The following is a 57,297-nucleotide window of genomic DNA, read 5'->3' as shown; positions in this document are numbered from 1 at the left end:
CGCCGCATTGCCGCCGCGCGCAAGGGTGCACTCGATGGGCTCATCGCCAAGTTCGACAAGCCCGCCTATTCCACGGCCACGCTCATTGAATCGTGCAAGGCCGAGGTGCGCGCGTGGTTCGACAATCTGGCTACCGAGGCCGCCGAGGCGTTGGCAGCACTTGACGACGTAGCGACAGACAAGGCCGCGGCTACCGGGCGGGTGGACTCAATTCTTGAGTTGATTGACCCGGCTACCACGCCCGAGGCCACTATTACGGCCTACCGCCGGGCGGCGCGAGCATGGGCGCACGTTGACGGTGACCTTGACGACTACGCCCCGCTTGCCCGCGCTATGGCGTTCAACGACGTGAGTGAGACGCCTAACCCCGAGCGTGACGTGTTCGCCCGCATGGAAGAAAAGACCAGCAACCGGGCACGTTTCAGAGCCCTCATGTTTGACGCCGAGGTGTGCGTGCTGGACGTGTTCGGCATGAACAAGGTTAAGGCCGTGGCCGCCGGTCTTGGACATGTTGCGCCACTTGCCGACCCGCTCGGTGACGACCTACCCGAGCTTGAGCGCCGACTTGGGGCAATCAACGCCGCGGTGGGTTGGCTCGACCACCGCAAGCGCACTGTTGGCGACCGTCTCCGCGGCGCCAAGGGGCTGTACAGCGCGCACGACCGCTACGGCATGGCCACCGCCGAGGAATCACTAGCGGCGCTCAAGGCCGAGCGCCCCGAGGTGTTTACCGACAACGCCGCCGACTACGACCTTGACCCGGTGGCCGACGTCTACGCCGAGTAATCCACATGGACGGGCTAGACCTCACGGTGTGGCCGTGTCACCCTCACGGCACGTGGCAACGGGCGCTACTTCACCAAAGTCTTGGGTTACCGGTGGACGACGCCGACGCGGCCGCCCTAGCCAAGTGGGATAGGCACATGACCATGAGAACTGAGGGCGGCGTGAGGCGGTGGCAATCGCATGGCCGCGCCGACCTGCCTACCAAGCGGGAATTGTTACGGCAGCTTGCCGCCGAGCGGGAAGCGGTCATAGGCGCCGCCCACGCAGCAATTGAGCCGGGGGAGGTTGTCGGGTGTTGGGAACTAGCCCGCCGCGTTGCCGCCCAGCCCGGCACGCCGAGTAGGGAAACGTCACGGGACATTCTCAAGTCCTTGCCGCCGTCTTCCGGCAAGGGAAGATACCTATGCAAGCGCTATATCGACAATCTAAGCGGGCACCCCGGTCATTTCTTTGCACGCCGCCCAAGCGACTTTGACCGGTTCATTGCCGAGAGCAAGGCCAACCGTCGGGCAATCGGCACCCGCATGAGGGACAATTTGCAGTTTGGCCGACCACGGAAGAAAGAGAGCGTAAACCAATGACAACCAACAACAACCTTGACCAGCTCGGTGCACGAGTCTATGGACGTGACGAGGCCGCCGAGGCCAACACCCGCGGCGCGCGGGTCTATGGACGAAACGACGACTTGGACGCCCTCGGTGCACGGGTGTACGGGCTCGGTGACCGGGGCGCGGTGAGTCACGAGCAGGCCACCGAGGCCGACACGGCCACGCCCGAGCGGTGGCGCCTGAATGAGGTACGACAGGTAGCCGCCGTGGCCTCATACGACGACCTTGACGCTATCGGGGCACGCATGGCCGCCCGGCGCCATTCCGGTGGCGTGGTCACCGCCGATAACCGGAATGGCCGAGGTGACACGCCCGGCTTGCCCGGTTTTGACTACTAGCGTTGGCCACTAGCTAGGCAACTAGCCACTTGGGATAAGACCACCACCGCCTAGTTCACCGGCGGTGGTGGTCTTTGTCGTTGCCGTTCAACGCCTTAAAAAGCGTTTCCCACCTGCATGTTTGTGCCCTATGGCGGTGGGAACGTCACCGTGTCGGCTACCCCCTAAAGTGTTTACACCAATTCACCAACTAGCAACTTGCACCTACTCTGCTCGAAGCACCACAACCTCAAGACCGCCGGCAGCTGGGATGTCGCCCTGCACCCCGACGGGCACGAGGTGTGGACCTCCCATGGCGACGGGCACAGCGTGATCACCGAGGCCGAGGGGCCACTGGGGCGCGAGACCTTCGCCCAGCGCAACGTCCGCAAAACTAAGGCGCTGGCCGAGTACCACCAGGCGATCGAAGAGCAGGAGGGCGGGCCGTCATACTGAGGTAGGACACGCAAGATCAACCCCTCGTCCGATGTGGGAGTACCACCCCGGGCGGCAGCATGGGAACCATGATCATCGTGGAAAACCTCACCAAGAGGTACGGCAAGAAAACAGTAGTCAACGACCTTTCATTCACCGTCCCGGACGGGCAGGTGACCGGCTTCCTCGGGCCCAACGGCGCGGGCAAGTCCACCACCATGCGCTGCATGCTCGGCCTCGATAAGCCGAGCGTCGGCAAGGTGACCTTCAGCGGCAAGGGGTACGCCGGCGATTTCGCAGGCCTGGATAACAAGTCCAGCATCGCCGGCGCGGTCCTGGACGCCACCTGGTTCACCCCGGCCCGCAGCGGCCGCAACCACCTGCGCGTCATCGCGAAGGGCGCCGGCATCTCCGACAAGCGCGTGGACGAATGCCTCGACATGGTCGGCCTCACCAGCGCTGGCAAGAAGAAAGTTGGCGGATACTCGTTGGGCATGAAGCAGCGCCTCGGCCTGGCCGCCGCCCTCCTTGGCAACCCGCAGCACCTGATCCTCGACGAGCCGGTCAACGGCCTCGACCCGGAGGGTGTGTCTTGGATGCGTCGCACCATCCGCCATCTCGCCGACGACGGCCGCGGCCTGCTGGTCAGCTCCCACCTGCTCAGCGAGATGCAGCAAACTGCCGACCGCCTCGTACTAATTGGCCAGGGCAAGCTCATCGGCGAGCAAACCCTAGACGAGTTCCTCGCCGGCGGCGCCCACGTGGAGGTCGAGTGCAAGGAAGCGGTCCTGCTAGCAGACAGCCTGCGCAGCCGCGGTTTCCAGGTCGATCTGGATCGCGAGCGGACGCTGCGTGTGGGCGTCGACAACATACCAGAGCACGAGGTGCGCGCAGCGATCGCGGCCACGGCGCTAGAGGAAAAGTTTGCGGTGACCAAGCTCGCGACTACCGCAGACAACCTGGAACAGCGCTTCCTCGCCGCGACCGCCAGCCAACAGGAATACCGCAGCAACTAGCCCCCCACCGCACAGAAAAGAGACAAACCATGCTCAAAGCAATTTCCTCCGAAACTACGAAGCTGCTAAGCCTCCGCAGCACCTGGATCTACGTGATCCTGTTCACGGGTTCGATCTACGGCCCGACGACGCTCTACATGCTTTTCAACGACTCCTCGCGATTGGATGGCGGCTGGCCCGAGCTTCTATTCGGCGGAATGATCTTCCTGATGATCGCCATCATTTTCGGCGCTTCGACGACGGGCGGCGATATCAGTAACCACATGACGGCCCACGCTTTCCTTACTCAGAAGAGTAGGAGTTCCTGGCTGCTGGCCCGCGCGCTGGTGGCGGCGGTGTTTGTGGAGCTGAACTACATCCTCGGCGTGGCGCTCAGCTGGGCAGTGTTCAATGTATTCCCGGCCGGGCACTTCACCGGCGAAGGCCAGCTGCTGGTGTGGGGATACGCGGTGGGCGCCCCCGCCTTCGCCGTGATGGCCGTCGGCATCGCCGCACTGCTGCGTAATCGAGTGGGTGCCATCGCACTGCCGCTGGTGTGGATGCTCGTAATTGAAGGTCTGCTGGCTATGGGTGGCCAGAAGATCCCGTTCCTCAAGACCCTCTACCACCTCTCCCCGGGCAGCCGCGTCCAAGACATGCAGTCGTGGGTCGTTTCGACGGACCATGCCGGAATGGCTTCTCCTACCTCCGGATTCATTGTGCTTATCGCCTGGATGGTCGTCCTGCTGGCACTGGGGCTGTACAGCAACAAGGTGCGAGATGTGAAATAAGATTTGATAGCCTGACGGCATGATCGCAGTCAAAGAATTAACTAAAAAGTATGGGTCCACGGAGGTTCTCCATGGGCTCACTTTTTCTGTCCCAGATGGCCAGGTCACAGGCTTTCTGGGGCCGAATGGTTCCGGAAAGTCCTCAACGATGCGCTGCATTCTGGGGCTGGATACGATTGGCAGGGGAGAGGTCACTTTCGACGGCCAACCTCTGCATGCCTACCGCGCCCAGCGACCTCACATCGCTGGCGCTCTTCTCGAACCCACCTGGTACATGCCGGGCCATTCCGCCCGGACGCACATCCGCTCCATTGCTCAGGCGGCGGGGATCTCGCAGTCCCGCGCCGACGAGTGCCTGGAGCAAGTCGGCCTGACAGGGGTACAGAAGCGCAAGATCAAGAAGTTCTCCCTCGGTATGAAGCAGCGCCTCGGCCTGGCAGTGGCTTTGCTGGGTAACCCGAAGCATCTCATCCTCGACGAACCGGTCAACGGACTCGACCCCGAGGGCGTGCACTGGATGCGCGAGCTCATTCGTCGCAACGCGTCCGAGGGGCGCGCCGTGCTGGTCAGCTCACACCTCCTGCACGAAATGGAGCTCACTGCCGACCGCTTGGTCGTCATCGGCAAGGGCTCCCTCATCGGCGAATACACAATGGACGAGTTCCTCCGTTCGGGTACCCAGCCCACCATCCGGATGCGCGTCGCCGATTCCAATGCTTTTATCGACGCCGCCTCGCGCTTGGATGGCATCAACCTCACCCAGCAGCCCGACGGCTCGCTGGAGTTCGCCTCCGAAGCTCCCGACCTGGACCGACGGCTCGGCGAACTGGCACGCGATACCGGTGCTGTGGTTCTGGAGATGGCACCCCAGCGCGCCGGCTTGGAGCAGAAGTTCCTGGACGCGACCGGGCAGGCAGTGGAGTACAAGACCCAGGGGAGGAGAAGCTAAGAATGCTAGGAGTTATCCGCAGCGAATGGACGCGCTCGCGCGCGATGTGGGGCACCTGGATCATGTTGGGCTTCGTCCTGCTGTTCTACGTGGGCGCCAACATCTTGACCCTGAGCTACTACAGATCCGAGTACGGGGCCAACGAGCCCGAGGTGAACTTGGGGGAGCTGGGCGTGGGCCTGCTACCGGCCTACCTGATGATCCTGTCGCTCTCCGCGGTGAGGGTCAGCGGCACCCGAGGGCACAATCTGCACGCGCAATCCTTCCTGGTGATCCCCGCGCGTTGGCAGCAGCTGTTCGCCCAGATGTTCGTCAACGCCGCCCTGGCGATGGTGACCATGGCTGTGGCAGTAGGAGTATCGGTGGCGATGGTGGCCACCCTGCCGCAGAAAATGAACACCGACCAGCTGCCGCTGCTGGGCTACACGATCCTTTTCGCCGGTTTGGTTAGCCTCATGGCCTCGGCGATCGGCGTGTTGATTCCCTCCCCGGCCGGCGCGGTGGCGCTGCCGCTGGTGTGGGCCACTGCGGTGGAGCTGATCTCTCAACAGCTCAGCGAATGGATTGCCGACAACATCGCGCCCTACCTGCCGTTCAACAACATTTGGATGGTCCTGGGAGGCAACGTTTCCGTGGGCGGGCACGATACCCCAGTCAGTATTGCTATCGTGGCTGCCTGGACAGTGGTTCTAGTGGCCTGGGCTTTCCTCGTCCACCAGCGCAGAGACGTTAAATAATCGCGTTCTCAGCCGCTGCGATCTCGGCTGTCGGCTCGGTGGCCATCACTACCGACCCGCCGTCTCGCAGCGGCTTTAGTGTATCCAGCATCGACTGGGTATCGGTCCATGCCGGAACTAGCACTCGTGGACCCGCCGGGGCGGGGGCGGCCACCGGGCCGGGGTAAGCATCGGGCTGCACGCGCAACTCGGGGGAGAAATCATTTACGCCGAAGGGCAATTCGCCGCCGGACTCTTCTACGCCACGGCCAAAAGGATCGTCGGAGAGCAAGAAAACCTCGCCCGAGTGGGCCTCCGCTAGGCTGAGGTCGTCGGTGAAAAGCACGTCGCAAGAGTCGGCGTCAATAATAGGAACGTCGGTTCGCCAACATCCCAGAACAACCATGAGTGGCTGCCAGCCCGGGGCGCAGGCAATACCGACGGAACTTGGGGCGAGAGAATCCAGCAGGTTGGCGGCTTTTGACTGCCAATTGTGCAGGGTCTGCGCGGATAGCTCCATGCGGCCTGAAGGGGTGTAAGTGGTCAGGCGCGGGGAGGCGGGATCCTGGGCTACGAGGGGAGCAATAATATCCATTAGTTCACGCACATCGGACCGTCGCCGCTGGCGTCGATCGGATCCTTTCGGTCGGTACCCTCGCCGGAGCCCGGGGTGCCGACGGTGGAGGATTTCTTAGCGGAGGAGCCTGTACTGTCAGTGCCGGTCGAGGACGTGCTCTCGTCATCGGGAATGCCGTCGCCATCGAGGTCCTTGATGCCTTCGGTCAAGGTGCCGACTGTGGGGTCATCCGGCTTGGTCAGAGGAGCGGATTGCTCCAGTATGCCCGGGCCGGCATAGGTGCCGGATAGGGTGACGGAGAGCTCGTGCTCATCCAGCGAGGAATCCTTCACCACATGCAGCCCACCGAGCTGCTTGGCCAGCGCGCGGGCTGCAGGATCATCGGGATTCTTGGCGTTTACCTGCGACTCGGATACGCCAGTCTCCGGGTGATTTCCCACCTTGCCGGACTTGTAGCCGTACTGCTTAGTCAGATCCGCCACGCGGCCGGCCAGTCCCGTCTGCTCGGAGGCGTTGAAAACGTTGACCTTGTAATCCTTGGCCTTGTAGTCGGTGATATCAGCTGGCTTATCGGAGGTGGTCTTGTCCTCGCCAGGCTTGTCGCCCAACAGCTCTTCAAAGAAGCCGTGAACCTGCTCGGTATCGACCGTAACGACTGATTCGCCATAGTCTCCCGTGCCGTCGATACTGGTCACGGGGATGGTTTGGAAGCTAACGTCGCCGCCAGCCATGTTTTGCATCTGGGTGGCCAGACCCATGACATCCCAGCCACTATCCAGCACGACGGAACGCTGCACCGCATCGTTGAGCTTGGACATGCTGCCCGGATCCGTCAGCGTCTTAGAGGAAAGTACCTTGCTGGCCAGGCTGGCCATATAGGCCTGCTGGCGGGTGATGCGGTCCAAGTCGCCGCGTGGCAACTCGTGGCGTTGACGGACAAAGCTGAGCGCATTCTGTCCGTTGAGGGTCTGGCGCCCGGCCTTGAACTTCGCGCCAGAAAGTGGCTCGTCGACCTTATTTTTAAGGCAAACATCCACCCCGCCGACTGCGTCTGTCAGGAGCACGAAGCCCAACAGGCCAACCTCGGCGTAGCGATCCACAGTAATGCCGGTGAGATCCGCAACCGAACTGATCAAAGCCTGACGTCCGGCTTCGGTTGATTTCTTCTCGATTTCGGGCTTCTTGCTATCGGCATCCTTGTCGGAGCTGTCCTTGGTGAGCTCTTGAGTCTTTTCGAACTTCGCCGTGCCGTAGACACCATTGAGTTTCATGTTGCCGTAATCGCGGGTGCTCACGTACGTATCTCGCGGCAACGAGACCGCGGTGGCTGAGGAACCGTCATTCGGGATGCGAATCAGGATCATGGTGTCGGTATTCGTGACATCTTCCTCACCCGCGCGCAGCATGTCGATCTCCTTCTGGGAGAGCGGGTTACCCTTAGCGTCCGTGCGGGAGTCCACACCGACCAGCAAAATATCGGTCGCACCGTCCGCCTGGTTGCCGAGGTTAAGGTTATCTGCCTGAGCCAGCCCATCGTTCAGGTTGCCGACGGTCATGTAACCAATGCCCATTACGGCCAGCGCGAGCGCCGAGACCGCAGCCAGCACGCCACGGGAGATTCCGGAGCCAATCTGCTTGGCTTCCGCCTCGCCGGGAGCTGCCTGGATGCGCCGGGAGTGCCGGCTTCTCTCATGCTCTGTCATTGTTCACACTTTAGCGGCTAATTAGCCACTGGTGTAGTACTGATTTTATGAGTGTTTTGGTTTTCGGAGCTTCCGGACAAGTAGGTCGCGCCCTGCTGCGCCTCCGCCCCGACTTCGTGCCGGTCGGTCGCACACAGGCGGATCTAGCGGTGGCAGGGTCTGTGGATTCTTTCCTTTTGACGCCACCATCTCCGGTGCAAGCCATCGTCAATCTCGCTGCATTCACAGCGGTTGATGCGGCTGAAAAGCCCGAAAATGCGGAACAGGTGCGCCGAATCAATGCAGTGGCTCCGGGGCGAATCGCCTCGTGGGCGCAGGTACACGGGGTGCCGATGTGGCATGTCTCCACCGATTATGTGTTTGCGGGAGACCTTCCGGTGGGCTGGGAGAATCCCGTCGATGGTCAACCCGGTCCGCTGAACGCCTATGGTCGCAGCAAATTGGAAGGGGAGCGGCGTGTGCTAAACCTTGGCGGGCATGTAGTGCGCACGGGCTGGGTGTATGACGCGCAGAGCCCAAACTTCTTCACTACGATGGTTCGCCTCGCGCGCTCCGGAGTGAATCCGTCGGTTGTTGATGATCAATATGGCAGGCCCACCCATGCCGATGTGTTAGCGGCCGAGCTCATTGCGATGGTGGAAGGGCGACAAACCCCGGCCATTAGCCATGTAACTGGCTCAGGTCCAGTGACCACCTGGTGTGGTTTCGCGCGCGAGATCTTCGCCACACTTGGCCACGACTCGCGCCGGGTCAAGGCCATTCCGAGCAGCGATTACCCGACTCCGGCCAGGCGCCCGCAGAATAGTACGCTGCAGATTCCAGCGAACGGACTGCCCGCGTGGCGGGACAGTTTGCGAGCCACCCTGGGGTAACCTCAACGGCCATGACAGAGGCACCCATCGCGATCATCACCGTGACTTATTCACCGGGGGAGTACCTGACCAAATTCCTCGATTCGGTACCAGCCAACTCTCGGGTAGTCATGGTCGACAATGGATCTACAGACGGGGCGCCCGAGGCTGCAGCGGAGGCTGGGAAAGCCGAGCTGCTCTACAGTGGCGGAAATATTGGATATGGGGCGGGTATGAATCTCGGCGCTCGACACCTCCGCGCCGCCCGCGAGGCTGGAAAGATCAACCCAGACTACCTTGTGATTTCCAACCCGGATGTGGTGTTTAGCGACGGTGCCATCGATGAGCTTTTGGAGGCGGCGCGGCGTCATCCTCGAGCAGGCTCTTTGGGACCCCGCATTGTAGAGGCAGACGGCAGTGCCTACCCATCAGCGCGTGCGGTGCCACAACTCGGTTCCGGTATCGGCCATGCACTCCTGGGCAAGGTGTGGCCGACAAACCCGTGGACGAAGCGCTACCTGGACGACGAAGACATGGAAAGTGAGAGAACCGCAGGTTGGCTGAGTGGTTCGTGCCTGCTGTTGCGTTGGGATGCATTTGAGGCGCTGGGAGGGTTCGACGAGCGCTACTTCATGTATATGGAAGACGTCGACTTGGGGGATCGACTCGGACGTGCTGGCTGGTTGAATGTCTTTGTCCCCAGCGCGGAGATTCGTCACGCCAAAGGACACGCAGCGGGCAAGCACCCAGATGTAGTGCTCAAGGCGCACCATGACAGTGCCTATCGATTTCAAGCCGACCGTCTGCCGGGGTGGCGCAATATGCCCGTGCGGTTAGTCCTTAAAGCGGGGCTGAAAATCCGCGAGAAGATTGCAATTGCGGCGGCGCACGGCGTGGGCTGACTTGCAGAGCGCAAACAGTGACTAGTGTGTGAAAACCAGTAGCAAAAAGCAGCAAGGAATAGAAAGGCCATAGAAGTGGTAGATCTCGCAGCCACCACCGACGCAGTGATCCTGGTCGGCGGCAAGGGGACCCGACTACGCCCCCTGACTAACTCCATCCCGAAGCCGATGCTGCCGGTGGCGGGCGCGCCGTTCCTGGAGCACCTGCTGGCCCGCATCAAGGAGGCCGGTATGACTCACGTCGTGCTGGGAACCTCCTTTAAAGCCGAGGTTTTTGAGGAGCACTTCGGCGACGGAAGCCACTTGGGACTCGAGATCGAATACGTAGTGGAGGAAGAACCGCTGGGAACCGGTGGCGGCATCCGCAACGTGCTGGATCACCTGCGCTACGACCGGGCAATGGTCTTTAATGGCGACGTTCTTGGAGGAACCGACCTGCAGGCCGTTTTGAAGACCCACGTGGAGCAGGAAGCTGATGTAACTCTGCATCTGTTGCGAGTGTCTGATCCCCGAGCCTTCGGATGTGTGCCAACCGACGCTGACGGCCGTGTCAGTGCTTTCCTGGAGAAGACAGAGGATCCGCCGACGGATCAGATCAACGCTGGTAGCTATGTCTTCAACCGCTCCGTGATCGAGAAGATCCCCGCTGGCCGCCCGGTGAGTGTGGAGCGTGAAGTATTCCCGGGCCTGTTGGAAGCTGGTGCCCGCGTATTTGGTCACGTTGACCAGGCCTACTGGCGCGACATGGGTACGCCCGCCGACTTCGTGCGCGGTTCCTCTGATCTCGTGCGCGGTATTGCCCCCTCGCCGCTGCTAGATGGACGCCACGGCGAAAGTCTAGTGGACGAGTCCAGCGCCATCGCTGGTGGTGCCCTGCTGCTGGGTGGAACCGTGATTGGCCGTGGCGTCGAGGTCGGAGGCGGCGCGCGTGTGGAGGAGTCCGTGATCTTCGATGGAGTACAGATCGAAGCGGGCGCGACGGTGGAGCGTTGTGTGATCGGTGCGGGCGTGCGCATTGGTGCGCGAGCTCACCTGGTGGACTGCGTGATCGGCGAAGGAGCCGTGATCGGTGCTCGTTGTGAGCTGCGTGATGGACTGCGCGTGTGGCCGGGAGTGACCCTGCCAGATGGCGGTGTGCGCTTTAGTTCTGACATCTAAAACACGATTTACGGGCGTTTTTGCGCCCAAAGAAAAAATTTAGAGAAAATTCACTACATCTAGTGCGTCCTGAACTAAAGGTTCAAGAAAATGTACACATGTTGTGGTTTTCACTGGTTGCCCGTGCATACATTGTGGTTGCGCACGGGCACCTTTTCTTAGGGGAACGGGATTATTGGGGGCGTTGTGACTGGTGGGGTTGGTGTGACTAGTGGGATTTCCCTAAAGCTTGACGCGATGTAATTACCAGTGTGTAATCTTCAGTAGACCGACAAAGAAGACGCCGCACTCAGGCGCACAGCAAATCCCACTAGAAGAGGAGAAACTCCGTGGACAAGTCAGTAGACATCGCCCTTCGTGGCCACTTTGCTGACGGCTCCTCGGCGGTAGAGCAGGAGGCGAACGTGGACAACGAAGCGCGCCAGAAGAACCTCTTCGATCTGACGCAGGACTTCGACCTGCTTTTCGATGCGGTGGAGCAGGACTGGCAGGAGCAGGCTCTGTGTGCCCAGACTGATCCGGAAGCTTTCTTTCCGGAAAAGGGTGGATCCACCCGCGAGGCTAAGCGTATTTGCCAGGCCTGCGGTGTGCGTGACGAATGCCTTGAATACGCTCTTGAACATGATGAGCGATTCGGTATCTGGGGTGGGCTCTCCGAGCGTGAGCGCCGTCGCTTGAAGAAGCGTATCGGCTAAGACATTACATTCGGGGATCGATCTGGTCGGGGGTTACATTGAGGTAGCACGCGACCAGGCGCACAATAATCATCCGTAGGAGATCCTGCAGGTCCTGTGCGGACGACGCCCGCGACTCCACGGGACGGCGGAATACAATGATCCGTGGACGGGTAGGAGTGCCTTTGTTATCCACTCCCGCAGCGACTAGCCGCCCCAGTGGAACCTGCCCGTCTGCGACGACATCCTCCGGCCACTGGCGGTAGCCCGTATTAAGACGCATGCGCGGTACGACATCGACGGCGATATCAAGGCTGGAAAGTTCGGCGTCGAAACGCTCAAGAATTGGCTCGAACGCATCGATGACCGCATCGTCGAAGCGCTGCGAACGGGACTTGTTGCGCGGCACCTCCGGTAGCAAGATCCCCCGAATTCCCCGTCCTCGGGGATCCTGCCTCATGCGCGCATCCTGCTTCATAGGAACACATCTTAACGACGCCACAGCGACATGCCACGAGGGCACGCTCGAAAGCGGAAGAAAAGGGGTTAGACTAATGCGCGTGACTCTTATCCGACAATGCTCTCGGCCCGGTTGCGGCAAGCCCGCCGTAGCCTCGCTGGAGTTCAACTATGCAGAGCAGCGAGCCATCGTAGGGCCGCTGAGCGTTTGCGGAAACCCTCACCGGTGGGATCTGTGTGAGAATCACGCCCGCCGAACAACCGTCCCGCAGGGCTGGACGCTAGAATTTGTCGATGAAGCGGTGGAAGACACCGCAGCCGAGGCTGACGAGGAAGATCTGATGGCACTCGCTGAGGCGGTGCAACAAGCTACCGAGCGCGACAAGGAAGAGGATCTGCAGCCTGCCCCTCGGCTCTATAGGCGATCCGAGATTCCAGAATCCACGCCGCATCACCCCTCTATGAAGAACCTGCCCCGGTCTACGCCGCGCCGACACCTGCGCGCGGTTCGAGACCAGCACTAGAAAGGAAACCACTATGGCTACTCATTCCCCGAAAGACGTGGCGGCAGCTATCAAGGCCTACGATGTCCGCGGTGTGGTCGGCGAAGGAGCCGGCTTCCTGAACGAGGAATTCGTACGCGACGTAGCGGGCTCCTTCGCCCGCCTTATGCGCGAAGAAGGAGCGGAAACCATCGTCGTCGGCCACGATATGCGCGACAGCTCCCCGGCTCTAGCGGCAGCATTCGCCGAAGGTGTGAACGCGCAGGGGCTGAACACTATCTCCCTTGGGCTTACCAGCACCGACGAGCTCTACTACGCCAGTGGTGTGAAGCAGTGTCCGGGAGCCATGTTCACCGCCTCCCACAACCCCGCTAAGTACAACGGCATCAAACTCTGCCGCGCTGGGGCTCGCCCGGTGGGACAGGATTCCGGCCTGGATCGCATCTCCGCAGAACTGGTCGACGGCGTGCCCACGTTTGACGGCGCGCCTGGTACTAACTCCACCGAAGACGTTCTGGCAGGATACGCCGAGTATCTCAACAAACTGGTGCCGCTGAACATCCGACCGCTGAAGGTCGCGGTGGACGCCGGCAACGGCATGGGCGGATTGACCGTCCCCGCTGTACTGCAGCAGAGCTCGCTGGAAGTCTTTGACCTGTACTTCGAACTCGACGGTAACTTCCCGAACCACGAGGCCAACCCGTTGGATCCGAAGAACCTGGTGGATCTGCAGAAGTTCACCGTGGACAAGGGTGCGGATCTGGGAATCGCCTTCGACGGGGACGCGGATCGTTGCTTCATCGTGGACGAGAAGGGCGAGGCCGTTTCCCCCTCCACGATCTGCGCCATGATTGCCGAGCGCTACCTGGATGAGCAGCCGGGCGCCACAATCATCCATAACCTCATTACTTCCAAGTCCGTCCGCGAACTGGTGGAAGCCAAGGGAGGAAAGCCAGTGCGGACCCGCGTTGGCCACTCCTTCATTAAGGCGCAGATGGCAAAGGAAGGTGCCGTCTTCGGTGGTGAGCACTCCGCGCACTACTACTTCAGCGACTTCTTCAACGCCGATTCCGGCATGCTTGCTGCGCTCCACGTGCTGGCTACCTTGGGCGAGCAGGACAAGCCCCTGTCCGAGCTAAAGCGCGCCTATGAGACCTACCGCGCCTCCGGCGAGATCAACTCCGAGGTGGCCGACCAGGCGGGACGCACCGAGGCTGTAGTGGAAGCGTTTGCCGACCGCACTGCATCCGTCGACCGCCTCGATGGCGTGACTATCGAATTGCAGGACGGTTCCTGGCTGAACGTGAGGGCGTCGAACACCGAACCGCTGCTGCGCCTCAACGTCGAGGCACGCGACGACGAGGGAGTAAAAGCCATCGTCGACGAAGCGTTGTCCGTCATCCGGGCTTAGGAGGAAAGCTGATGCAGCGTATCGAAGGTGCTGTTCAGAACTATGCCTGGGGGTCGCATGAATCCCTCGCCAAGCTGCAGGGGCGTGCTACACCGACCACAGAGCCGGAGGCCGAGCTGTGGTTCGGAGCTCACCCGGGAGCACCGGGCCCACTCTTGGACCTCATTGAGGCCGATCCGGAAGGCCAGTTGGGCGCCGAGCATAAGCACCTGCCCTTTTTGCTCAAACTTCTGGCTGCAGAGCGTGCACTGAGCATCCAGGTGCACCCCACGAAAGCTCAAGCCGAAGCCGGTTTTGCGGCGGAGGACGCCGCCGGGATTCCCCGTGATGCCTTCGAACGCAACTACAAGGATGACAATCACAAGCCTGAGCTTCTGGTAGCGCTGGGCGAGTTTGAGGCTATGGCGGGCTTCCGGCCAGTTGCACGCACCCGTGAACTGCTGGACTGGCTGGCATTGCCGGAGCTTGATTTCCTGCGTGACGACCTGCACGCTGCGGTCGAGCGCGCACTGCACCTTCCGGACGAGGAAGTATCTGCGGTTCTTGACGCCCTCACGCGGCGCTGCCGAGAGCTGGTAACTACCGCTGACGGCTGGATGGGTGACGTGGCGGATCTGGTTCTGCGATTGGAGGAGCAGTACCCCGCGGATCGTGGTGTGCTGTTCGCGCTGCTGCTGAACCGAGTGGAGTTACAGGCGGGGGAGGCCTTGTACCTCGATGCCGGACAGCTGCATGCCTATGTGCGCGGAACAGGGGTGGAGATCATGGCAAACTCCGACAACGTGCTGCGCTGCGGGCTCACGCCAAAGCATATCGACATCAATGAGTTGATGAAGGTGGTGCGCTGGGAGGAACTCTCCGACCCGCGACTGCGTGCCGACGAAACCGGCGTGTACCACACCCCGGCGAAGGAGTTTAGCTTGCGCCGGTTGGCGGGCGAGGGGGCTGTTGAAGGCCCGGCGATCGTGCTGGCGGTCGGTGGAGACGTGGACTGCGAAGGAGCACATGTCGACAGTGGCTCCGCCGTCTGGGTGCCTTTCGGCGAGTCGGCCAGCGTACGCGGCCAGGCTTTTATCGCTCGTCCTGGGGTGTAGTTGCCGGCCCCAGCGTGGTATCGGTGGGCCTGTCAGACTCACCGCTGGGCTTGGGGGCAGGAGCAGTCTGGGGTTTGTCGTCCCCGGCGATTTCGGTGGGCTCGGTAGCCTTGGACGGAGACGGGGTGAAGTCCGGCGGCACGGTGGCGTTTGCGTCGGTACCCTTTTCCGTTTCGATAGGCTTACTCGGCCCGTCGGAACCACCAGGTAGCGCAGGTTTAGTCGGTAGCGTCGGGATCGTCGGAAGGACAGGGCCAGCATTCTGCTCTGGCTTGGGAGCCTGAGTCTGCGGCTGTGCCTGGAGCTGAGACTGTGCCGGCTGCTGACTCGGTTGCGCTTGTTGCTGGGGCTGGACAGCATCGCGTGAGTTCAGGCCTTCCGCGATGATCGTCTTTGAAGGCTGGGAGTTATACGAACGGTAGCCATCCCAGGAGTTGGGGGGCAAGTAGGGGTCTTGCCCTAATGGCGCCACGTTGCTGAACTCTCCCATTTCGCTACCATTCGGGCTATTGGTGGAGTAGGCCGGGGGCGCCTGCTGCTCGGGTTCGTCGGTACCACCATTGCCAGGGACAACGTCATGCTTTTGCGAAGCCGCGCCGGTGCTGATGGCGATCGTAGATTCGTCCGCATTGTTTCGCTTCGGAGCCGTCGCTTCGGAGCCTGCTTGCCACGTCCAAACCCCGATGACACCTGCGAGTACCAAACCGATAATCGCGATCCCGCTAATTACCCGAGGCACGGAGGAGTGCTCTTCGGTGGAGTGCTGTTCGGTTTCTTCTGCTGCCACCTGGCTCACCTCCCTGTTTTGATCTGTGCCCCTCGAAGGTCACAATTTGATTAAGCTCAAAACGAGCCTATCAGGAATCGCGATCCTTGACCAGAGTTGTCGCCCGTGTAAACGCGCTACAGTCGGTAATTGAGCGATAGAAAGGCCGGCACGATGAGCAACTGGGACGAATTCATTTTCTCGCAGGAAGACACTGTGGACTTCCTGGACGAACTGGCAGAGCTGGAGGACCCCGAGGTAATTGGAGCCCTGGTGGACGCCGTAAATTTGGCGCTGCGGGATGGACAGCCGGACTCCGTGGACTATTCCATCGGGCTGTGCGCCGCCACTGTGGCCGCCATTTGGGGCGGTGCTCCCTTCAGTACAGCCAGCGTGGCAGATGAACACCCTTATATTCGTGCCCATATCGGCGAGTGCCCGGCGAACTTGCAGGAGGTGTCCCTGCAGCTGCTCGATGGGGAGATGGAGCGGCGCGCGGCCAGTGCCAACGACGGTGATGACACCGAAGATGGCGACGAAGCCGACGGCCTGGAGACCTTCGTCGAGGCACTCAGTTAGACATTTCGAGGCATCTCAAACGCCGTTCAATGCCCGTCTAATACACTGTCCATAGAAAATAGACCTGTCATCATTTGAGGAGTCACCCCACCCATGGAGTTTAAAGTCAAGGATCTCTCGCTGGCAGAGGCCGGCCGCCACCAGATCCGCCTGGCGGAATACGAGATGCCCGGGCTCATGCAGCTGCGTCGCGACTACGCCGACGAACAGCCCCTGAAGGGCGCCCGTATCGCTGGCTCCATTCACATGACCGTGCAGACAGCTGTGCTGATCGAAACTCTGGTGGCCCTCGGCGCTGAGGTTCGTTGGGCCTCCTGCAATATCTTTTCCACCCAGGACGAAGCCGCGGCCGCCATTGTCGTTGGTGAGGGAACCCCGGACGCACCCGCCGGCGTGCCAGTGTTCGCTTGGAAGGGCGAGACCCTGGACGAGTACTGGTGGTGCCTGAAGCAGATCTTCACCTGGGGAGAAGGCGTAGAAGCCAACATGATCCTGGACGACGGTGGCGATGCGACCATGGCTGTCATCAAGGGCATGGAATTTGAAAACGCAGGCCTCGTTCCGGACGTCGAGGATCATGACTCCGATGAGTACAAGGCCTTCCTCGGGATGCTGCGTGAAGCCTTGGCGGAGGACGATAAGTTCTGGAACCGGGCGTCACAAAGCATCAAGGGTGTCACCGAAGAAACAACGACGGGCGTGCACCGCCTCTACCACTTCGCCGAGCAAGGCGTGCTGCCATTCCCGGCGATGAACGTCAACGATGCCGTGACGAAGTCCAAGTTCGACAACCGCTACGGCACCCGCCACTCGCTGATCGATGGCATCAACCGCGCTACCGACATGCTGATCGGCGGTAAGTCCGTCCTGCTGTGCGGCTACGGTGACGTAGGTAAGGGCTGTGCCGAAGCGCTGGCGGGCCAGGGTGCGATCGTTAAGGTCACCGAGGTCGATCCGATCAACGCCCTGCAGGCGCTCATGGACGGCTTCGAGGTAGTGCAGGTAGAGGACTTTATTGGTGACGCCGACATTGTCATCACCGCGACGGGGAACCTCGGGATTATCACGTTTGAGCACATGCAGATGATGAAGAACCACGCGGTGCTGGGCAACATCGGCCACTTCGATAACGAGATCGACATGGCCAGCCTGCTGCACCGCGAGGACGTTAGTCGCGTGAACATTAAGCCGCAGGTTGACGAGTTCACCTTCCCCGGCGCCGACGGCGAGCCGGTATCCATCGTGGTGTTGAGTGAAGGTCGCCTGCTGAACCTGGGTAATGCTACCGGCCACCCATCGTTCGTGATGTCCAACTCCTTTGCCGATCAGACGATTGCACAGATCGAATTGTTTACGAAGTCGGATCAGTATGGCAACGACGTTTATCGCCTGCCGAAGATCTTGGACGAGATGGTCGCCCGCATTCACGTTGAGGCGCTCGGCGGCAAGCTGACGACGTTGACCAAGGAGCAGGCGGAGTACATCGGCGTGGATGTCGCCGGGCCGTTCAAGCCAGAGCACTACCGATACTAAAAATGATCGTCAGCTTTGAAGGAGTCGACGGCGCGGGGAAAAATACCCTGGTCACAGCCGTTGAAAAAGAGTTGGTAGCGCGCGAGGTGCCAGTGGCACGCATCGCATTTCCGCGCTATGAGGAATCGAATCCGGCGATGCTGGCGCGCGAGGCGCTGCATGAGAAGCTGGGCGATCTGATTGACTCGGTGCATGGCATGGCCACGCTTTTCGCACTAGATCGCAGCGAGATCGCGGCGGACCTAGCGGACTTCGATGAGGATGGTTACGTCATTCTGATCGACCGCTACACCGCGTCGAACGTGGCCTATTCAACCGCCCGGTTGGGCAGCAATGTGGCTGAGGTTGGCGACTGGGTGACGCAGCTAGAACAGGAGACCCTGGGGATTCCGGCACCGCATTTGCAGATCCTTGTTGACGTGGAGGCTGAGGTTGCCGGGCAGCGCGCCGAAGCGCGGGAAGCTGTGGACGAGACTCGGGCGCGCGATGCCTATGAGCGCGATAGCAGTTTGCAGGAGCGAACCGTCCAGGCTTATCGAGCGTTGGCGGAGCAGCAGTGGCTGAGCCCATGGGTGACGGTCGATAGCACCGGGGATGACTACGAAGGTCGCGCGGTGAAGGTCGCGGATCTATTGGAAGAAATGAGAGGATGACAACCGTGGACACGAAAATTCTGGTGGTTGATGACGACCCGGCTATTGCTGAAATGCTCACCATCGTCCTGCAGGGCGAGGGGTTCCGCACCATCGTCGTGGGTGACGGCGTGGAGGCCGTAAAGGCCGCCGAGGAGCACAACCCGGATCTCATTCTGCTCGACGTGATGCTGCCTGGCATGAATGGCATCGACGTGTGCAAGGCCATTCGAGAGAGTTCCACGGTACCGATCGTGATGCTGACCGCACGTACCGACACCGTGGACGTGGTCTTGGGGCTGGAATCCGGTGCCGACGACTACGTGCACAAGCCCTTCAAACCGAAGGAACTGGTCGCACGTGTGAGGGCTCGCCTGCGCCGCACCCCGGAAGAAACACAGGTCGATTCCATCGAAGTTGCCGACCTGACGATCGACGTGCCCGGTCACCAGGTCATCCGGGACGGCCAGGAGATCGCACTGACCCCCATTGAGTTTGATCTGCTCGTGACGCTTGCTTCCCGTCCGCGCCAGGTGTTCTCCCGCGAGGAGCTTCTGGAGCAGGTGTGGGGCTACCGCAAATCCAGCGATACCCGCCTGGTAAATGTGCATGTCCAGCGCTTGCGAGCAAAGGTGGAGAAGGATCCGGATGATCCGAAGATCATCCAGACCGTTCGCGGAATCGGATACAAGACGGGCGAATAAGTTTTCCACGTGGATCAGGAGCATCAAGAAAACGCCCCCGTCCGGCGGGGCAAAAAGCTGCAGGAAGCCACACAGGCTAACCCCCGCCCGTCGCGCTGGCGATCCCCAAATGGCAAGAAATTCCCTTTAAGGAAACGGGAAAAGACCCTTGCCGCGGGTTCGACGTTTTGGTCTGTGCTGCGGGATTTCTTCCGACGGCCGAAGGATACCTGGGTGCGGGCGATCAATTCGCTGAGTCTGCGATGGCGCCAGTCCATTCAGCTGCGCGTTATCGGCAGCGTGCTGGCCTCCAGCACCTTTGCATTCCTGCTAATGGGATTTCTGCTGACGGGTTTCCTTAGCCAGCAACTGCTGGCTACCAAATTCTCCGAAGGCGTCGACAGCATGGATCGAGCGCGTGCTGCAGTGGAGGAGCAGATAGCCTCCACGGACTCCTCTAATCCCGTCTCAGTGAGGCTGACATCTGCCAGAGCCGTGCTCTCGAATCGCTCAACGGGAATGGATCAATCGAGCGCTCCGGTCTATGACTCGGTGCTTATTGCTTCTGACGCCAGCGATTCCGAAACCCGTATTCCCGCGAACATTGACATTCCCGAGAACCTGCGCGAGTTCGTGCGCCAGGGGCAGGTCTCGTACCAATACGCCCGCGTCAACGGAGAAAACGGTAGTTACAAAGCACTCATCATCGGCAGTCCCGTCTACTCCGACATTCCCGGGTTAGAGCTCTACTTGCTGGTGCCTTTGACTTCGGAGGAAGTCACGCTGAACCTGATGCGTGGCCTTTTGATGGCCGGTGGAATCGTCCTCATTATCTTGCTTATGGTGATCAGCTGGGTGTTCTCACAACAGATCATTGGGCCAGTGCGTGCCGCGTCCAAAATCGCTGAGAAGCTGGCTGCTGGGCACCTCCACGAGCGTATGGTCGTCGATGGTCAGGATGAGGTGGCCAAGCTTGCATATAGCTTTAATGACATGGCAGAGAAGCTGTCCACCCAGATTCGCAATCTGGAGGAGTTCGGTTCCCTGCAGCGCCAGTTCACCTCAGACGTCTCCCACGAACTACGTACTCCTCTGACGACGGTTCGCATGGCCGCGGACATGATCGAGGACAACGCGGATGAACTTGACCCCCTGACCGCTCGCGCAGCGCACTTGATGACCAAGGAGCTAGATCGCTTCGAGACTCTGCTCGGTGACCTGCTGGAGATCTCTCGTCACGACGCGGGCGTGGCGAACCTATCGGCTGAAAAAGTCGACGTGCGCGGTGTCGTGCGCTCCGCTTTGCAGCAGGTGCGCGCCATTGCCGAGGACATCGGCACGGAGTTTATCGTGGATCTTCCGGAGGAACCGGTGATTGTTGCCGTCGATTCGCGACGGGTGGAGAGGATCCTTCGCAACCTGCTTGCCAATGCTGTCGATCACTCCGAAGGCAATCCAGTTGAGGTGAAGATGGCGGTAGGTGCGGATGCTTTGGCTGTCACTGTCACCGACCACGGTGTGGGACTTAAGCCCGGCGAAGAAGAGATGGTGTTCAACCGTTTTTGGCGTTCCGATCCCTCCCGAGAGCGCCGTACCGGCGGCACTGGCCTGGGACTCGCCATTGCTAAGGAGGACGCAAACCTCCACGGTGGTCGCCTCGAAGCAGCCGGTGAACCTGGCGTGGGAGCCTGCTTCCGGTTGACCCTCCCGCTACAACAAGGGCGCACCGTGCACTCCTCGCCATTACCGATGGCGGTGGAGAATAAGGGCGTCACTACCGAGGAACAGGAAGGTAGCCACAATGAGTAACAAGAGCACAAAGGTACTGGCCGCAGTGGCTGGGCTGGGTCTGCTGGCCGCGTGCTCTACGCTTCCGGACAGCACCAAACCCGAAGCGATCTCTAGCTATGCGCCGGCTCCTAGTGGACAGGAGGCTCCGACGCCCTCTGATGGGCAGCCGTCTGATCTACTTCTGCGTGATTTCTTTACCGCCAGTGCCCACCCGCTGCGGGAGCATCAAGCGGCGAAGAAGTTCCTTACCAGTGGTATGCAGGGACGATGGCAATCCGATGCGCCAACCATGGTGCTCGACCGCATCGATATTGCCTCTGAGGGGCAGGGAAGTGACACGAAGATCACCTATCGTGTGCGCGGCAACGTCGTCGGAACCCTTGGCGTGGGTGGTGTGTTCGATCCGCAGTTCACGGCTTTTGAAACCACCTATGAAATGCAGAACATCGATGGGCAATGGCGTATCAGTAATCTGCCGAACGTGGTGGTGCTAGATCGCCAAGATTTTGTGAGCACTTACCGTGCGCGCAATATCTACTTCCCGGATCGCAATGGTAGGGCACTAGTACCGGATCGCCGTTGGATCTACACCGGTCAGCAGTCCACCGCAGCCTCTCTGGTGTCTTTGCTGGTCGCAGGGCCCCAGGAACGATTAAAAAAGGCCGTGAGGAATCTTCTTCCCGATGGCGCCACCGCCCAGGTGTCTAACGACCGGGAGGGCGACCCTTCCGTTAGCTTTACCGGCCTGCAAGGTCTGTCCGCCGATGGACGACGATTGCTTGCTGCGCAGGTTGTATGGACTTTAGCGGGCTCGGAAGTGCGTGGGCCCTATGAGCTCACTGCCGATGGCACCCCAATGAGCGATGACATGCAGGGGAAATGGTTGGTTCAGGACCTGTCGCAGTACGACCCGAATGTGCGAGTTCAAGTGCCATTGCGGGCAGTTTCTGGCGGAGATATTTATCAACCGGATGGCACGCGGGCGAAGAAGCTCGATGGGTGGCTAACCCAGCGCTATATCGAATCAGCATCGCTGAGTTCCCGCGATGAGGTCTATGCCGCAGTGACCGGGCGGGGCGATGAGCCACGTCAGCTGATGATTGGAGCCAAGGAGGACCAGCCGGTGAGCTCCGTGAAAGCGGATTCTCTGACCAGGCCAAGCTGGGGACTCGATGCGACCTCGGTATACGTCGTCGCCGACGGTGAGAAGATCATTGAGGTTACACGCAATCCCGAGACCGGAAACGTGGGAGAGCAGAAGGTCGATGGATCCACGCTGAGGATGATCCACGGGGACAAAAAACGCATTAGCGTATTCCGTGTTTCTCATGACGGCACGCGAGCTGTGATGGTGGTCAATGGGCGCGTGTATGTTGCGGTGCTGGAGACGACAGACGAGGGCACGAAGCGACTCGGAGCCCCAGTGGAGATCGGTAACGCAGTAGGCGATACGGCGGTAAGCGCCGAGTGGGCGGAAGATGGATCCGTGCTGGTCGGCACACGTGCTAACGACGCCCCAGTGTGGGATATCGAGGTGGACGGATCCTATTCGCAGCAAATTACGGGTCGGAACCTATCCGCACCGGTGGTGTCGGTGGCAACGGATGGCAACAAGATCTACGTCACCGATGCCAATGCGTTGATGCAGTTCGACGTGACTTCAGAGGAGTCGCGGTTCTGGCGTGAAGTTCCCACGATGCAGGGAAAGCGGGCAACACCTTTGTTGGCCGACTAGGCTCTTGCCTGTGGGGATATTGGGGGATTTAAACGCGCTTGCCGGATTGGTGTGGCGCGCGGATTGTGTGTGCTGTGGTCGGATGCAGGCGCTCCCGGCTGGCGTGGCCGTGGGAGAACAGCTGTGCGAGGAGTGCGGGTTACAGCTGATGCACCCGTGGCAGCGCTGGCAGCCACGGGTAGCTGCCGTACCGGTTTTTGTTTCTGGCACGTATGGCGGTGCGCGACGCATGCTGATCCTGAGCGCAAAGGAACGACTGCGCCCGGCGGCTATTGATGTAGCTGGTCGTCTGTTGGCCGCCGGGATTTTGCACGTCAGCGGCTTAGGTTTGGTGCCGGACCCGAGGTGGGGGCGGGTCAGGCTGGTGCCCGCTCCAACTCGCAGGTCGGCAGCGCGACACCGCGGAGGGGACATTGTCACGAGGTTCTGCCAAGCAGCCGCTGAACTATATCCCAGGGTGGAGGTTTGTCCGGTGGCATGGCTCGATGAATCGAGCGTGGACTCAGTGGGGTTGGACCGCCACCAGCGGCGAGAAAACGTTGCACGAAATATTCTTTTCGACCCCGTAGCGGTGGGGAGGCTACGCGGGGCAGACGAGGTAGTGATTGTGGATGATGTGTGCACCACTGGCGCTACAACTGCCCAATTCGCATTTGCGCTGTCGGCGCACGGGGTCCGTCCCCGGTTGGCTTTGGTGCTGGCGGGTGCCTAAACACATTGGTAACGGAAACAAGTAGCAGAACTAGTATCAATCAGGGGGTTATGTGCAAATGTCGTCTTGTCGATCGGTAGAATAATAGGTGGAACGATCACCGTTGGAAGGTGGGTAATCCGGCCTGATTCTGGCGGTGAATGACCTTGGAGGTTGAGCAATGTCGACCGGCAAAAACTCGTCCAACTTTGGCAACGAGGAACTGTCTGCACCAGAGGCAGGCGTGGAAATCACCGGCCGCAATGTCGAGGTGCCAGAGCACTTCGCAGAGCGAGTCAAGGGCAAGCTGGCAAAGATTGAACGCCTGGATCCTACCCTCACCTTTTTCCACGTAGAGCTGCAGCACGAGCCTAACCCGCGCCGTGGTGACCAGCAGGATCGTCTGCAAATCACCGCAACCGGCAAGGGGCACATCGCTCGCGCGGAGGCCAAGGAAGATTCCTTCTACGCTGCTCTCGAGGTCGCAATCGGACGCATGGAACGCTCTTTGCGCAAGGTGAAGGCTCGCCGCAAGATCGCCCGCTCCGGACACCGCACCCCTATGTCTGTGGGCGAAGCTACTGCCAACCTGGTTGAGGAAGCCCAGCCGAAGGCTGAGACGAAGCCGGAAGAGGTTGGACCTTACGATGTTGATCCTTACGAGGACCAGTTCAAGCCCGGTCAGGTTGTGCGCAAGAAGGTTCACAAGGCCGCCCCGATCAGCGTTGACCAGGCGCTAAGCGAGATGGAACTCGTTGGCCACGACTTCTTCCTATTCATCAACGAAGAGAACGGCCAGCCGTCCGTGGTTTACCGTCGCCACGCTTTCGATTACGGCCTGATCACTCTGGAAGAGAAAGAAGCCTAAGTAGCTTAAAAAGCTTTCCAACTTCCTCCCCACCGACCTTCCGCCCTTAAACCGCGGAAGGTCGGTTTTCTTGGTTTTGTTGTGGGGTGTAGTTGCCCGTGACCTTGGGGGTGGGGGTAGGATTGTCCGAAGCCGACAAGTTAGCTAACAAGTTTTAAAAACCGAGAAAAGGACAGCATCAGCGTGCTAGGACTTTCGAAAATTCTCCGAATGGGCGAAGGCCGTGCGGTCAAGCGTCTCGCGAAGATCGCCGACCAAGTGATGGACCTCGAAGAGGAATACTCCGCGCTCAGCGACGAGGAACTGCAGGCCAAGACCGAAGAGTTCAAAAAGCGAGTCCAAGACGACGGCGAGAGCTTGGATGACATCCTGCTCGAAGCTTTTGCCACCGCGCGTGAGGCATCCTGGCGCGTGCTGGGGCAGAAGCATTACAAGGTGCAGGTCATGGGCGGCGCCGGACTGCACTTTGGCTATGTCTCCGAGATGAAGACCGGTGAGGGTAAGACCCTGACCTGTGTTCTTCCCGCATATCTCAACGCACTGTCCGGTAAGGGCGTCCACGTCGTTACCGTTAACGACTACCTGGCTAAGCGTGACTCGGAGTGGATGGGTCGCGTGCACCGCTTCCTGGGTCTAACTACCGACGTGATCCTCAGCGGCAAGAACCCAGCTGAACGCCGCGAGGCTTATAACGCGGACATCACTTATGGCACGAACAACGAGTTCGGTTTCGACTACCTGCGCGATAACATGGCGCACTCCCTGAACGACTTGGTGCAGCGCGGCCACAACTACGCGATTGTCGATGAGGTTGACTCCATCCTTATCGACGAGGCACGTACCCCGCTGATCATTTCCGGTCCCGTAGAGGGTTCCAGCAAGTGGTTCACCGCCTTCGCAGCTATTGCCCCGAAGCTGACCCGCGACATCCACTACGAAATTGACGAGCGGAAGAAGACCGTGGGCGTCAAGGAAGAAGGTGTGGAGTTCGTCGAGGATCAGCTGGGCATCGAGAACCTTTACGCACCTGAGCACTCGCAGCTTGTTAGCTACCTGAACAACTCCATCAAGGCCAAGGAGCTGTTCACCCGCGATAAGGATTACATCGTCCGCAACGGCGAGGTCGTCATCGTTGACGAGTTCACGGGCCGCATCCTGGATGGACGCCGTTACAACGAGGGCATCCACCAGGCGATTGAGGCGAAGGAACACGTCGAGATCAAGAACGAGAACCAGACACTGGCCACCGTCACGCTGCAGAACTACTTCCGTCTGTACGACAAGCTGGCGGGTATGACGGGTACGGCAGAGACCGAGGCCGCCGAGCTGAAGTCCACCTACAAGCTGGATGTTGCTCCGATCCCGACGAACAAGGAAAATCAGCGCAAGGACCACGTCGACTTGATCTACAAGACTCAGGAAGCGAAGTTCGAAGCCGTGGCTGAGGACATCGCCGAGCGCGTGGAGGCCGGCCAGCCCGTGCTGGTGGGTACCACCTCCGTCGAGCGTTCCGAGTACCTGTCCAAGCTGCTGCAGCGTCGTGGAATCAAGCACAACGTGCTCAATGCGAAGTACCACGAGAAAGAGGCCGAGATCGTTGCCCAGGCAGGCCGTCTGGGCGCCGTCACTGTGGCTACGAACATGGCTGGCCGTGGTACTGACATCGTGCTGGGTGGTAACCCGGATATCCTCGCCGACATTAACCTGCGTGAGCGTGGCCTGGATCCCGTCGAAAACCCGGAGGCCTACGAGGAAGCCTGGGACGACGAGATTGAAAAGGTACGCGCCGAGTCCAAGGAAGAAGCGGAGAAAGTCCGCGAGGTTGGTGGCCTGTACGTGCTGGGCACGGAGCGTCACGAGTCCCGCCGTATCGATAACCAGCTGCGCGGTCGTTCGGCGCGTCAGGGTGACCCGGGCGAGACCCGTTTCTACCTGTCCATGCGTGACGACCTGATGGTGCGCTTCGTTGGCCAGACAATGGAAACCCTGATGACTCGCCTGAATATCCCGGATGACGAGGCCATCGACTCGAAGATGGTCACCAACGCCATCAAGGGCGCACAGTCGCAGGTGGAGTCCGCTAACTTCGAGATGCGCAAGAACGTGCTGAAGTATGACGAAGTCATGAACGAGCAGCGCAAGGTGATCTACAGTGAGCGCCGCCAGATCCTCGAGGGCGAGGATGTGGAATCCCAGATCCGCAGCATGCTGAAGGACACCATCGAGGCATACGTGGATGGTGCAACCGCCGAGGGCTATGTCGAAGACTGGGACCTGGATACCCTGTGGAACGCCCTGGACTCCCTCTACGGCCCGACCTTCACCCACGAGTCCCTGGTCGAGGGGGACGAGTACGGCCGCCCGGGCGAACTGAGCTCCTCCCAGCTGTTGGACGCCCTACTCGAGGATGCAAACCACGAGTACGACGAGCTGGAAGAGAAGGTCACCGAGATCGCCGGCGAAGAGCAGATGCGCGGCATGGAACGCGCAGCCTTGCTGAACGTCGTGGATCAGAAGTGGCGCGAGCACCTCTACGAGATGGATTACCTCAAGGAGGGCATTGGCCTGCGTGCGATGGCACAGCGCGATCCTCTGGTGGAATACCAGCGCGAGGGTGGCGACATGTTTAACCGCATGAAGGACGGCATTAAGGAAGAGACCGTTCGCCAGATGTTCCTGGTTCGCAACCAGCTGAAGCAGGCCAACACCGTGCATGTCGAGGACCCGGCAGCGGGTAACGAGGGCGTGGCCGTGGATCGCGCCACCCAGACCACCATGGGCGGCTAATTTCAAATCAGGCTGAGGCTATCGATAGCCCAGACTTTCTTCCCGCGCCGCGCGGAGCTACGCAGTTGATGTAGCCCCGCGCGGCGCTTTTGCGTGTGTTGCGACATGGCACCCGCCAGCGCTCGCACCCTGTCCCCCATCTGTACCGACGCACAAAAGCGCACGCAGTCGCCTGCGCTCGGTTGTATGTGCAGGCTTATTATCGACGCCCCCTGTTCCGCGCGCCCGATTGTCGGGGTCGGTCGCACGGTTCGGCGGACACGCAATTGCTCTAGCACTCGCTCGCTAAAGGGCGCGCGACGCAGATGCTCGATGGGGCGGCGGCCTTCCAATGCCTCCAGCCACAACTTGACGATCTGCGCAATGCGTTGGGGTGGAGGCGTGTGGGCGTCAAGAAAAGAATCGGTAGCTTCGGCCGTTGTTGGCTGTACAGCAATAGCCGGGGTGGGCGGGCGTAGAAATACGAACTTTGACAGTGGACGTGTAGAAGCAGATGTGGTCACGAAGAATTCCCCCTAGAAAATGTACCGCTGGCGCGTTCCCCCGAAGGCGCCATACGGCCATAACTATAGCGAAGTGTGCGCCCCTGAGGGGCGGCGGGAGCAGAAAAGATGGCAGAATGTAGGGCATGCGTGGACTAGTAGTTGATTATTGCGGAGTATTGGACGGCGCCGAGGAAGATCGTCGCCGGTGGAGGAAGCTACTCGCAGCGGCGCGGGCGGAGGGCATCGCTACGGCGATCTTGTCCAATGATCCAGGTGGGGCTGGAGCCGCGCCGATTCGAACTTGGCTAGAGGGCGGCTACGTGGATGCCGTGATCCTGTCCGGTGAAGTGGGGGCGGAGAAGCCTTCCGAGGAGATTTTCCGCATTACCGCTGAGCGTCTGGAACTGCCGAAGGAGGATCTGGTGCTGGTGGATGACAATATTCTGAACATCCGCGGTGCCGTCGGTGCCGGCCTGATCGGTATTTACTACCAGCAGTTCGACCGTGCGGTCGTGGAGATCACGGGTGTATTCGAGCTCGAGGGGGAGTTCTAAACCATGTTGGTGTACATTCCCGCGACTTTTGACATGCTGGGCATCCTCGCGGAACAGGGCGAGCACCCTGTGCGCTCTGGGGTGGGCTTTGCCCTGACCCCCGCGGTGCGGGAGTTCTACACCGGCGGTGACGAAGAGGAACTAGCATACACCGCTTTCCTCGACGCCGCCCGTGCTTCTCTGCGCCTGTTGAGCGCAGGTGGGGAGGAACGCTTCCCACACCGCCGCGTGGTGATTAGCGCAGAATTCGACGACTCGGCGGTGACGCTGGCGCCAGAAGATGGCGAGTCAGTGGTGCGGCTGGATCCAGCTGTCGTTCAGGTAAAGCAGTTGCTGGCGATCCATGTTGATGACGCCGACGCGGAAGCTGCCACAGCCAAGGCAATTGAGTGCATCGACGCGGCTGACCTGGGGGATGAGGACGCAGAGTTCGCGTTGGGGGATTGTGAAGACAACCTGATGAGCTGGTACGACGGCAAAGAGCTGCCGTTCTTGGTGGACCTGATGTAGCTTGCGGCTACATCTCCCACTCGTTATTACTGCGCAACGCCTCTAGCAGGCGCCGGATTGCGGTGACGCGCCGAGCGGATGGGCCGGTAAGAGAATCCAGTGCGCACTCTGGGTCCGCAGGTGGGCCCATATGAGTGCAGCCGCGGGGGCAGTCATCGATCACCTCGCGTAGATCCTCGAAGACTTCTACGACGGTGTCCGGATCTACATGCGCCAAACCAAGGCTGCGGATACCGGGAGTATCAATGATCCAACCGCCCTGCGGGAGCTGGAGGGCGACCGATTGGGTGGAAGTATGGCGCCCCTTTCCCACGCCACTGACCTCGCCGGTGGCGCGTTCTGCGTCGGGAATAAGGCGGTTGACCAGGGTGGATTTTCCAACGCCTGAGTGGCCGACAAGGGCGCTGACGTTGCCTGTGATGTGCTTTGTGAGCGCATCCAGAGAGTCGTCTACACCGGTGGTGAGCACCTCGACGTCAAGGTCGCGGAACTCGGCAGCGAAGGCGCTGGGATCGGCGAGGTCGGACTTGGTGAGGCACACCAACGGAGTCAGCCCGCCGACAAAGGCGGCGATAAGTGCCCGCTCCACAAAGCCAGTACGCGGAGGTGGGTCGGCGACGGCGCTGACGATAAGGAGATAGTCCGCATTGGCGACGACGATGCGCTCATAGGAATCCGTATCGTCTGCCGTTCGACGCAGGACGGACGTGCGGTCTTCAAGACGCACGATGCGCGCCAGTGTGTCCTTTTTGCCAGAAGTGTCGCCGACCACCCCGACGCGGTCGCCGACAACGACATTGGTGCGTCCCATCTCGCGGGCGCGCATGCACGTGACTAAGGTGCCGTCCTCGTCTAACACCACGCCCCAGCGGCCACGGTCTTTGGAGACGACCATGCCACGCTTCGCGTTTTTGTGGCTGGGGCGATCCTTGGTGCGCGGGCGGGAGCCTTTGCCTGGGCGGACACGTACATCGGACTCATCCCAGTGGCGGGCGCTGCTGTGACTCCGCGCCATTTAGCGTTCCTGCCCCAGGAGCTGCGCCCAGCGGCGACGGAATCCGGGAAGGGTCTTGGCGGTTGTGTCTACGTCCGAGACTTCGATGCCCTCGACGCGCAGACCGAGAATAGCTCCCGCAGTGGCCATCCGGTGGTCGGCATAAGATTCCCACCGGCCTCCTTCCAAAGCCGCCGGATGGATGATGAGACCATCGGCGGTCTGCTCCACATTTCCGCCCAGGGCGTTGATATTGTCCGCCAGTGCCTGTAGCCGGTCCGTTTCGTGGCCGCGCAGGTGTGCGATGCCATAAAGGTGGCTGCGGGTTTCCGCGAGGGCAGCGAGGGCTGCGACGGTGGGGGTGAGCTCGCCGATATCGTGCATGTCCCAGGTGATGCCGTTGATGCGGCCAGTACCAGTGACGACAAGCTCGTCATTGTGGACATCCAATTCTGCTTCCGCGCCCATGTCCAACAGAATCTGGCGGAATTGGTCACCCGGTTGATTAGTGGTTGCGGGCCAATTCTGGATGCGAACAGTGCCCCCGGTCAGCACGCCGGCGGCCATAAATGGGGTGGCGTTCGATAGATCGGGTTCTACCGTCCAACGGTGCCCCTGAATCGGACCCGGATGTACCGTCCAGCGGTTGAAGGACGTCTCCACGATCACGCCCGCCTCACGCAGCATCTGGACCGTCATTTCTACGTGCGGCTGGCTGGGCAGGGAATTGCCCTCGTGGATAACGGTAACGCCCTCGGTGAAACGCGCGCCGGCCAGAAGCAAGCCACTGACAAATTGGGAGGACTGCGAGGCATCGATCGTGATCTCTCCGCCCTTGACCTCACCGGTGCCCTCGACGAAGAAGGGAAGTCCCTCCGGATTGCACTCTGTGCTGGTATTCACCGTGGCGCCGAGGGCGCGCAGGGAACTGAGAGTGGTAGACATCGGGCGGCGGCGGGCTTCCACGTCTCCGTCGAAGGCGACTGTGCCAGTGGCCAGAGCGGCGATCGGGGGGACGAAACGCATGACAGTGCCAGCCAGGCCACAGTCCACCTGTCCGCCGTGGAGCTTCTCGGCAGGGGTAACGTGCATCTGGTCGTTCTTTACCAAGATCTGAGTGCCCATGGATCGTAGCGCCGCCATCATCAGCTCCGTGTCCCGGCTGATGAGCCCACCGGTGATGGTGGATGGCTCATCCGCCAGCGCGGTGAGGATGAGCGCACGATTTGTGATCGACTTCGACCCCGGGATGGCCACGGTGGCCTGTACCGGCTCGGTGGCGACGGGGGCGGGCCAGAGTTCTTTAGACATACCAGCAGACATATTCGTATTGTCTCACTTTTTCCCAGGAAAAGAAGTGCGGGGTAGGCATAATGGGCAGGTATGTGTGGCCGATACGTTCTTTTTAGTTCCCTCGAACAGCTTGCGGATAATCTGCGCAGTCGGCTGGGTGCATCCCGCATCCTGCGCGCTGGGGAGGGAGAGTGGCCCGCCAACTTTAACGTGGCCCCAACGACCGAGGTGCCGATCGTACGGGAGTTTAGAAACGAGACTGCAATCGGACCCGCGCGGTGGGGATATCCTCCTAAGACGGTGTTCAACGCCAGGGGAGAAACGGCATTCTCCAAGCCATTGTTTGCAGGATCGGTGCCCTGTGCGTTCCCCATGGACGGTTGGTACGAGTGGACGGTCGGAGCAGATGGCAAGAAGCAGCCCTGGTTCAGCACCGCTGCAGACAATCAGCCGATGTATGCGGCAGGGCTATGCAAGGCGGTGGAGGGACAGCTGTACGGCACGATTATTACCGTCGCAGCTCTCCCGGAACTCGAATGGCTACACAGCCGCATGCCCCGGATCCTGGTCGGCGATGAGCTCGGTGCGTGGTTGAAAGGCGAGAGGACGGACATGGTGGCGTCACCAAATAAAGAAACAGTTGTCGACAGCCGCAAGGCCGATAGGAAGGTCGGTTCCGTGGCCAATAACTATCCGGAACTGGTGGGAATGAGTGAGGGATAGAATTGCGTTGGAAGAAAGGTGAGAGGTGAGCGAATGAAACGCAGCAACGACAGCGCTGATGAGCTGCTGCACAGGTTCGAGGCCGAAGCATTGCCTCTGCTGGATCAGCTGTATGGAGCGGCACTGCGGATGACACGTAACCCAGCTGATGCGCAGGATCTTGTGCAGGACGCGTATATGAAGGCCTATCAGGCTTTTGGCTCCTTTAAGGAAGGCACCAACCTGAAAGCGTGGATGTATCGAATCCTGACGAATACGTACATCAACAACTACCGCAAGGCACAGCGCAGACCTACGGAATCCAGCGCCGAGGATATGACCGATTGGCAGCTGGCGGAGACGGCAAAGCACGACTCCGTGGGATTGGAATCTGCTGAGGTTGAGGCGCTGAAGAACATTCCGGACAAGCGCATTCAGGATGCGTTGATGAGCTTGGGTGACGACTACCGCATGGTCGTGTATTACGCGGACGTGGAAGGCCTGGCCTATAAGGAAATCGCGGAGATCATGGATACTCCCATAGGAACCGTGATGTCCAGGTTGCACCGCGGGCGCAAGCAGCTGCGCAGCAAGCTTAAAGACGTGGCGGCAGAGCACGGGATTGTGACTGGCGAGGCTCAGAAGAAACTCACGGAAGCGAAGGGATAGGGCATATGTTCGGAGAGAATTCGCGAAAGACCGATTGCGACGACCTGCTGGATGCGCTCTATGAGGTTGCCGATGGTGACGCCGACTGGGAGAGCCGGGAGCGGTTGCGTGCTCATGCGGATGCGTGCCCGGAATGCCTGCGGCAGCTGGGTATTGAGCAACAGGTTCGTGATCTGCTGCGCAGTTGTTGTAGCCAGCCGGCACCGGTGGAGTTGCGCGCGCGGATTTGTACGCAGCTGCGGGTGATTAGCTACCGCGTGGAGGAGTAGATCCAAGTATCGTTGCTTTCTACCGGTTAGTTTTTGGAAGACAATCCAAGTTAAAGGTAGAAGGAGAGAAAGATGGAAGCTGCTCAGATCGCGGAATGGACATTTATCGAAGAAGTCGCGATCCCACAGGACGTAATGGCACTACTAGTGCCCGGCGAACAGGCGGTTGTGGCGTTCAAGACTTTTAGGGATAGCGCGGTTTTTACGACCAAGCGTTTGATCATGCGTGACGCACAGGGGCTGCGCGGTAAGAAGGTTGAGGTCTACTCTTTGCCCTATTCGTCAATTAATATGTGGTCCACCGAGAATGCTGGAACGCTGGACTTCAATGCTGAGATTGAACTATGGACGCGCGCCGGGAAGATCAAGGTGAAGATCGGGCGGGATCTGGATGTTCGCCGTTTAGACTCGTTGATTGCGCACAGCGTTCTGGGAGCACTATAGCTTTTGGTAGCGCAGTAGCGTTGGTCGAGGAGTAGGAAAAGCAAAAGGCCGGTGGGCAAACCGTGTAATACGGTACCCACCGGCCTTTGATTACGGCTTAGCTGTTTGGACGCTTACCGTGGTTAGCCTTCTTCTTGCGACGATCCTTGCGCTTGCGGCCACGCTTGCTCATTGTGCAGCTCCTTGGTGTTTACAGGGGATTGTTTCCAACCAGTTCAGCTTAGCGGGGGTGCGAAGCTGGGCAAAATGTCGGTCTTAAACGGTGATGCGCTTGCGGGTGCGGGTGCGTCCGCGGTTGGTGCGACGCTTCAGGGCGCGACGCTCATCCTCGGCCATGCCGCCCCATACACCGGCATCCTGTCCGGACTCGATGGCCCAATTCAGGCACTGGGAAGCGACGGGGCAGCGGTTGCAGACCAGCTTGGCCTTGGCGATCTGTGCCAGGGCAGGGCCGGAGTTTCCTACGGGGAAGAACAGTTCGGGGTCTTCTTCACGGCAAACGGCTTTGTGGCGCCAATCCATTGTTGTGTTTCCCTTCTATTTTTTCGGGCAACAAATGCCCGGGTGCGTCGTCTTGGTTGCTTGCGTTGTGGGTGGGTGCACTTAAGCCGGAGATCGAAGTTGGGCTCGACGAATTAACCTAGAGAATCTCTAGGCGAATTCAGGCAAAAGTGTTTGTGGCGAAGTGGCGTGCAGGCCCGTGTGTGAAGTGGCCGCGGCGGCTTCTCGCCAGACGATTAAGACCTTGTTGGCTTACTGTTAACCTCTTGGTCTTTTCTCGGTTACTTGGAGAATTTTGGCACGTTTTTGACAGATTGGCTAGAGTTTAGATTCAAAATGTGAGAAACATCACAAGAAAACGATTTGCTGTAGCGGAAGTGAAGCGATTATTCGGTTGCGCCATCTTCGGCGGAGCCTAGTGCCACCACAGTCTTGCCACGCTTTTCAACCAACACATCGCCCGTCTGCTTCAGCGTCACCATGCCCTCGTAGCCCTTACGGTCTACAGGGATCGTCCGCAAAACCTTGCCATTATCCCAATCGACCACGTCAATTCCCTTGTACGTCGGCACTAACAGCCGCCCACCGAGAGGAACCGCAGGACCTATGGCCCCCTCAACCGTGAACTTTGGTTCCAGTGTCGACGGTCCGAAGGTAACCACCCGTGCGCCGTCGAACCAGCTCATCAAGTGCGCCGAGTCTGCCGTCTGGGGGCTGAAGAGTTCTCCGTTGCGTTGCTGCGGATTCAGCAGGGGAGCAGGGTCTGCCGGGTACTGCTGAAAGTTACCTTCCTTGTCGAGCACCTGGAAGCGCGAACCCTCGTTGTCCTTTCCATCTTTCGCACGCTTGCCATTACCCGGTACGTAAATCGCCGCCCGATCTATGCCAATGGCCACCAGCTCACTGCCCGCTGGAACCTCGTACTCGTGATATTTCTCCGGCGCGTCCGAGTCCTCCGGCTTTGTCTTCAACAGCCGAATCAGCTTCTTCTCATCGTCCGGGCAGGCCTGCGCGGTAGCCAAGAGTTCCTTGCGCGTCAGCGCGGAGCTAAAACTGCACTCCACGTATTTCTGCCTGCCAGGCTTTACTTCGGTCAGCTTCTCACCGACCTCCACAAGTCGCACGAGATCGGTACGAAGGAGCTCTGTGCGAGCGGGAGCCAACATCCCGATTGCATCGCGGCTCTGGAAAAGCCTCACATTATTGGCGGCCAGCATGTCGCGGGTGTGCCGGTATTTGCCGGTGCTGCTGTCTAGGGACACAACCTGCCCACAGCCCTTCGGCCCTTGCAAGAACAGGTTCGTCTTCTGCCAGTTCGCCGCCACCCCACACAGGTCCTCTGGTGCGCTGTAGTGCCACACCTCCGAGCCGTCCTGCCCGCGCACCATCTTTGCATTGTTGCCGTCGGTCAGTACCACGCCGCCCTGATCCACCACGAGGTCGGTGGAATCGGTTTCTGCGGACCATAATTCCTTCAGCCGCTGAGGGGCCTTTGGAGTTTTGGCATCCTTGCCGGCGTCGAGTGTTCGATCGTCAGCGGTGATTGGATCGCTGGCAACTTGGTGATCCACCTTGCGCGCATCGGATCCCAGCCACGTGACGCCGCCGAGAGCTAAAACGCTGCAGGTAAGCGCTGCGGCAATGACGTGATCGCTGCGGCGCGCGCGTTCCGGGGAAGGTAGACGACGGCTCATCGACGAGGCCTCCTACTGGACTTCTTTACCTTCAATGCCGCACCTTTCACTCCACGTGCCGGCCCAATCCGGTCGCTGATGCTCTCTGGCAGGCCAAACTCTGCCAGAAACTCTTTACTTGACGAGAACCACTGGGGTGGATCCGGCAAACCCAGCCCCAGCGCTTCGTTGATCGCGTTCCACCGTGTGACTTCATCCCAGCCGATGAGGCTGACGGCAGTGCCCGTATTGCCGGCTCGACCAGTGCGGCCAATGCGGTGTACGTATGTGCGTTCGTCGTCGGGCACCTGATAGTTGATGACGTGCGTGACGTCCTCAATGTCGATGCCGCGTGCGGCGACGTCGGTAGCGACCATAACGTCGGTTTCATTGTGGCGGAACTCGCTTAGCGATTCCTCCCGGTCTTTTTGTCGCATGTCACCGTGCACCGCGCCCACGCGAAAGCCCAGCTCGGCGAGTTCTTGCGCCACATTCGCGGCCTGTCGCTTCGTACGTGCGAAAACGATGCTGCGGCCCCGCCCCGGTGTCTGCAGGATTCTAGCTAGGGCGGAGAGTCGGTCGAGTTTGTGAGACTGAAAAACTACCTGCTTCGTCGTTTCGTGGGTGGCCTCCGTCGCCGCGCTATCAGCCTGAATGAGTATGGGGTGGTGCATTAGCGTCCTGGTCAGTGCAGCAATCGGCCCCGGCATGGTGGCAGAAAATAGCATCGTCTGCCGCTTCGGATTGGTTTGCGTGATGATGTCGCGCACATCATCCAGAAACCCCTGATCCAGCATTTCGTCGGCCTCGTCCAACACCACGATTTCAACTGTCTCCAGTTGCAAGTATCCCTGCCGGGAAAGGTCCAACAATCTGCCCGGTGTGCCCACGACGACGTCCGCTCCACGGGTCAGCGCGGCGGTTTGCTTCTCGAAGCCCACGCCGCCATACACCGCCTGTACCTGCAGAGCACGGGTCTTGCTCTTCCCTGGTGACGCCCCTTCGGCCCCCACCGGCACCCGTAGATTCTTGGCAGCTGCAGTGAGATCGTCGGTGACTTGCAAACACAACTCTCGGGTAGGCACCACGATCAAGGCGCGTGGGGTGCCGTCGGGGGCGGTGACGGCGGCGTCATCAAAAACCCGATCGAGAACAGGAATGCCGAAACCTAACGTTTTACCCATGCCCGTGCGCGCCTGTCCGATGACGTCCGAACCTTTGAGGGCGATCGGGAGGGTGTATTCCTGGATTGCGAAGGCATGGGTGATACCGGTCTCTGCCAGGGCTTCCGTGATTTCCGCGGCTACTCCGAGGGCGTTAAAAGAGGGGCGGGAACCGGTATTCATGGGGCTCCCACCTTCCTTCCAAACCTTTTGGGAAATGCGCTTGCAGAATCTTGCGTCGCGTTTGCGATAGCTATGATGGTCACAATACTGCACGTGAGTATAAAACGAATATGAAGGAAAGGTTTCCTATGCAGATCAAGGTCGGATTCGTACACAACGCCCGCGAGCTGGCGATCACCGTCGATACTTCTAACGAGCAGAGCAAGTCGCAGGATGAGTATGTGACGGAAATTCAGAATTTCCTGGCCTCCGGTGGCAGCGAGACCCTGACCATCGAGGGCGCCAAGGGAACTCGCTACGTGCTTGTGCGTGAGCAGGTTGCCTACGTTGAGGTAGGCGCAGAGGCTAAGAACTCCGTCGGCTTCGTAAGCTAGGAGCGACGACGAGTTTTGAGTAGCGGCAGCAGTTTTCAGCGCCACCCAATTCCACCGGCTCGGAAGTCAACATCGGTGGAAGGGGGACAGCAGACACGCGGCGAAAACCTTAGCTTTCGCCGTGTGCTACTGGTCATTGCCGCATTTGTGCTGGTGTCGCTCCTGATCATGTACAGCGTACTCACTGGCTTGGGGAGTCACGATAGCGCGCAGGGGGGCGGTGGCGTGGCGTCGAAAGGCAACCCTGGACAGTCAGCTAAGTCCACGAACGACGAAAGCTCCATTGATGGGGAAGGTAGCTACGATGACCTAGAGCTGGGCGAGCTGCCCCCTGGCGGAAAATACGCGAAGAAGGGCAGCGGAAAGTTCCGCACCGTCGGCAAGCCCGGCAAGAAAGTCGGAAAGGGAAAGAAGAAGTTCACCTATGTGGTGGAGGTAGAAAGCACCGTTAAATCAGCCGACTACGGTGGCGACGATGCCTTCGCCGCAATGGTGGACGCCACCCTTTCCAACCCGAAATCGTGGGTTGGCGATCCGCAGTACTCCTTCCAACACGTAGATGAAGACAAACTGCCAAAGGGGGAAAAGCCGGATATGCGCATCCAGCTAACCTCAACCAAAACCACCGCCAAGACCTGCGGTAATAGCTACGGGATTGAGACCAGCTGCAATTATTCAGGCGAACGGCGTGTGGTGTTGAACGAAGCACGCTGGGTGCGCGGAGCTATCCCCTTTGAAGGCGACCTGGGTGCTTATCGGCAGTACATGATCAACCACGAAGTTGGCCACGCCGTAGGCCATAGCGCGCATGAGCCATGCACGGGTGATGGCAAACTAGCGCCGATCATGATGCAACAGACGATCAGCTTGAATAACGCCGAAATCTATAAGATCAACCCGGAAGAGCCCTTCGGGCACGACTCAAACACCTGCAAGGTCAACCCGTGGGTATTCCCCTTCGGGTACAAGAAGAGTAAGTAAACGAGAACATGATCAACGACGATTCTCACAGCGACTTTCAATCCCCGCCACCGGCGCATATTTTGGCCAGCTTCCAGGTGCCCTCGGCACATCCGGTGCTTTTGGAGCAGGAATGGAGCCAAGGATGGCGCTGCGATAGGGCAGTGATTTCCCGCGCGGACGAACCGGCAAGGGCAGCGTGGATCGCGAAGATCATGTCCAAGGTGCGCCCCGCAGGCGTGTCAATGTCGCGCCCTATCTTTTCTTCCGACGGGCGGTTTAGCGTATCCGGATGGCGTGCGCGGACGTTTATGTCCGGCCACCAGTCGCCGCGCTTCGATGAGATGGTTGCAGCCGCTCTGCGACTCAACGAAGCCCTGCGAGGCGAGCGGAAGCCGACGTTCCTGGCACCGCCGGTGGCTGGCAAGAAGTGGTATGAATACGACCTCTACGCTGCGGCCGACCAGGCGGCCTTTGCCGAGGACCCGGCAGAGTGGATTACGCCGGTGCTAGCCCCCGAAACTGTGCCGCGCGAAGACGTCGCTGAAGCGTTGGTGAAGGCCGCGAGCTTGGCGGAACTGCGCGGGCCGATCAACGAGGAAGACCAATTGGTGCACGGGGACATTGCCGGCTGCACCATTTTCGACGGCACCGCTGACCCCATCGTGACGGATTTATACCCAGCCTGGCACCCGGCTGCCTGGACTGTCGCGCTGTTGATCGTGGACACGATGGCCTGGGGGAATGCTCCGGATGCGTTGTTGGATCGGTGGGCACACCTGCCTGACTTTGAACAGCTGGTGCTGCGCGCAGTGATGTATCGACTTTTCCTGCACGCGATGCTGCCGAACGCTAGGCCGGATTCGTGGGCGGGGCTAGCGCGCGTCGCGGATGTAGTGGCGGCCTGGGTCGCACAACGCCGAGACGAACAACGCCGAGACGAACAATAATCGAACACAAAAAGAAGTTCAGCGGGAGGTTGTCCTGTGCGCGTGACAAACTTAAAGACATGGAGCAGGTCAACACTCGAGACATCAACCGCGACCTAGAAAAGCGGCTCGGAGCCAGCGGGAAGCCGCGCGTACGGCTGGGCCAGCCGTCGGCGACGACCGAACCTCAGGAACACTTCGAAGGCCTTGCTGGAGCGCTGGTCGAAGGATCCACACAGGTGGATTATGCGAAGCCGTATGCGATTCTCGGCGGACCGGGTACGGGCAAAACGTCACTGTTGATCGCTGCTGCGCGGGAATTCCTTCTGCGCGGGGGATCGGCGTCAGAAATAATGTTCTTCGCACCGTCGAAACAGGCGGCGACGGCCGTGCGCGCCGCACTGTATCAGCGCATGGCGGGCGAGGGGGACTATGCAGCTTCCGGTACTTTTGTGCGCTCGGTGCACTCGTGGGCCTTCGCGTTTTATCGCAGTGTGCAGACGCTGCGCGGTAAAAAGCAGCCACGGCTGATAACGGGTGCGGAGCATGACATGCAGATCCGCGAGATCCTGCGTGGCACTGTGGAGGACGGCAACCGTTATTGGCCCGCCAATGTGGTACCGGCCTTGGGATATTCTGGCTTTGCCCAACAGCTGCGTGACCTGCTGCTGCGCGCTACAGAACGGGGAGTATCGGCGGAGCAGCTGCAACAATTAGGCGTGGAGCACGGGCGACCTATGTGGGAGGCCGCGGGGCAATTCCAGGCTGAATATGAGCAGGTGCAGCGCCTGGGCCAGTCCGAGAGCCTGAACGCTTCGGAGTTGTTGCACGCCACTCTTGCTACTTTCGACCAGCCCGAGGGGGAGCAGTTGGTCGAAAGGCAGCGGACGAAGACCAAACTGGTGCTGGTTGACGACGCACACAATTTGGATCCCGCGTCTGCGAGGTTGATCGAGAGCTTCCTGGTCCCCGGAACCCGCACTTTCATCGCAGGCGATCCGGATCAGTGCGTGTTCCACTTCCGTGGGGCCGACGAGGCTTTTTTGGACTCCTACTCGCAGGATCCAGACCACCGGGTTGTGCTTAGTGCTTCCTATCGTTTGACGCCCCTTGCGGTTCAGGCAGTGAACGATATCCGCAGTCACTTGAGTTTTCAGCCAAGTCGCGTGGAACTGCGTTCCGCCGCGGCGCGCGAGGGGAACGTGGACGTGACAATCGCTCCGACAGAAACCGCGGAACGCTTGAGGATTGTCGATGTAGTGCGGCGCGCGCATGTCGAGCAGGACGTTGCGTGGGATGACATGGCGGTAATCGTGCGCGGCACGGGCAGTATCGCGCGGGTGCGTAGATCGCTCATGGCCTATGGCGTGCCTGTGAAGGTGGATCCGACATCCATGGTGCTGGCGGAACAACCGCTGGTGCGCATGCTGCTCCTAGCTGCGGAGGCCAGCTACCGCGATCTCACGGTGGCGGAGATGCATGAGCTGTTGGAAGGAAGCGTGGGCGGAGCGGATCCGGTGATGGTGCGCCGCGTACACCGCGCGGTGGCGCTGGCAATTCGTTCTGCACAGGTTGTCGGCCAACAGTTGCGACAGCATGAAAATGCTAAGCCATTCCAGGCTGCGGATTATGTGACGGAGTTTCTAAACCACCCGGGTGTCCCGGCGAATCAGTGGATCATTAGCTACTGCGGGCCGCGCGAGCTAGAAGTCATCCAGCGCGTATCCAAGGTTTTGGATGCAGGGCGTAGCGCACTGGCGGAACACCAGAGTACAGAAATGGTGCTTTGGAAGATTTGGCAGGCCACACAGCTGGATATGCATCTGCGGTCGCAGGCGTTGAAGGGTGGATCCCTAGGCGCCCAGGCTGATGCGGACCTGGATGCGGTGATGAGTTTGTTCGACATGGTAGGTGACTTTGCAGAGCGAAATCCGCACGCAAAGGTGAAGAGCTTTGTCGACAGTATTCGTGCCCAGAAGGTGCCAACCGGAGGGCGCGATCAGCGCGGAGTGCGCTCCGGCGCGGTAGAGATTCTGCCAGCCCACGCTGCGGCGGGTAGGCAGTGGCAAGTCGTGGTAGTGGCCGGTGTACAGGAAGGAGAGTGGCCGACCGGCCCGACCGTCGGCGGACTCTTCGGCCAGTTGGAGCTGGTGGATCTGCTGGATCGGGGTATCGACCCGAGCGTGCCCGTGGCACGTATCAACGATGCGATTGAGGAGGAGCGCCGACTATTCCTGCTAGCTGTGAGCCGGGCGACGGAAAGCGTGCACGTGACGTGCGTAGAGAACTCGGGTGACGAAGCGATGGTGCCCTCGCGCTTTATCGCCGAAATGGGCGTGGAGCCCACCACACTGGCGACCTTGGCGGAGTTAGACGGGGCTGTTGGCCATATGGTTTCAGGCTCCGGTGCGGGCACGCTGCCGCGCGTGCTGGCAATTGAATCCTTGCTGGCGGAGCTGCGCGATGCTGCGACTGACCCGCAACGCCCTGGTCACGAACGCCAGGCGGCCATGCGGAACCTGGCGAAGATGGCACGTGCCGGGGTGCATGGCGCAGCGCCCGAGGAATGGTGGGGCATGGTGGAACCGTCCACGAGCGCACGTGTGTTGGCCGGGGACAAGATCCGCCTGAGCCCATCCAAGCTAGAGAGCTGGAGCACTTGCGCCCTGCGTACTTTCTTGGAGTCGAATGGTGGTGTGAGCGAATCCACCGAGCCGATGCGTGTGGGCATTGTCATCCACGCAATCGCCGAGCAGATTGCGCACGGGATGGATCTATACGAAGCGAAGCTGGCAATTCGAGAGATTCTGCCGCATGTGCTTGACGGACCAGAGTGGAAGAATGACCAGACTCTAGAGGACTGGGAAAAGGGCGTCGAAAGGCTCTTTAATTACATCGACGGCCTGCGACAACAAGGCAATGAGCTAGAGACGGAGCGCACGCTCAGGGCCACAGTCGGACAGACACCCGATGGGGTAGAGGTAACGCTGAGTGGTCGTGCCGACTTGCTGGTGACGAACCCGGAGAGCGGCCTGACGAAGGTGATCGACTTCAAGACCGGCAAAAGTGCGGTGACTAAGAAGGTTGCGGAGGAGAGTCCGCAATTGAGCACGTATCAATTCCTGTTGCCTCTCAACGAACGCTCCGGTCAGGCGGGGAGGACGTACCGCCCCGGAGGTGCATCGCTGGTGTACCCGAGGGTGACCAACAAGACAATCGCCGAAAGGCCCCAGGCGGAGTTGACGGAAGAACAACTAGCTGGAGCGCACGACAAGTTGATGGAGATAGCGCCAGTGACGGCAGGGCCGACATACCTGGCCACGCCCAACGATCGCTGCAGAAACTGTGGTTTCAAGGCGATCTGCCCCGCACAGGCCACAGGAAAGCAGGTGGTGTAAATGGATAACAACCGACACATCTACAGCCCTCAGGAGCTGTCAAGGCTGATGGGGCAGAGATTCGAGCCCACCGATGAACAAGCTGACGTGATCCAGGCGGGGCCGTTCGGTAACTTCCTGGTGGTCGCCGGCGCCGGCGCAGGTAAGACCGAAACGATGGCTGCACGTGCCGTTTGGATGGTGGCGAACGGTTACGCTAGGCCTGAACAGATCTTGGGTCTGACCTTCACCCGTAAAGCTGCCGCCGAGCTGGGAGAACGCATTCGCCAACGGCTGCAGACCCTCGCGGAAAGTGCCTTTATGGATGAGCTGGCGCCAGACGATCCACGCCGCGAGGTGCTGAAGAATATCGCTCCGGCAGTGGCGACCTACGATTCCTATGCCGGAGACATCGTCCGTGAATATGGCTTGCTCATCCCATCTGAACCTGCCGCACGGCTAATTACCGACGCCGAACGGTGGATGGTGGCGCGGGACGTGATTCTCAACTCGGGTGGCTCAGTGACCGCCGACAAGTCCATAGCGACCGTTATTGATGACGTGTGCACCCTTTCAGATGAAATGGATAACCACCTGGCCGAATTAGGTGAGGTTCAGAGCGAGAGCCTGAAAGCTAAGGACTTGCTGGAAGAGCTGCCCAAGAAAGCGAATGCAAAGAGTGAGTTCACCGGGGATAACCAGAAGTTTCTTGATGCCCAGCAGTATCGCATTGAGCTGCTGAGCTTCGTGCAGCAATACCGCGAAGCACTGCAGGAACGCGACCTGTTGACCTTTGGACAACAGATGAACAAAGCCGCGCAGCTCGTACGCGACCACGACATCGTGGGACAGGAACAGCGGCGACGCTTCCGCGTGGTCATGCTGGATGAATACCAGGACACCGGCCATGCTCAGCGCATCATGCTGCGATCCTTGTTCGGTGAAGGGCGTGCGAGCGGCAGTGAGTTTTCTGCGATGGCGGTGGGCGACCCAATGCAATCGATCTACCAGTTCCGCGGAGCTACGGCCTCTAATCTGGAGAAGTTCCGCACAGACTTCCCCGATGCTTCTGGCGAGCCAGCGCAGAAACTGCAGTTGCTGACGTCCTGGCGTAACCCCACCAGGGTGTTGGACATGGCCAATAAGGTTTCTACCTGGTCCATGGAACGGAGCACTGAGAGCACCGGGCGCCTAGTCTCGGAACTGCGCCCGCGCTCCGGAGCCGCGGAAGGCGAGACGGCTGTGGCCTTTTTTGAGGAGCGCGAGCAGGAACTCGACTGGCTGGCCGAGAAGCTTCAGACCCAGTGGGAGGCCTACCAGCAGAAGCTGGAGGCAGCGGAAAACCCGGCGAAGATTAAGCCCTTTTCCGCCGCAGTGCTGGTGACTGTAAACAAGGATGCGGTGCCGATCTATGAAAAATTGGTGGAACGCGGGGTACCAGCGGACATGACCGCCGGACCTGGACTTTTGGATATTCCCGAGGTCGCTGACGTGTTCTCTACGTTGCGCGTGCTAGTGGATCCCACGGATGACGTAGCACTTTTACGCCTGCTGACCGGACCACGGTGGAACATTGGAGCCGCAGACCTTGCTGTGCTTACTCGCCGCGCAGAGCAGATCGTCAATCGTGGAGCCGCGCAGCCTGGTGAAATGGATGAGACCGCAGCGCAGTTACAGGCCGAGAAGATCGACGCTTTCCGAAGCGCCGGGGTGCGGGAGGAGCTTATCGACAAGGTACTGGAGGCCATCCCCGACCCCACTGAGTTTTCCGTGGGGCTGACCGACGCGCTTGCAGACATGACTGATGCGGAGGAAATGGGCATGTCGGCTAAGGGAGCTAGGCGGCTTGCACAGCTCGGGCGAGAGCTCGGATACTTGCGCCGTCATAGCCTGCAAAAGAATCTGCCGGATCTGGTGGCGGATATCGAGAAGATGCTGGGAGTGCGCACGGAAGTTCTGATGCGTTGGCACCGTCAGCCGGAGCAGGCAATCGGTACCAGCCACCTCGACAAGTTCGCGCAGATTGTACGCGAATTCTCCCGCGTTGTTACTGCCAGCCCCCAGGCATTGGTCGAATACCTGCTGGCAGCTCATGCGAAGGAAGACGGCCTGGACCCGGGCGAGGTTCAGCGCAAGGACAACACCGTACAGATCCTCACGGTTCACAAGGCAAAGGGGCTGGAGTGGGACATCGTCGCCGTTCCACATGCCTCCCGCGAACGCTACGGCGATTATTCCCAGCCTAGGAGTGAATCTTCCTGGACGACCAATGCAAAGGTGATGCCCAGCAGCCTGCGTGGCGATGCCGGCGACCAGCCGGGAGCATACCCAGTACTCTCGCTGGCCGAAGCGGAGAATCGGTCACAGCACACCAAAGAATACAACGCGTTCAACAAGCAAGTCAGTCGATTCCGTGCAAAGGAGAACGACCGACTGTTCTACGTGGCAATCACCCGTTCCGAGCGGGTGCTCTATGTCAGTGGATCGGCATTTAAAGGATCGACAGCGAAGGGCAACGACCCATCCATCTGCCTTTCTCAGCTACGCGAGTATATGCAGGAAAATGGCATAGATAGCCAGGTGGAATACTGGTCTGATTTGGGGAAGTACTACAAGGACCTGGATCAATTGCTGGAAGACTCAGACGGGCCACTTGAGGACAAGCTCTTTTTGCCAACCCCTGAGATCAACGCACAGCGTTTGGACTACGAAGAGGAACGCAAAAACCGTGAATCCGAGGGCACTGTTGGTGCCTCTTGGCCCCGTACCGATCTGGTCGGGAATCGCCCCGAGGTCACTGAAGCCGCAGCTCAGCTGAGGGCGGAAATCACAGCGCTAGAGGAGAAGACCAATGCAGGTACGGCAGGCGACGCCGACACTCCCGACGCTGACCACTCCGCACCCTCGACACTTGCCGAGGCTTGGGATCTGGAGACAGATCTGCTGCTTGAAGAGCTCGCCGAGATGGACAATACCGAACTATTGGTTCCCATGAACGTACGGATGACAGCCACCGAGGCTGTAAGCCTGCGCAAGGACGAGGAAGAGTTTGCCCTCCGCGCCCGCCGACCGATCCCACTGGAGCCGAAGCCCTACGCCAAGCGCGGCACCGCCTTTCACAACTGGGTGGAGCAACGCTATAAGCAGGTTTCGCTGCTGGACGAGGATCAACTCCCCGGAGCCTCCGATGCAACCCTGGAAGACCCCTATCTCGATACCCTCAAGGAGGCCTTCCTCCGATCCGAGTGGGCACACCGACAGCCCGCCAGCGTGGAAGGCGCCTACTCCGTCACCATTGGCGGCCATGTGTTCGAAGGGCGAATCGACGCGGTGTTCCACGAAGGAGACGACCCCGCCAACGGCTGGTTCGTCGTCGACTGGAAAACCGGGCGTAAACCCACCGGTGCGGACATGGATGCCGCCGCCATGCAGCTTGCCGTCTACAGGCTGGCATGGGCGAAGCTGCTTAGCGCAAAACTGGGGGTGGAGGTGCCCGCCGACAACGTTCGCGCTGCGTTCCACTACGTCGTGGCCAATGAAACATATGAACCGCGTACACTACTTTCTGCAGACGAGCTCGAAGGGATGCTTGGGGGCGTCACCAAAGGCAACGAGCAATGACGAGAGGATGTAGATGAAGTACCGGCTGCGCGAACGCTTTAGCGCCGACGATGAGGTCGATGAGCTACCGCCGCATGCGCTACTCAATATCGTCCACATTCCAACATCGGTGGCGCAAAGCCCCTGGTGGCTCATCATTCGGCGCATGTTCTACGCCTTCTTGCTCGTGTTCTTCGTTGCTGGACTGGCTTATGTCGACCGTGATGCCTACGAAGGTATGGAAACCTTCATAGACGCGCTGTATTACTCCTCGGTGTCTCTGTCGACAACCGGCTACGGCGATGTATCACCGCAGACCCAAAACGCTCGTCTCGTCAACACACTGATCGTTACCCCGGCTCGCCTGGTGTTCCTGGTGTTGTTGGTCGGCACCACGTTGTCAGTGCTCACCGAAGAGTCTCGTAAAACGCTTGTCATCCGCCGTTGGAGGAAGAAAATGCGCAACCACACCATCGTCATCGGCTACGGCACCAAGGGGCGCTCCGCCATTGCAGCGCTCTTGGCTGACGGCGTATCGCCATCGCAGATCGTTGTCGTGGATACGGATCGGGAGGTACTGGACCAGGCCTCGGCACAGGGGTTGGTCACCGTGCAGGGCTCGGCGACCCGCTCCGACGTGTTGAAGCTCGCAGGTGTGAACCGTGCCCGTGCCGTTGTCGTCGCGCCCAACCAGGACGATACGGCTGTGCTGATTACCTTGTCCGTGCGTGAGATTGCACCTTCGGCCACCATTGTGGCCAGTGTCCGTGAATCGGATAACTCGCACCTGTTGCGCCAATCCGGTGCGGATTCCGTGGTGGTTTCCTCCGAGACTGCTGGCCGCCTGATGGGACTGGCTACCGTTACACCGTCCGTGACGGAAATGATGGAGGATCTGCTGTCACCGGATGAAGGATTCTCCATTGCCGAGCGTCTCGTCAGCGAGGAAGAAGTCGGCGGTAATCCCCGCGTACTGGAAGACGTCGTGCTGGGTGTAGTGCGCTCCGGCGAGCTATACCGCATTGATTCCTCCGAGGCAGAGACCATCGAGCCTGGAGACCGCGTACTTTATGTGCGTTCCAACCCTGGCGCCGACGAGATCCCAGGCGCAAAGTAGGGATATTTGTGAGCTCCCTGCTGGACGGACTGGATCCGGAACAGGCTAAGGCTGCCTCCGCCCCGCGCGGACCTGTGAGCATCATCGCCGGCGCCGGAACCGGTAAAACCCGCACCATTACCCACCGCATTGCGCACCTAGTCGACGGCGGTTTTGTTAACCCCGACCATGTTCTGGCCGTTACCTTCACCGCCCGCGCCGCTGCAGAATTACGCGAGCGCCTAGCGCTGATGAACATCCCCAAAGTGCAGGCCAAGACTTTCCACGCTGCGGCACTGCGACAGCTGAAGTACTTCTGGCCCGCCTATGCGGGTGATCTGCCCTGGGCATTGTTGGATAACAAGTTCCGCGTTGTCTCCCGTGCCGCCCGCGCAGTTGGCGTCGAGACCAGCACCGCCATGCTAGCGGACCTCATCGGGGAAATCGAGTGGGCAAAGTCCTCCCTGATCAGTGCGGAGGACTATCCGGATTATGTAGAGCCGCGTCGCCGCGATTGCCCGGAGGATCCGCAGACCTTCGTCAAGGTGTTTCAGGGGTACGAAAGACTCAAGACCACGCCCGAGGGTATGCTGCTGGACTTCGACGACCTGTTGCTACATATGGCAGCGGCCATTGAGTCGAATGTCGGCATCGCAGATGAGTTCCGCTCTCGCTACCGGACTTTTGTCGTCGATGAGTATCAGGACGTCACGCCGTTGCAACAGCGCGTTCTCGACGCTTGGGTAGGTGACCGCGATGACCTCACAGTGGTGGGGGATGCCAACCAGACGATCTACAGCTTCAACGGCGCAACCCCGGAATATCTGCTGGACTTCACCACCAAATACCCAGAATCCACCACTGTCCGCCTGCATCGCGACTACCGCTCCACCCCGCAGGTTGTAGATCTTGCTAATAGCGTGATTGGCAAAGCGAAGGGGCGCGTGGCGGGCACTCGGCTGAAGCTGGAAGGCCAACGCCCCGCCGGACCTGTCCCGGAGTTCCACGAATACCCGGACGAGCCTGCGGAAGCAGCGGCGGTGGTCAAGGAAATTCAGACCCTCATCAAAAAGGGCGTGGAACCGGCGAACATTGCGATTCTGTACCGCATCAATTCGCAATCTGCGAACTACGAATACGAGCTTGAGCAGGCCGGAATTGGTTACCAAGTCAAGGGCGGAGAAGGCTTCTTTAAGCGTGCGGAAATCCGCGAGGGTATGAATGCGATCATCGCCGCGGCCAAGAAATACGACCCAGACCCCGAAGATGTGCCAGATGCTATCCGCGCCGCTTTGGTACCCGTCGGCTTGACGTCCACGGAGCCCGCGGGTTCCCAGGAGCGTGCTCGATGGCAATCCCTGCAAGCACTTTTTGATCTGGTCAAGGAGATCACCTCCACTGCCGCGGAACCTTTAAGCATGCAGGGAGTGGTTGCGCTGCTTAAGGAGCGCATGAGTGCTAAGAACCCGCCGAAGTTCCAGGGCGTGACCCTCGCCAGCATTCACGCCGCAAAGGGTTTGGAGTGGGATGCGGTGTTCCTCGTTGGCCTAAATGAAGGCACATTGCCGATTCGCCACGCCCTGAAAGGGGCGGGCTCGGAAGAGGCAATCGAGGAGGAGCGTCGCCTGTTCTACGTCGGTATCACTCGTGCGCGTGAGCACCTGCACCTCAGTTGGGCGTTGGCCAGGCAGGAAGGCTCTACATCGAACCGACGCCGCACGCGCTTCCTTGACGGGTTGGTACCACAGGAGGAGGCCATGGCGGCGCAGCGCCGCGAGGGCAACCGAACCCGGGAGCGCCTCGGCGCGCCCAAGAATGCCTGTGTTATCTGCGGCACTCGTTTGGGAAGCCCGGAGCTGAAGATTCTTGGCCGTTGCGGCGAGCACGCCCCGGAAACCGACCACCTCCTGCTCACCGAACTGCGGGAATGGCGTACTACTCAGGCTAAGGACAAGGCTGTGCCGGCGTATGTCATCTTTACTGACGCCACGTTGCGTGCCATCGCCGAACAACTTCCCACTACGGCTGACCAATTGGTGGCGGTGCCGGGCATTGGTCCGGTGAAGGTCAAGGAATTTGGCGAGGACGTGCTGGCGATCGTCAGCAACTACGCCTGAGTCAGCCTGACCCAGCCGATTAGCTCCGTACCGCTCGACAAGACAGACAGCTGTCGTTGAAAGGCACTTGATAGGTGCGCACTGCGCCACTGGCGAAATCCACGAGGCGCCGCTGGCTAAGGACCTCTGGGATCTCCGGGGCCGCGGGAATTTCCTCCTGCTGCAGTCGCGCCATTCGCCGCTCGCGCACGTACGCCCGGTGCGCGCGCCACCAGGGCAATACGTGTTCGTTGAGCATCATCGCCAGCTGTGTAGAGGCCGCTTGGACCAAGTGCCGTTCCGTACTTCCGGGACGCCCTGTTGCCTGCAGACGTACCCCACGCCAACCGTCGTCGATCTGCCCGTAGTAGCTATCCATACAAGCCAGGCAGGGAGTAACTCCTGGCACCACTAATGGTCCCAACACATTCCGACCATCCACGATCCCGGCTGGGTAGTGGGCTACGCGGTTGACCATAAGCGCATGCTGCACGTCCGGGGTGGGGAACACTGCTCCGGGGAGGACGATGAGCGACCGTCGTGCTTCGCTGGGTGCGGAGGTAATGCGAAAACTCAAACCCAGCGCTTCTAAAACAGGCTCTAATCTCTCGCTGGACACGCCGGACGCGAGCACGTGGAAGTCCACGTCCGCCTGCGATGGGCGCAGTATCTCTGCCCGCACCATCTCGGAGAGAATCAGCCGGGCATCTTCCTCGTCTACTCCGCAGTAGCCCAGTTTCTGGTGCAGCTCGTCGAAACCGATCCCGCTACGGGCAAGGGCAAAAACGTGCGCAACCTGGCTCGGATTCACGCTTTTCGGCAGCGGCAGGATCATAGATTCGTGCGGCAGCACGCCGAATTGCAGGCCGATCGTAGGCCTTGCCAGGATGGCTGTACTCGCCGGCAGGTTAAGCTTTAGCATGATTGCATTCCCCAAAATCCCCTCTACAACCCCTCTGTAAAGACCCCTCGCACCGCGTGCTCCCCACGCGCTGTGATTCGCCTCTCACCCTAGCAGGGAGGCATAGTCCTCGCAGGTGGAAAGGATAATCCGTGGTTTCCTCCTACCGCCACCGGGCGCTTGACCCGCAGCAGCTGGCTCGTGATGTGGAGGCAGAGCTCGCCCGCCAGCTCCAGGCAGGAGCCGAACCAAACCGAGTGCCGCCTGTCACCTTCCGGCTATCCGCTAGGCGCAAGAAAACCGTTGCAGTGCGGGAAGAAGGCAATGGGTTTTTGGTCATGGCTCCCGCGGCCATCGGAGAAGCCGAACTGCGCAGCATTAGCGTGGAGCTGCTCGGAAAGGCGCTGAAGAGTAGGCGTCATGCCCTAGGCAACGACGATCTTGCCGACCGCGCGCGGGAGCTAAACCGCAAGTACCTCGGTGGGCGGGCAACGATCGGCGAGATCAAGTTCGTGACGAACATGAACACGCGCTGGGGCAGCTGTTCGGTGCAGTCCAAGCGCATCCGGATTTCGCATTACCTGCAGGACGTGCCGGGCTATGTGCTGGATGCGGTGATTATCCACGAGCTGATTCATACTTTTGTGCCGAATCACGGCCCGGAGTTTCACCGCTGGGAGGCGCACACCCCGCAGCTGGAGAAAGCACAGGGGTACTTGGAGGCTTTCAAGCGCTGGGGGATGCGCGATTAGCTAGTCCTCGGGGGTATCGGTGGTGTCGTCACCGTTGTCGCGCTTTTCATTGAGCTCCCGCTCGAGTTTTTCGATCTCGCTAATGGGGTTGAAATCCTCCATCTCGTCCTCGTCGAACGCGATGTTGCTGATGAAAGCTGCCGGGTTGTCGAGGTCGGACGCGACCGGAAGGAAGTCCGGGTGATCCCACACTCCGTCGCGCTTTTTGACGCCCACCGCATCATCCAGCTTGCGCCACAGCTCGACTGCCTCGTTTGCCTTCGGAGCGGTGAAGCTAATTCCGAGGGCCTTAGTCAGATTGTCCATGGCAGGGGAGCCGTTGTTGCGGAACTCCGACCACGCGGCGTTGATCATGGCTGCGGCAGGGATGCGGGAGTCCAAGGCAACACCCGTCACATAATCCACCCACCCCTCGATCAGCGACAGGCTCGTCTCCAGGCGCTCACGGGCATGGACATTGGACGAAACGACTTGTGGGGAAAGATCCTGCCCCTGCATGCGTTCCATCATTTCCTGCATCTTCGCCGGGTCGTTAAGGGATTCTGGGGTGAACTCGCCGGTGGCTTCCTCGATGGCGGAGTAGTCCAGCGATAGCCCGGCCGCGAACTCTTCGACATCCAGGATCAGACGTTCCACCAGCCACGGGACGTGCTTGAACAAACGTAGGTGCGCGGCTTCGCGCGCGGCCAGATAGATCAGCGCTTCGCGGGGCTCGCAGCCCAGCTTCTTGGCCATGACGTCGAGGTGTTCGGTGGCGATGGCTGCCGTCTCGCCCTGCGCCAGGGGTACGCCCCACTGGGTGGAAAGCACCACGTCGGTGGCCATCTCGCCGAGGGTATTACCCAGCTGCACGCCGAAATTCATAGCGTTGATCTGCTTCATCATGCCGGCGAGCGGGCCAAGCTGGCTGCGCATCTCCTCCGGCACACCGCCGAGTGCAGCATCGCTTAGCTTGTCGGCCAGTGGGGTCACCACACGCTTCCATGTTTCGAAGGTCTCATCCAGCCATTGCGCCGGGCCGAAGGCCACAGAGCCGGACGCGCCTGCGGGCAGGATAGTGGCTTCGTCTAGCCACAATTCAGCAAGGCGGACCGAATCTGCCACGGCTTGAGAATCGTTGTGGGTCGGACGAGTGTCCTTACGGGTGGCTGCAATGCGCTGGCGGGCGGTGCGCTTGGCCATCGCATAGTTCACCGGCCCTTTGCCCTCGGAACTGTTCATGTCCGAGCCGAAACCGGAGAGCATGGAACCGAACTGGTTCAGGATGTCCCCCAGATTGCCCGCGCCAGCTCCTGGACCCATGCCGCCTGCACCCGTGCCACTGGTGCCGCCGCCCATCGGGCCGCCAAAAAAGAAGCCGAACGGGTTGTTTTCGTTCCCGTTGTTCTCGTTATTGCGGTCCTGATCACGATCCCGATCACGATCCCGGTCGTGATCCTTGTCGCCATCGTCATCGGAGTTGTGCGAGCCGTGGAAGCCAAAGCCGAATTTACTCATGTACCCCACCGTACCGACTCTCTCAGTGCGGAAACGACCCCGAAAGCCCGTTATGGTGCTATTTCCCGTGTGCTGATAGCGAACAGAGCGGTCGGGGTGCTTTGGCGGTGGTGGCCAACCTCGTCGGGGGATGCATGTAAAGTTAGGCGGGTGAAATTCTGGAACAGGCGAAATCGCACTATCGTCGTGGGCGTAGTGCCCGTCGTGGCGGTGCTTTCCCTCATCGGTCTGCCCTCGATTCCCGGCACCAACATCAACATCACCGTTCCCTATGCCGCCGAGGGCAACGGGCCGACGTTTAACACGCTGGGGCAGGTCGACGGTCGCGACGTTGTGGACATTACGGGCGCAAAAACCCATCCGACGAGCGGGAACCTGAACATGACTACCGTGTCGGTGCGGACAAATATGACGCTCCCGCAGGCTCTTAAACGATGGGCCACGACCGACGACACCCTGGTTCCAATCGAGCACGTTTTCCCCTCCGGAAAGTCCTCGGAGGAAGTACAGCGCCAAAATGCCGCAGCGTTCTCCAGCTCGGAATCCAATGCCACCATTTCGGCTATGAATCATTTGCATAAGCCGCTGGAAACCATGGTGATGGAGGTGACCGAAGATTCTCCGGCGCAGGGGAAGATCGAAGTCAACGACATCGTCACCAAGGTCAACGGGGAAGAAGTCAAGCTCCCCAATGAGCTGTCGGACAAGGTCAAGGACCAAAAGCCAGGCGATGAGGTGACGATCACCGTCAAGCGTCAGGGCAATGAAAAGGACGTGAAGGTCACCCTTGGTGAGCTGCCGAAGGAGCTGCGCGCCGAACACCCGGAGGGTACCGCGTTTCTCGGAGTGGCAACTGTGGCCCAGCCGGGCGGTGACATCAAGGTGCAATACAACCTCACCGATATTGGCGGCCCTTCCGCCGGTCTGATGTTCTCTTTGGCGGTGGTAGACAAGCTATCGCCCGAGGAAATCACAGACGGTAAGTTCGTCGCTGGTACTGGCACTATCGACGCCGCAGGCAAGGTTGGCCCGATCGGCGGCATCACTCACAAGATCGCCGCCGCCAAGGAAGCCGGCGCAGAGGTGTTCCTCGTACCGGAAAAGAACTGTGCAGAGGCGGTCCACGAGCCGCCTGAGGGAATCACCCTGCTTAAGGTCGACACGTTGGATGACGCCATCAGCGATCTCAAGGATTACAACGAAGGCAAGCAGGCCGATACCTGCAAGTAGCCGGTAACGTGTGCGGGGGTTTACTCGTCTGCCTCGAAAGTCGCGCGAAGTGTGTGGATCACGCCGGGGGCGATGTCATCGCCGCCGAGTAGCTGCACCTTGTCTTGGCCGAAAGGATCGGCCTCCAGCTCTTCTTCGCTGGGGCGTAGCTGGATAAGGGAACGCTCGGGGCCGGAAAAGTCGGCGTCACAAAGAACTCCGCTAAACAGGCGAGCCTGACGCGGGGCAGGGTCGGCGCCGGGGGCGGCGTTGGAGAAAGTGATTTCCTGAGCCAGGATCGCACCGACGACCGGGGCGGGCCAGCGGATAGTGGCGAGGAATTGGCCAAGCTCTTCACTACCGGGGCGAATGTGCTCCGGAATATCCTCCTGAACGACGAGTGCGAGGGGATTGGATGGAGCCTCGTCATCGAAGGCCTGCGGAGCCGCGTCGGCGATCAACGTGGCGGGGACCAGTGCAAAAAGAGTGGCAGGCCGATCCCATCCCTCTGCCTGTACAAAGTCCACGGCCTCGCGCAGAGCAGCGTTGAGCACGCGCTCGTCCTGCAGGTCGACGGAGTGGGAGGGATTGGAAGAGGTCATGCGGACAGCCTTTCTCAAAGTTACGTTGTGGGTAGGGGACGGAACTGGGATTTGTTATGACGCTGTAAGAATTGTACGTATCCTTGTGGAAACATCGCGATCAGCGACAGATACAGGCGCGATTAGCAGGAGAGTAACAAAGCCTTGAGCACGCCCATGCCACCGTCTTCGGGGCGACCGAAGCAGCAGTTCCCATCCGTTCCAGTGTCGAGCAGGCGCTCGAAGATACTGGGCATTGCGGTGGCGATTATCGCCATCGCCGTGTTCATCATCCCGGTGGTGGTGAGCGTCTACACGGACTTTGCCTGGTTCCGCAGCGTGGAGTATCAGGGTGTGTTCCAGAACGTGATTGTCACGCGTGCAGCGCTGTTTGTGATCTTCGGCCTGATTGGTGCGCTGATCTCTTGGCTGGCTGCGTTCTTGGCCTATAGGGCGCGGCCGGACGAGATCGACTCGCTGGGAACGTCCTCGCCCCTGGCGGAGTACCGTCCGCTGATCCGGCGCAATATGCGGCCATTCCTGGTGGGTATTCCACTGTTCGTCGGCGTGATCACCGGCATAATCGTGCAATCGAATTGGCGCTCTGTGCTGTTGTTCTTGAATGGCTCTCACTTCGGCGTGCGCGATCCGCAGTTCAATATGGATCTCGGTTTCTACGCATTTAACCTGCCCTTCCTGCAGCTGCTGATCTCTACCTTTAGTGTGCTGCTGATCCTGGCTTTCGTTCTTAACGGCGTTGGCCACTACCTGCTGGGTTCCATCACTACGGGCAATCCGCGGGTGGGGGAGAAGGCCTCTATTTCTGTCCACGCCCGTCGCCAGCTGGCCATCATCGCGGGTGCGTGGATGTTGCTGAAGGCTGTGGGGTACTGGTTTGACCGCTATAGCCTGCTGACCCGCTCGCACGATACTTTCACCGGTGCGTCGTACACGGATATCAACGCGGTGCTGCCGGCACAGATCGTGCTGCTGGTGATCTCCATCTTCGTGGCTGCCATGTTCTTCATCACCATTGTGCTGCGGGATCTACGAATCCCGGCGCTGGCTGTGGCGCTGATGGTGGGTTCGTCGCTGACCGTGGGCTTCGCCTGGCCCGCGCTACTAGAGCAGTTCTCCGTGAACCCGAACCGTGCGGAAAAAGAGCGCGAGTACATTGCCCGCAATATCGAGGCCACCCGTTTCGCCTATGGCATCGGTGACGACAAGGTGACCTACGACCGCGACTGGGGTTCGTCAGGCGATGCAGCGTCTAAGGAGCAGAAGAAGGCCGTCGCCGACGATTCCGCTACTTTGTCCAACGTGCGTCTCCTGGATCCGGAGGTACTGACTCCGACGTTTACCCAGCAACAGCAGCTGCGTAATTTCTATGGTTTCCCGGATGAGCTGGCCATTGACCGCTACAAGGTCGATGGCAAGATGCGCGATTTCGTGGTTGCTGCCCGCGAGTTGAACCCGAATACCCTGGATGGCAACCAAAACGACTGGATTAACCGCCACACGGTGTACACACACGGCAATGGCTTTGTGGCGGCGCCGGCCCGCAAGGTGGATGAGGTCGCTCGCGATGTCGGCTCGGCCCGCGGTGGCTACCCGGTGTACACGGTCGCGGATCTGCAGTCCATGGAGTCCGGTAAGCAGGGCGGCGAGCTGAAGCTGGATGTAAAGCAGCCGCGTATTTACTTCGGTCCGGTCATTGCCTCGTCGAAGCAGAGCAATGCTGACTATGCGATCGTTGGTAACACCGAGGGTGAGCCGCTGGAGTACGATACCGACGCCTCGAACTACTCCTACACCGGCACCGGTGGTGTGGACGTGTCGAACTACTTCAACCGTCTGATGTTCTCGGCTCACTTCGAGTCGATGAACATGCTGCTGACTGACCGCATCGGCAAGGGGGCGAAGATCCTCTATGAGCGCGATCCGCGCGAGCGTGTGCACAAGGTGGCGCCGTGGTTGACCACCGATTCCAAGACCTACCCGGTTGTGATTGACGGCCGTGTGAAGTGGGTTGTAGACGGGTACACCACGCTGAATAATCTTCCCTACTCCGAGCGCATTGGGCTCACTGATTCTACTGCTGACGCCATTAATCCCGATGGCGTGAGCGAGTCCCAGGTGGTCGACAACGAGGTTGGCTACATTCGCAATTCTGTGAAGGCTGTGGTGGATGCCTATGACGGCAGCGTGGACCTGTACGCCTTCGATGAATCGGATCCGGTGCTGAAGGCGTGGCGGGGCGCGTTCCCGGGTGTGGTGAAGCCGCGTTCGGAGATCAGTAAGGAGCTGGAGGATCACCTGCGCTACCCGGAGGATATGTTCAAGGTGCAGCGCGAGCTGATCGCTAAGTACCACGTTTCCGACCCAGGCGTGTTCTTCCAAAACGACTCGTTCTGGTCGGTGCCGACGGATCCGACGGCACCGCAGGATCGACAGGACAATGCGCAGCCTCCGTACTACGTAGTGGCGGCGGATCCGAAGACGAATAAGCCTTCTTTCCAGCTGATTACTCCGTTCCGTGGTCTGCGTCGTGAGTTCCTGGCTGCACACATGTCGGTGAGCTCCGATCCGGATAACTACGGCAAGATCAGCGTGCGGGTGCTGCCGACGGGCACTCAGACGCTGGGCCCGAACCAGGCGCAGGACACCATGATGTCCTCCGACGAGATCGCCCGCGAACGCACCCTGCTGAAGGGTACGAATGACCTGACCAACGGCAACCTGTTGACACTGCCGGTGGGCGACGGGCAGATTCTGTACGTCGAGCCGGTCTACTCGCAGCGCAGTGGGCAGGATTCCGCTTTCCCGAAGTTGTTGCGCGTGCTGGTGAGCTACAACGGTCAGGTGGGTTACGCGCCGACTATTGCCGAGGCGCTGAGCCAGGTGGGCATTAACACGTCCTCCACTACGGATATCCGCGAGATCGACGGTTCTGTGGTTGACCCGGGCAAGGATAAGGACAAGAAAAAGTCCAAGGACGAAGACAAGAGCAACGCTGACGGCAAGGACAGCGGCAGCAACGACGACAAGGATTCCAACGCGAAGGGTGCAGCGGGTAAGACGGACAAGACCGACGGCAAGGGCACTGATACGTCTCCGGAGCAGCGTGTGCGCGATGCTATGGACAAGGTGAACAAGACTCGCGAGTCCGGTTCCTTCGAGGAGTTCGGTAAGGCGCTGGACGAACTGGATAAGGCGGTTCAGGATCTGCAGTCGGATCGTTAAAGCGAAAGTGAAACCGTCTGTGACCAGGCGATTTCACTTTATCCACGGTCTGCGTTACAGTAGTGGAGTCGCTGACGCGGTAGCGTTAAGCACTCGTCGCGGGGTGGAGCAGCTCGGTAGCTCGCTGGGCTCATAACCCAGAGGTCGTAGGTTCGAATCCTGCCCCCGCTACCAATAGCGCCCTTCCTCTAGCTTTCACGTTAGAGGAGGGCGCTTCTTTTTGTCTCCTGGATATATGCGGGGGTTAG

General features: G+C 60.0%; 54 protein-coding genes and 1 tRNA gene (1 of these 55 only partly in view). 41 read left to right on the top strand and 14 right to left on the bottom strand.

Annotated features, from left to right (window positions below):
• The 8 genes from ACWXWJ_RS03730 to ACWXWJ_RS03695 form a co-directional block, all read left to right on the top strand.
• Positions 1-786: the 3' portion of a hypothetical protein gene (locus ACWXWJ_RS03730; protein ID WP_473963589.1), read on the top strand. It extends 345 nt beyond the left edge of the window; only the last 786 of its 1,131 coding nucleotides appear in the window; the start codon falls outside the window, past its left edge; its stop codon occupies positions 784-786.
• 137 nt (positions 787-923) lie between these two features.
• Positions 924-1,367 carry a hypothetical protein gene (locus ACWXWJ_RS03725; protein WP_473963588.1) on the top strand — a complete coding sequence of 148 codons (444 nt, stop codon included), beginning with the start codon at positions 924-926 and terminating at the stop codon, positions 1,365-1,367.
• Positions 1,364-1,732: a hypothetical protein gene (locus tag ACWXWJ_RS03720; protein ID WP_473963587.1), complete on the top strand. Its 369-nt coding sequence runs from the start codon at positions 1,364-1,366 to the stop codon at positions 1,730-1,732. The genes ACWXWJ_RS03725 and ACWXWJ_RS03720 overlap by 4 nt, the downstream gene beginning before the upstream one ends.
• Before the next feature lie 198 nt (positions 1,733-1,930).
• The gene (locus ACWXWJ_RS03715) at positions 1,931-2,167 is read left to right on the top strand and encodes a hypothetical protein (protein ID WP_473963586.1); all 237 of its coding nucleotides are present in this window, start codon (positions 1,931-1,933) and stop codon (positions 2,165-2,167) included.
• Between the two features lie 59 nt (positions 2,168-2,226).
• Positions 2,227-3,162 carry an ABC transporter ATP-binding protein gene (locus ACWXWJ_RS03710; RefSeq protein WP_473963585.1) on the top strand — a complete coding sequence of 312 codons (936 nt, stop codon included), beginning with the start codon at positions 2,227-2,229 and terminating at the stop codon, positions 3,160-3,162.
• Positions 3,163-3,191: 29 nt separating this feature from the next.
• On the top strand, positions 3,192-3,932 hold the full coding sequence (locus ACWXWJ_RS03705) for an ABC transporter permease (RefSeq protein ID WP_473963584.1): 741 nt from the start codon (positions 3,192-3,194) through the stop codon (positions 3,930-3,932).
• A 19-nt stretch (positions 3,933-3,951) separates the two neighbouring features.
• Entirely contained in the window at positions 3,952-4,881 is a 930-nt protein-coding gene (locus tag ACWXWJ_RS03700) for an ATP-binding cassette domain-containing protein (protein WP_293790773.1), read from the top strand.
• Positions 4,882-4,883: 2 nt separating this feature from the next.
• Entirely contained in the window at positions 4,884-5,618 is a 735-nt protein-coding gene (locus ACWXWJ_RS03695; protein ID WP_448308296.1) for an ABC transporter permease, read from the top strand.
• Here ACWXWJ_RS03695 and ACWXWJ_RS03690 read toward each other — a convergent pair.
• Positions 5,611-6,192 carry a TIGR03089 family protein gene (locus ACWXWJ_RS03690; protein ID WP_448308297.1) on the bottom strand — a complete coding sequence of 194 codons (582 nt, stop codon included), beginning with the start codon at positions 6,190-6,192 and terminating at the stop codon, positions 5,611-5,613. The two genes, ACWXWJ_RS03695 and ACWXWJ_RS03690, sit on opposite strands and share 8 nt — an antisense overlap.
• Positions 6,192-7,877, bottom strand: coding sequence for an LCP family protein (locus ACWXWJ_RS03685; RefSeq protein ID WP_448308298.1), 1,686 nt, complete (start codon positions 7,875-7,877; stop codon positions 6,192-6,194). Before ACWXWJ_RS03685 ends, ACWXWJ_RS03690 begins: the two co-directional genes overlap by 1 nt.
• A 47-nt stretch (positions 7,878-7,924) precedes the next feature.
• Here ACWXWJ_RS03685 and ACWXWJ_RS03680 point away from each other — a divergent pair, with 47 nt between their 5' ends.
• The 4 genes from ACWXWJ_RS03680 (at position 7,925) to ACWXWJ_RS03665 (ending at position 11,483) form a co-directional block, all read left to right on the top strand.
• Positions 7,925-8,749: an SDR family oxidoreductase gene (locus ACWXWJ_RS03680; RefSeq protein WP_473963583.1), complete on the top strand. Its 825-nt coding sequence runs from the start codon at positions 7,925-7,927 to the stop codon at positions 8,747-8,749.
• Between the two features lie 11 nt (positions 8,750-8,760).
• The gene (locus ACWXWJ_RS03675) at positions 8,761-9,630 is read left to right on the top strand and encodes a glycosyltransferase family 2 protein (RefSeq protein WP_473963582.1); all 870 of its coding nucleotides are present in this window, start codon (positions 8,761-8,763) and stop codon (positions 9,628-9,630) included.
• 75 nt (positions 9,631-9,705) lie between these two features.
• Positions 9,706-10,788 (top strand): mannose-1-phosphate guanylyltransferase, encoded by a 1,083-nt coding sequence (gene manB / locus ACWXWJ_RS03670; RefSeq protein ID WP_293790779.1) that lies wholly within the window; start codon positions 9,706-9,708, stop codon positions 10,786-10,788.
• 329 nt (positions 10,789-11,117) lie between these two features.
• Entirely contained in the window at positions 11,118-11,483 is a 366-nt protein-coding gene (locus ACWXWJ_RS03665; RefSeq protein ID WP_293790780.1) for a WhiB family transcriptional regulator, read from the top strand.
• A 4-nt stretch (positions 11,484-11,487) separates the two neighbouring features.
• Here the strand turns inward: ACWXWJ_RS03665 and ACWXWJ_RS03660 are convergent, their stop codons facing one another.
• A complete protein-coding gene (locus ACWXWJ_RS03660) occupies positions 11,488-11,940 on the bottom strand; it encodes a metallopeptidase family protein (RefSeq protein ID WP_293790781.1) in 453 nt (150 codons plus the stop codon).
• A gap of 76 nt (positions 11,941-12,016) precedes the next feature.
• Here ACWXWJ_RS03660 and ACWXWJ_RS03655 point away from each other — a divergent pair, with 76 nt between their 5' ends.
• The 3 genes from ACWXWJ_RS03655 to manA are packed head-to-tail and all read left to right on the top strand — an operon-like array spanning position 12,017 to position 14,929.
• Positions 12,017-12,445, top strand: coding sequence for a DUF3499 domain-containing protein (locus ACWXWJ_RS03655; protein WP_473963581.1), 429 nt, complete (start codon positions 12,017-12,019; stop codon positions 12,443-12,445).
• Positions 12,446-12,458: 13 nt separating this feature from the next.
• Positions 12,459-13,835 (top strand): phosphomannomutase/phosphoglucomutase, encoded by a 1,377-nt coding sequence (locus ACWXWJ_RS03650; RefSeq protein ID WP_473963580.1) that lies wholly within the window; start codon positions 12,459-12,461, stop codon positions 13,833-13,835.
• Positions 13,836-13,846: 11 nt separating this feature from the next.
• Positions 13,847-14,929, top strand: coding sequence for a mannose-6-phosphate isomerase, class I (gene manA / locus ACWXWJ_RS03645; RefSeq protein WP_473963579.1), 1,083 nt, complete (start codon positions 13,847-13,849; stop codon positions 14,927-14,929).
• On the opposite strand, the gene ACWXWJ_RS03640 is transcribed toward manA, so the two are convergent.
• The gene (locus ACWXWJ_RS03640; protein WP_473963578.1) at positions 14,907-15,716 is read right to left on the bottom strand and encodes a hypothetical protein; all 810 of its coding nucleotides are present in this window, start codon (positions 15,714-15,716) and stop codon (positions 14,907-14,909) included. The genes manA and ACWXWJ_RS03640 overlap by 23 nt on opposite strands.
• Before the next feature lie 153 nt (positions 15,717-15,869).
• Between ACWXWJ_RS03640 and ACWXWJ_RS03635 the strand changes: the two genes are divergently transcribed.
• From ACWXWJ_RS03635 to secA, 9 genes are all read left to right on the top strand, one after another.
• A complete protein-coding gene (locus ACWXWJ_RS03635) occupies positions 15,870-16,274 on the top strand; it encodes a DUF4259 domain-containing protein (RefSeq protein WP_473963637.1) in 405 nt (134 codons plus the stop codon).
• A 93-nt stretch (positions 16,275-16,367) separates the two neighbouring features.
• The gene (gene ahcY, locus ACWXWJ_RS03630) at positions 16,368-17,807 is read left to right on the top strand and encodes an adenosylhomocysteinase (RefSeq protein ID WP_473963577.1); all 1,440 of its coding nucleotides are present in this window, start codon (positions 16,368-16,370) and stop codon (positions 17,805-17,807) included.
• Positions 17,808-17,809: 2 nt separating this feature from the next.
• On the top strand, positions 17,810-18,460 hold the full coding sequence (locus ACWXWJ_RS03625; RefSeq protein ID WP_293790787.1) for a dTMP kinase: 651 nt from the start codon (positions 17,810-17,812) through the stop codon (positions 18,458-18,460).
• A 5-nt stretch (positions 18,461-18,465) separates the two neighbouring features.
• Positions 18,466-19,143, top strand: a complete 678-nt coding sequence (gene mtrA / locus ACWXWJ_RS03620) for an MtrAB system response regulator MtrA (RefSeq protein ID WP_293790788.1) — start codon at positions 18,466-18,468, stop codon at positions 19,141-19,143.
• Between the two features lie 9 nt (positions 19,144-19,152).
• Complete coding sequence (gene mtrB / locus ACWXWJ_RS03615) at positions 19,153-20,931, top strand: MtrAB system histidine kinase MtrB (protein ID WP_473963576.1); 1,779 nt, start codon at positions 19,153-19,155, stop codon at positions 20,929-20,931.
• The gene (gene lpqB / locus ACWXWJ_RS03610; protein ID WP_448308308.1) at positions 20,924-22,648 is read left to right on the top strand and encodes an MtrAB system accessory lipoprotein LpqB; all 1,725 of its coding nucleotides are present in this window, start codon (positions 20,924-20,926) and stop codon (positions 22,646-22,648) included. Before mtrB ends, lpqB begins: the two co-directional genes overlap by 8 nt.
• Before the next feature lie 103 nt (positions 22,649-22,751).
• On the top strand, positions 22,752-23,360 hold the full coding sequence (locus ACWXWJ_RS03605) for a ComF family protein (RefSeq protein ID WP_473963575.1): 609 nt from the start codon (positions 22,752-22,754) through the stop codon (positions 23,358-23,360).
• A gap of 160 nt (positions 23,361-23,520) precedes the next feature.
• Positions 23,521-24,207 (top strand): ribosome hibernation-promoting factor, HPF/YfiA family, encoded by a 687-nt coding sequence (gene hpf / locus ACWXWJ_RS03600; protein WP_293790791.1) that lies wholly within the window; start codon positions 23,521-23,523, stop codon positions 24,205-24,207.
• A gap of 183 nt (positions 24,208-24,390) precedes the next feature.
• Positions 24,391-26,994 carry a preprotein translocase subunit SecA gene (secA, locus tag ACWXWJ_RS03595; RefSeq protein ID WP_473963574.1) on the top strand — a complete coding sequence of 868 codons (2,604 nt, stop codon included), beginning with the start codon at positions 24,391-24,393 and terminating at the stop codon, positions 26,992-26,994.
• Positions 26,995-26,996: 2 nt separating this feature from the next.
• On the opposite strand, the gene ACWXWJ_RS03590 is transcribed toward secA, so the two are convergent.
• Positions 26,997-27,497 (bottom strand): Rv3235 family protein, encoded by a 501-nt coding sequence (locus ACWXWJ_RS03590; protein ID WP_293790793.1) that lies wholly within the window; start codon positions 27,495-27,497, stop codon positions 26,997-26,999.
• A gap of 125 nt (positions 27,498-27,622) precedes the next feature.
• On the opposite strand from ACWXWJ_RS03590, the gene ACWXWJ_RS03585 reads away from it, so the two are divergent.
• Positions 27,623-28,033, top strand: coding sequence for an HAD family hydrolase (locus ACWXWJ_RS03585; protein WP_293790794.1), 411 nt, complete (start codon positions 27,623-27,625; stop codon positions 28,031-28,033).
• A 3-nt stretch (positions 28,034-28,036) separates the two neighbouring features.
• Positions 28,037-28,543, top strand: coding sequence for a DUF6912 family protein (locus ACWXWJ_RS03580; protein WP_473963573.1), 507 nt, complete (start codon positions 28,037-28,039; stop codon positions 28,541-28,543).
• A gap of 7 nt (positions 28,544-28,550) precedes the next feature.
• Here the strand turns inward: ACWXWJ_RS03580 and rsgA are convergent, their stop codons facing one another.
• On the bottom strand, positions 28,551-29,558 hold the full coding sequence (gene rsgA / locus ACWXWJ_RS03575; RefSeq protein WP_473963572.1) for a ribosome small subunit-dependent GTPase A: 1,008 nt from the start codon (positions 29,556-29,558) through the stop codon (positions 28,551-28,553).
• Entirely contained in the window at positions 29,559-30,848 is a 1,290-nt protein-coding gene (gene aroA / locus ACWXWJ_RS03570; RefSeq protein WP_473963571.1) for a 3-phosphoshikimate 1-carboxyvinyltransferase, read from the bottom strand.
• Between the two features lie 72 nt (positions 30,849-30,920).
• Between aroA and ACWXWJ_RS03565 the strand changes: the two genes are divergently transcribed.
• From ACWXWJ_RS03565 to ACWXWJ_RS03550, 4 genes are all read left to right on the top strand, one after another.
• A complete protein-coding gene (locus ACWXWJ_RS03565) occupies positions 30,921-31,553 on the top strand; it encodes an SOS response-associated peptidase (protein ID WP_473963570.1) in 633 nt (210 codons plus the stop codon).
• Positions 31,554-31,586: 33 nt separating this feature from the next.
• Positions 31,587-32,201 (top strand): sigma-70 family RNA polymerase sigma factor, encoded by a 615-nt coding sequence (locus tag ACWXWJ_RS03560; RefSeq protein ID WP_293790799.1) that lies wholly within the window; start codon positions 31,587-31,589, stop codon positions 32,199-32,201.
• 5 nt (positions 32,202-32,206) lie between these two features.
• The gene (rsrA, locus tag ACWXWJ_RS03555) at positions 32,207-32,470 is read left to right on the top strand and encodes a mycothiol system anti-sigma-R factor (protein ID WP_293790800.1); all 264 of its coding nucleotides are present in this window, start codon (positions 32,207-32,209) and stop codon (positions 32,468-32,470) included.
• A 72-nt stretch (positions 32,471-32,542) separates the two neighbouring features.
• Positions 32,543-32,914 carry a PH domain-containing protein gene (locus ACWXWJ_RS03550; RefSeq protein WP_293790801.1) on the top strand — a complete coding sequence of 124 codons (372 nt, stop codon included), beginning with the start codon at positions 32,543-32,545 and terminating at the stop codon, positions 32,912-32,914.
• A 97-nt stretch (positions 32,915-33,011) separates the two neighbouring features.
• On the opposite strand, the gene ACWXWJ_RS03545 is transcribed toward ACWXWJ_RS03550, so the two are convergent.
• The 4 genes from ACWXWJ_RS03545 to ACWXWJ_RS03530 all read right to left on the bottom strand — a co-directional run bounded on the left by ACWXWJ_RS03545 (position 33,012) and on the right by ACWXWJ_RS03530 (position 36,434).
• On the bottom strand, positions 33,012-33,086 hold the full coding sequence (locus ACWXWJ_RS03545; RefSeq protein ID WP_011274008.1) for a 50S ribosomal protein bL37: 75 nt from the start codon (positions 33,084-33,086) through the stop codon (positions 33,012-33,014).
• A gap of 83 nt (positions 33,087-33,169) precedes the next feature.
• Positions 33,170-33,436 carry a WhiB family transcriptional regulator gene (locus ACWXWJ_RS03540; RefSeq protein ID WP_005293852.1) on the bottom strand — a complete coding sequence of 89 codons (267 nt, stop codon included), beginning with the start codon at positions 33,434-33,436 and terminating at the stop codon, positions 33,170-33,172.
• A 365-nt stretch (positions 33,437-33,801) separates the two neighbouring features.
• A complete protein-coding gene (locus ACWXWJ_RS03535; protein ID WP_473963569.1) occupies positions 33,802-35,109 on the bottom strand; it encodes an Rv3212 family protein in 1,308 nt (435 codons plus the stop codon).
• Positions 35,106-36,434: a DEAD/DEAH box helicase gene (locus tag ACWXWJ_RS03530; RefSeq protein WP_473963568.1), complete on the bottom strand. Its 1,329-nt coding sequence runs from the start codon at positions 36,432-36,434 to the stop codon at positions 35,106-35,108. The genes ACWXWJ_RS03535 and ACWXWJ_RS03530 overlap by 4 nt, the downstream gene beginning before the upstream one ends.
• A gap of 110 nt (positions 36,435-36,544) precedes the next feature.
• On the opposite strand from ACWXWJ_RS03530, the gene ACWXWJ_RS03525 reads away from it, so the two are divergent.
• From ACWXWJ_RS03525 to ACWXWJ_RS03495, 7 genes are all read left to right on the top strand, one after another.
• On the top strand, positions 36,545-36,808 hold the full coding sequence (locus ACWXWJ_RS03525) for a DUF3107 domain-containing protein (RefSeq protein WP_293790804.1): 264 nt from the start codon (positions 36,545-36,547) through the stop codon (positions 36,806-36,808).
• A 123-nt stretch (positions 36,809-36,931) separates the two neighbouring features.
• Positions 36,932-37,789, top strand: coding sequence for a DUF3152 domain-containing protein (locus tag ACWXWJ_RS03520; RefSeq protein ID WP_293790805.1), 858 nt, complete (start codon positions 36,932-36,934; stop codon positions 37,787-37,789).
• Positions 37,790-37,797: 8 nt separating this feature from the next.
• Positions 37,798-38,718, top strand: coding sequence for a TIGR02569 family protein (locus tag ACWXWJ_RS03515; protein ID WP_293790806.1), 921 nt, complete (start codon positions 37,798-37,800; stop codon positions 38,716-38,718).
• 59 nt (positions 38,719-38,777) lie between these two features.
• Positions 38,778-42,095, top strand: a complete 3,318-nt coding sequence (locus ACWXWJ_RS03510; protein ID WP_473963567.1) for a PD-(D/E)XK nuclease family protein — start codon at positions 38,778-38,780, stop codon at positions 42,093-42,095.
• Positions 42,096-45,695 carry a UvrD-helicase domain-containing protein gene (locus ACWXWJ_RS03505; RefSeq protein ID WP_473963566.1) on the top strand — a complete coding sequence of 1,200 codons (3,600 nt, stop codon included), beginning with the start codon at positions 42,096-42,098 and terminating at the stop codon, positions 45,693-45,695.
• 13 nt (positions 45,696-45,708) lie between these two features.
• On the top strand, positions 45,709-46,791 hold the full coding sequence (locus ACWXWJ_RS03500; RefSeq protein ID WP_293790809.1) for a potassium channel family protein: 1,083 nt from the start codon (positions 45,709-45,711) through the stop codon (positions 46,789-46,791).
• 8 nt (positions 46,792-46,799) lie between these two features.
• Positions 46,800-48,887, top strand: coding sequence for an ATP-dependent DNA helicase UvrD2 (locus ACWXWJ_RS03495; protein ID WP_473963565.1), 2,088 nt, complete (start codon positions 46,800-46,802; stop codon positions 48,885-48,887).
• A 19-nt stretch (positions 48,888-48,906) separates the two neighbouring features.
• Here ACWXWJ_RS03495 and ACWXWJ_RS03490 read toward each other — a convergent pair whose 3' ends face one another.
• Positions 48,907-49,788, bottom strand: a complete 882-nt coding sequence (locus ACWXWJ_RS03490) for a hypothetical protein (protein ID WP_034977652.1) — start codon at positions 49,786-49,788, stop codon at positions 48,907-48,909.
• 131 nt (positions 49,789-49,919) lie between these two features.
• Here ACWXWJ_RS03490 and ACWXWJ_RS03485 point away from each other — a divergent pair, with 131 nt between their 5' ends.
• Complete coding sequence (locus ACWXWJ_RS03485) at positions 49,920-50,519, top strand: M48 metallopeptidase family protein (protein WP_034977651.1); 600 nt, start codon at positions 49,920-49,922, stop codon at positions 50,517-50,519.
• Here ACWXWJ_RS03485 and ACWXWJ_RS03480 read toward each other — a convergent pair whose 3' ends face one another.
• Complete coding sequence (locus tag ACWXWJ_RS03480; RefSeq protein WP_034977648.1) at positions 50,520-52,016, bottom strand: zinc-dependent metalloprotease; 1,497 nt, start codon at positions 52,014-52,016, stop codon at positions 50,520-50,522.
• Between the two features lie 150 nt (positions 52,017-52,166).
• Here ACWXWJ_RS03480 and ACWXWJ_RS03475 point away from each other — a divergent pair, with 150 nt between their 5' ends.
• Positions 52,167-53,246, top strand: a complete 1,080-nt coding sequence (locus ACWXWJ_RS03475; RefSeq protein WP_473963564.1) for a YlbL family protein — start codon at positions 52,167-52,169, stop codon at positions 53,244-53,246.
• A gap of 20 nt (positions 53,247-53,266) precedes the next feature.
• On the opposite strand, the gene ACWXWJ_RS03470 is transcribed toward ACWXWJ_RS03475, so the two are convergent.
• Positions 53,267-53,827 carry a PPA1309 family protein gene (locus tag ACWXWJ_RS03470; RefSeq protein WP_034977643.1) on the bottom strand — a complete coding sequence of 187 codons (561 nt, stop codon included), beginning with the start codon at positions 53,825-53,827 and terminating at the stop codon, positions 53,267-53,269.
• Between the two features lie 156 nt (positions 53,828-53,983).
• On the opposite strand from ACWXWJ_RS03470, the gene ACWXWJ_RS03465 reads away from it, so the two are divergent.
• Both ACWXWJ_RS03465 and ACWXWJ_RS03460 read left to right on the top strand, forming a co-directional pair.
• On the top strand, positions 53,984-57,049 hold the full coding sequence (locus tag ACWXWJ_RS03465) for a UPF0182 family protein (RefSeq protein ID WP_473963563.1): 3,066 nt from the start codon (positions 53,984-53,986) through the stop codon (positions 57,047-57,049).
• Positions 57,050-57,146: 97 nt separating this feature from the next.
• Positions 57,147-57,223: transfer RNA gene (locus tag ACWXWJ_RS03460), tRNA-Met, on the top strand.
• Positions 57,224-57,297: the final 74 nt, after the last annotated feature.

It is taken from the genome of Corynebacterium sp. p3-SID1761 (genome assembly GCF_055862885.1).
Note: the sequence above shows the minus strand (reverse complement) of the source record. Positions and strands in the feature narration are given on the sequence as shown.

Bases quoted from the DNA above. Each gene is read 5' to 3' on its own strand.
- ACWXWJ_RS03725 (WP_473963588.1), top strand. From the start codon at position 924: ATGACCATGAGAACTGAGGGCGGCGTGAGGCGGTGGCAATCGCATGGC.
- ACWXWJ_RS03720 (WP_473963587.1), top strand. From the start codon at position 1,364: ATGACAACCAACAACAACCTTGACCAGCTCGGTGCACGAGTCTATGGA.
- ACWXWJ_RS03710 (WP_473963585.1), top strand. From the start codon at position 2,227: ATGGGAACCATGATCATCGTGGAAAACCTCACCAAGAGGTACGGCAAG.
- ACWXWJ_RS03705 (WP_473963584.1), top strand. From the start codon at position 3,192: ATGCTCAAAGCAATTTCCTCCGAAACTACGAAGCTGCTAAGCCTCCGC.
- ACWXWJ_RS03700 (WP_293790773.1), top strand. From the start codon at position 3,952: ATGATCGCAGTCAAAGAATTAACTAAAAAGTATGGGTCCACGGAGGTT.
- ACWXWJ_RS03695 (WP_448308296.1), top strand. From the start codon at position 4,884: ATGCTAGGAGTTATCCGCAGCGAATGGACGCGCTCGCGCGCGATGTGG.
- ACWXWJ_RS03690 (WP_448308297.1), bottom strand. From the start codon at position 6,192: ATGGATATTATTGCTCCCCTCGTAGCCCAGGATCCCGCCTCCCCGCGC.
- ACWXWJ_RS03685 (WP_448308298.1), bottom strand. From the start codon at position 7,877: ATGACAGAGCATGAGAGAAGCCGGCACTCCCGGCGCATCCAGGCAGCT.
- ACWXWJ_RS03680 (WP_473963583.1), top strand. From the start codon at position 7,925: ATGAGTGTTTTGGTTTTCGGAGCTTCCGGACAAGTAGGTCGCGCCCTG.
- ACWXWJ_RS03675 (WP_473963582.1), top strand. From the start codon at position 8,761: ATGACAGAGGCACCCATCGCGATCATCACCGTGACTTATTCACCGGGG.
- ACWXWJ_RS03660 (WP_293790781.1), bottom strand. From the start codon at position 11,940: ATGAAGCAGGATGCGCGCATGAGGCAGGATCCCCGAGGACGGGGAATT.
- ACWXWJ_RS03655 (WP_473963581.1), top strand. From the start codon at position 12,017: ATGCGCGTGACTCTTATCCGACAATGCTCTCGGCCCGGTTGCGGCAAG.
- ACWXWJ_RS03650 (WP_473963580.1), top strand. From the start codon at position 12,459: ATGGCTACTCATTCCCCGAAAGACGTGGCGGCAGCTATCAAGGCCTAC.
- manA (WP_473963579.1), top strand. From the start codon at position 13,847: ATGCAGCGTATCGAAGGTGCTGTTCAGAACTATGCCTGGGGGTCGCAT.
- ACWXWJ_RS03635 (WP_473963637.1), top strand. From the start codon at position 15,870: ATGAGCAACTGGGACGAATTCATTTTCTCGCAGGAAGACACTGTGGAC.
- ahcY (WP_473963577.1), top strand. From the start codon at position 16,368: ATGGAGTTTAAAGTCAAGGATCTCTCGCTGGCAGAGGCCGGCCGCCAC.
- ACWXWJ_RS03625 (WP_293790787.1), top strand. From the start codon at position 17,810: ATGATCGTCAGCTTTGAAGGAGTCGACGGCGCGGGGAAAAATACCCTG.
- lpqB (WP_448308308.1), top strand. From the start codon at position 20,924: ATGAGTAACAAGAGCACAAAGGTACTGGCCGCAGTGGCTGGGCTGGGT.
- hpf (WP_293790791.1), top strand. From the start codon at position 23,521: ATGTCGACCGGCAAAAACTCGTCCAACTTTGGCAACGAGGAACTGTCT.
- ACWXWJ_RS03585 (WP_293790794.1), top strand. From the start codon at position 27,623: ATGCGTGGACTAGTAGTTGATTATTGCGGAGTATTGGACGGCGCCGAG.
- ACWXWJ_RS03580 (WP_473963573.1), top strand. From the start codon at position 28,037: ATGTTGGTGTACATTCCCGCGACTTTTGACATGCTGGGCATCCTCGCG.
- rsgA (WP_473963572.1), bottom strand. From the start codon at position 29,558: ATGGCGCGGAGTCACAGCAGCGCCCGCCACTGGGATGAGTCCGATGTA.
- aroA (WP_473963571.1), bottom strand. From the start codon at position 30,848: ATGTCTAAAGAACTCTGGCCCGCCCCCGTCGCCACCGAGCCGGTACAG.
- ACWXWJ_RS03565 (WP_473963570.1), top strand. From the start codon at position 30,921: ATGTGTGGCCGATACGTTCTTTTTAGTTCCCTCGAACAGCTTGCGGAT.
- ACWXWJ_RS03560 (WP_293790799.1), top strand. From the start codon at position 31,587: ATGAAACGCAGCAACGACAGCGCTGATGAGCTGCTGCACAGGTTCGAG.
- rsrA (WP_293790800.1), top strand. From the start codon at position 32,207: ATGTTCGGAGAGAATTCGCGAAAGACCGATTGCGACGACCTGCTGGAT.
- ACWXWJ_RS03550 (WP_293790801.1), top strand. From the start codon at position 32,543: ATGGAAGCTGCTCAGATCGCGGAATGGACATTTATCGAAGAAGTCGCG.
- ACWXWJ_RS03540 (WP_005293852.1), bottom strand. From the start codon at position 33,436: ATGGATTGGCGCCACAAAGCCGTTTGCCGTGAAGAAGACCCCGAACTG.
- ACWXWJ_RS03535 (WP_473963569.1), bottom strand. From the start codon at position 35,109: ATGAGCCGTCGTCTACCTTCCCCGGAACGCGCGCGCCGCAGCGATCAC.
- ACWXWJ_RS03530 (WP_473963568.1), bottom strand. From the start codon at position 36,434: ATGAATACCGGTTCCCGCCCCTCTTTTAACGCCCTCGGAGTAGCCGCG.
- ACWXWJ_RS03525 (WP_293790804.1), top strand. From the start codon at position 36,545: ATGAAGGAAAGGTTTCCTATGCAGATCAAGGTCGGATTCGTACACAAC.
- ACWXWJ_RS03515 (WP_293790806.1), top strand. From the start codon at position 37,798: ATGATCAACGACGATTCTCACAGCGACTTTCAATCCCCGCCACCGGCG.
- ACWXWJ_RS03510 (WP_473963567.1), top strand. From the start codon at position 38,778: ATGGAGCAGGTCAACACTCGAGACATCAACCGCGACCTAGAAAAGCGG.
- ACWXWJ_RS03505 (WP_473963566.1), top strand. From the start codon at position 42,096: ATGGATAACAACCGACACATCTACAGCCCTCAGGAGCTGTCAAGGCTG.
- ACWXWJ_RS03500 (WP_293790809.1), top strand. From the start codon at position 45,709: ATGAAGTACCGGCTGCGCGAACGCTTTAGCGCCGACGATGAGGTCGAT.
- ACWXWJ_RS03490 (WP_034977652.1), bottom strand. From the start codon at position 49,788: ATGCTAAAGCTTAACCTGCCGGCGAGTACAGCCATCCTGGCAAGGCCT.
- ACWXWJ_RS03480 (WP_034977648.1), bottom strand. From the start codon at position 52,016: ATGAGTAAATTCGGCTTTGGCTTCCACGGCTCGCACAACTCCGATGAC.
- ACWXWJ_RS03470 (WP_034977643.1), bottom strand. From the start codon at position 53,827: ATGACCTCTTCCAATCCCTCCCACTCCGTCGACCTGCAGGACGAGCGC.
- ACWXWJ_RS03465 (WP_473963563.1), top strand. From the start codon at position 53,984: ATGCCACCGTCTTCGGGGCGACCGAAGCAGCAGTTCCCATCCGTTCCA.